This is a genomic window from Murinocardiopsis flavida (assembly GCF_003014485.1).
Classification (GTDB): domain Bacteria; phylum Actinomycetota; class Actinomycetes; order Streptosporangiales; family Streptosporangiaceae; genus Murinocardiopsis; species Murinocardiopsis flavida.
On the sequence record NZ_PYGA01000017.1, the window covers coordinates 1 to 57,221 of the forward strand.

At 71.7% G+C, this 57,221-nt stretch carries 54 protein-coding genes, 1 tRNA gene and 1 pseudogene (1 of these 56 running past the window's edge); 43 read left to right on the plus strand and 13 right to left on the minus strand.

Features of this window, described 5'->3' with window-relative positions:
- The first annotated feature begins 650 nt into the window (after positions 1–650).
- The 3 genes and pseudogenes from CLV63_RS33690 (at position 651) to CLV63_RS22030 (ending at position 3,483) form a co-directional block, all read left to right on the plus strand.
- The gene (locus CLV63_RS33690; protein ID WP_170134297.1) at positions 651–1,604 is read left to right on the plus strand and encodes an aminoglycoside phosphotransferase family protein; all 954 of its coding nucleotides are present in this window, start codon (positions 651–653) and stop codon (positions 1,602–1,604) included.
- Positions 1,605–1,727: 123 nt separating this feature from the next.
- Positions 1,728–2,249, plus strand: a complete 522-nt coding sequence (locus tag CLV63_RS22025; protein ID WP_146165631.1) for an SET domain-containing protein — start codon at positions 1,728–1,730, stop codon at positions 2,247–2,249.
- Positions 2,250–2,314: 65 nt separating this feature from the next.
- Positions 2,315–3,483, plus strand: a pseudogene (locus CLV63_RS22030) (winged helix DNA-binding domain-containing protein).
- Between the two features lie 34 nt (positions 3,484–3,517).
- Here the strand turns inward: CLV63_RS22030 and CLV63_RS22035 are convergent.
- Positions 3,518–4,492 carry an SDR family NAD(P)-dependent oxidoreductase gene (locus CLV63_RS22035; protein WP_106585248.1) on the minus strand — a complete coding sequence of 325 codons (975 nt, stop codon included), beginning with the start codon at positions 4,490–4,492 and terminating at the stop codon, positions 3,518–3,520.
- A gap of 136 nt (positions 4,493–4,628) precedes the next feature.
- On the opposite strand from CLV63_RS22035, the gene CLV63_RS22040 reads away from it, so the two are divergent.
- Together CLV63_RS22040 and CLV63_RS22045 are read left to right on the plus strand one after the other, a co-directional pair.
- On the plus strand, positions 4,629–5,240 hold the full coding sequence (locus CLV63_RS22040; protein ID WP_106585093.1) for a TetR/AcrR family transcriptional regulator: 612 nt from the start codon (positions 4,629–4,631) through the stop codon (positions 5,238–5,240).
- A gap of 126 nt (positions 5,241–5,366) precedes the next feature.
- The gene (locus CLV63_RS22045; protein WP_106585094.1) at positions 5,367–6,299 is read left to right on the plus strand and encodes a proline dehydrogenase family protein; all 933 of its coding nucleotides are present in this window, start codon (positions 5,367–5,369) and stop codon (positions 6,297–6,299) included.
- 234 nt (positions 6,300–6,533) lie between these two features.
- Here the strand turns inward: CLV63_RS22045 and CLV63_RS35055 are convergent, their stop codons facing one another.
- Positions 6,534–6,662, minus strand: a complete 129-nt coding sequence (locus CLV63_RS35055) for a hypothetical protein (RefSeq protein ID WP_281260753.1) — start codon at positions 6,660–6,662, stop codon at positions 6,534–6,536.
- A gap of 107 nt (positions 6,663–6,769) precedes the next feature.
- Between CLV63_RS35055 and proC the strand changes: the two genes are divergently transcribed.
- Positions 6,770–7,564 carry a pyrroline-5-carboxylate reductase gene (gene proC / locus CLV63_RS22050; RefSeq protein ID WP_106585095.1) on the plus strand — a complete coding sequence of 265 codons (795 nt, stop codon included), beginning with the start codon at positions 6,770–6,772 and terminating at the stop codon, positions 7,562–7,564.
- 146 nt (positions 7,565–7,710) lie between these two features.
- On the opposite strand, the gene CLV63_RS22055 is transcribed toward proC, so the two are convergent.
- Entirely contained in the window at positions 7,711–8,616 is a 906-nt protein-coding gene (locus CLV63_RS22055; protein WP_106585096.1) for an arylamine N-acetyltransferase family protein, read from the minus strand.
- 111 nt (positions 8,617–8,727) lie between these two features.
- Between CLV63_RS22055 and CLV63_RS22060 the strand changes: the two genes are divergently transcribed.
- The 8 genes from CLV63_RS22060 to ccsB all read left to right on the plus strand — a co-directional run bounded on the left by CLV63_RS22060 (position 8,728) and on the right by ccsB (position 16,501).
- Entirely contained in the window at positions 8,728–9,174 is a 447-nt protein-coding gene (locus tag CLV63_RS22060) for a MarR family winged helix-turn-helix transcriptional regulator (RefSeq protein WP_245928979.1), read from the plus strand.
- Between the two features lie 235 nt (positions 9,175–9,409).
- Entirely contained in the window at positions 9,410–10,570 is a 1,161-nt protein-coding gene (locus tag CLV63_RS22065; protein WP_106585250.1) for an acetoin utilization protein AcuC, read from the plus strand.
- Between the two features lie 137 nt (positions 10,571–10,707).
- Positions 10,708–11,505 (plus strand): phosphatase, encoded by a 798-nt coding sequence (locus CLV63_RS22070; RefSeq protein ID WP_106585097.1) that lies wholly within the window; start codon positions 10,708–10,710, stop codon positions 11,503–11,505.
- Positions 11,506–11,772: 267 nt separating this feature from the next.
- Positions 11,773–11,976: a helix-turn-helix domain-containing protein gene (locus tag CLV63_RS22075; protein WP_106585098.1), complete on the plus strand. Its 204-nt coding sequence runs from the start codon at positions 11,773–11,775 to the stop codon at positions 11,974–11,976.
- A gap of 226 nt (positions 11,977–12,202) precedes the next feature.
- Positions 12,203–12,949, plus strand: coding sequence for a TlpA family protein disulfide reductase (locus tag CLV63_RS22080; RefSeq protein ID WP_106585099.1), 747 nt, complete (start codon positions 12,203–12,205; stop codon positions 12,947–12,949).
- Positions 12,950–13,804, plus strand: a complete 855-nt coding sequence (locus CLV63_RS22085) for a cytochrome c biogenesis CcdA family protein (RefSeq protein WP_106585100.1) — start codon at positions 12,950–12,952, stop codon at positions 13,802–13,804. It begins immediately after the preceding gene.
- Between the two features lies 1 nt (position 13,805).
- Positions 13,806–15,488 carry a cytochrome c biogenesis protein ResB gene (resB, locus tag CLV63_RS22090; protein WP_106585101.1) on the plus strand — a complete coding sequence of 561 codons (1,683 nt, stop codon included), beginning with the start codon at positions 13,806–13,808 and terminating at the stop codon, positions 15,486–15,488.
- A 2-nt stretch (positions 15,489–15,490) separates the two neighbouring features.
- Positions 15,491–16,501 carry a c-type cytochrome biogenesis protein CcsB gene (ccsB, locus tag CLV63_RS22095; RefSeq protein ID WP_245928980.1) on the plus strand — a complete coding sequence of 337 codons (1,011 nt, stop codon included), beginning with the start codon at positions 15,491–15,493 and terminating at the stop codon, positions 16,499–16,501.
- A 94-nt stretch (positions 16,502–16,595) separates the two neighbouring features.
- Here ccsB and CLV63_RS22100 read toward each other — a convergent pair whose 3' ends face one another.
- Together CLV63_RS22100 and CLV63_RS22105 are read right to left on the minus strand one after the other, a co-directional pair.
- Positions 16,596–16,943 (minus strand): PLD nuclease N-terminal domain-containing protein, encoded by a 348-nt coding sequence (locus tag CLV63_RS22100; RefSeq protein ID WP_106585102.1) that lies wholly within the window; start codon positions 16,941–16,943, stop codon positions 16,596–16,598.
- Between the two features lie 110 nt (positions 16,944–17,053).
- Positions 17,054–17,248, minus strand: coding sequence for a BldC family transcriptional regulator (locus tag CLV63_RS22105; RefSeq protein WP_106585103.1), 195 nt, complete (start codon positions 17,246–17,248; stop codon positions 17,054–17,056).
- Positions 17,249–17,675: 427 nt separating this feature from the next.
- On the opposite strand from CLV63_RS22105, the gene CLV63_RS22110 reads away from it, so the two are divergent.
- The 20 genes from CLV63_RS22110 to CLV63_RS34675 all read left to right on the plus strand — a co-directional run bounded on the left by CLV63_RS22110 (position 17,676) and on the right by CLV63_RS34675 (position 39,869).
- Complete coding sequence (locus CLV63_RS22110; RefSeq protein WP_106585104.1) at positions 17,676–18,068, plus strand: DUF4229 domain-containing protein; 393 nt, start codon at positions 17,676–17,678, stop codon at positions 18,066–18,068.
- Between the two features lie 193 nt (positions 18,069–18,261).
- A complete protein-coding gene (locus tag CLV63_RS22115) occupies positions 18,262–18,969 on the plus strand; it encodes a demethylmenaquinone methyltransferase (protein WP_106585105.1) in 708 nt (235 codons plus the stop codon).
- A gap of 444 nt (positions 18,970–19,413) precedes the next feature.
- The gene (locus tag CLV63_RS22120) at positions 19,414–20,712 is read left to right on the plus strand and encodes a geranylgeranyl reductase family protein (RefSeq protein ID WP_106585106.1); all 1,299 of its coding nucleotides are present in this window, start codon (positions 19,414–19,416) and stop codon (positions 20,710–20,712) included.
- A gap of 200 nt (positions 20,713–20,912) precedes the next feature.
- Entirely contained in the window at positions 20,913–21,272 is a 360-nt protein-coding gene (locus CLV63_RS22125; protein ID WP_106585107.1) for an NADH-quinone oxidoreductase subunit A, read from the plus strand.
- Positions 21,273–21,345: 73 nt separating this feature from the next.
- Positions 21,346–21,903 (plus strand): NuoB/complex I 20 kDa subunit family protein, encoded by a 558-nt coding sequence (locus CLV63_RS22130; RefSeq protein WP_106585108.1) that lies wholly within the window; start codon positions 21,346–21,348, stop codon positions 21,901–21,903.
- Positions 21,900–22,658 carry an NADH-quinone oxidoreductase subunit C gene (locus CLV63_RS22135; protein ID WP_106585109.1) on the plus strand — a complete coding sequence of 253 codons (759 nt, stop codon included), beginning with the start codon at positions 21,900–21,902 and terminating at the stop codon, positions 22,656–22,658. Before CLV63_RS22130 ends, CLV63_RS22135 begins: the two co-directional genes overlap by 4 nt.
- Positions 22,659–22,698: 40 nt before the next feature.
- Entirely contained in the window at positions 22,699–24,000 is a 1,302-nt protein-coding gene (locus CLV63_RS22140; RefSeq protein ID WP_106585110.1) for an NADH-quinone oxidoreductase subunit D, read from the plus strand.
- Positions 24,000–24,716, plus strand: a complete 717-nt coding sequence (gene nuoE, locus CLV63_RS22145) for an NADH-quinone oxidoreductase subunit NuoE (protein ID WP_106585111.1) — start codon at positions 24,000–24,002, stop codon at positions 24,714–24,716. Before CLV63_RS22140 ends, nuoE begins: the two co-directional genes overlap by 1 nt.
- Entirely contained in the window at positions 24,713–26,011 is a 1,299-nt protein-coding gene (nuoF, locus tag CLV63_RS22150; RefSeq protein WP_106585112.1) for an NADH-quinone oxidoreductase subunit NuoF, read from the plus strand. The genes nuoE and nuoF overlap by 4 nt, the downstream gene beginning before the upstream one ends.
- Positions 26,008–28,500 (plus strand): NADH-quinone oxidoreductase subunit G, encoded by a 2,493-nt coding sequence (locus CLV63_RS22155; RefSeq protein ID WP_106585113.1) that lies wholly within the window; start codon positions 26,008–26,010, stop codon positions 28,498–28,500. The genes nuoF and CLV63_RS22155 overlap by 4 nt, the downstream gene beginning before the upstream one ends.
- Entirely contained in the window at positions 28,497–29,864 is a 1,368-nt protein-coding gene (gene nuoH / locus CLV63_RS22160; protein ID WP_106585114.1) for an NADH-quinone oxidoreductase subunit NuoH, read from the plus strand. The genes CLV63_RS22155 and nuoH overlap by 4 nt, the downstream gene beginning before the upstream one ends.
- Positions 29,857–30,402, plus strand: a complete 546-nt coding sequence (nuoI, locus tag CLV63_RS22165) for an NADH-quinone oxidoreductase subunit NuoI (protein WP_106585115.1) — start codon at positions 29,857–29,859, stop codon at positions 30,400–30,402. The genes nuoH and nuoI overlap by 8 nt, the downstream gene beginning before the upstream one ends.
- The gene (locus CLV63_RS22170; protein WP_106585116.1) at positions 30,399–31,328 is read left to right on the plus strand and encodes an NADH-quinone oxidoreductase subunit J; all 930 of its coding nucleotides are present in this window, start codon (positions 30,399–30,401) and stop codon (positions 31,326–31,328) included. Before nuoI ends, CLV63_RS22170 begins: the two co-directional genes overlap by 4 nt.
- Before the next feature lie 2 nt (positions 31,329–31,330).
- A complete protein-coding gene (gene nuoK, locus CLV63_RS22175; protein WP_106585117.1) occupies positions 31,331–31,630 on the plus strand; it encodes an NADH-quinone oxidoreductase subunit NuoK in 300 nt (99 codons plus the stop codon).
- Positions 31,631–31,642: 12 nt separating this feature from the next.
- Positions 31,643–33,589 carry an NADH-quinone oxidoreductase subunit L gene (gene nuoL / locus CLV63_RS22180; RefSeq protein ID WP_106585118.1) on the plus strand — a complete coding sequence of 649 codons (1,947 nt, stop codon included), beginning with the start codon at positions 31,643–31,645 and terminating at the stop codon, positions 33,587–33,589.
- A complete protein-coding gene (locus CLV63_RS22185; protein WP_106585119.1) occupies positions 33,590–35,146 on the plus strand; it encodes an NADH-quinone oxidoreductase subunit M in 1,557 nt (518 codons plus the stop codon). It abuts the gene before it with no gap.
- A complete protein-coding gene (nuoN, locus tag CLV63_RS22190; RefSeq protein WP_211301419.1) occupies positions 35,143–36,783 on the plus strand; it encodes an NADH-quinone oxidoreductase subunit NuoN in 1,641 nt (546 codons plus the stop codon). The genes CLV63_RS22185 and nuoN overlap by 4 nt, the downstream gene beginning before the upstream one ends.
- Positions 36,784–36,950: 167 nt before the next feature.
- Entirely contained in the window at positions 36,951–37,955 is a 1,005-nt protein-coding gene (locus tag CLV63_RS22195; RefSeq protein ID WP_106585120.1) for a polyprenyl synthetase family protein, read from the plus strand.
- A gap of 240 nt (positions 37,956–38,195) precedes the next feature.
- The gene (locus CLV63_RS22200; RefSeq protein WP_106585121.1) at positions 38,196–39,119 is read left to right on the plus strand and encodes a PRC and DUF2382 domain-containing protein; all 924 of its coding nucleotides are present in this window, start codon (positions 38,196–38,198) and stop codon (positions 39,117–39,119) included.
- A 213-nt stretch (positions 39,120–39,332) separates the two neighbouring features.
- Entirely contained in the window at positions 39,333–39,869 is a 537-nt protein-coding gene (locus CLV63_RS34675) for a PRC-barrel domain-containing protein (protein WP_245928981.1), read from the plus strand.
- Between the two features lie 21 nt (positions 39,870–39,890).
- Here CLV63_RS34675 and rarD read toward each other — a convergent pair whose 3' ends face one another.
- A complete protein-coding gene (rarD, locus tag CLV63_RS22210) occupies positions 39,891–40,811 on the minus strand; it encodes an EamA family transporter RarD (protein WP_106585123.1) in 921 nt (306 codons plus the stop codon).
- A 164-nt stretch (positions 40,812–40,975) separates the two neighbouring features.
- Here rarD and msrA point away from each other — a divergent pair, with 164 nt between their 5' ends.
- Both msrA and CLV63_RS22220 read left to right on the plus strand, forming a co-directional pair.
- Positions 40,976–41,644 (plus strand): peptide-methionine (S)-S-oxide reductase MsrA, encoded by a 669-nt coding sequence (gene msrA / locus CLV63_RS22215; protein WP_106585124.1) that lies wholly within the window; start codon positions 40,976–40,978, stop codon positions 41,642–41,644.
- Positions 41,645–41,799: 155 nt separating this feature from the next.
- A complete protein-coding gene (locus CLV63_RS22220; protein WP_106585125.1) occupies positions 41,800–42,138 on the plus strand; it encodes a hypothetical protein in 339 nt (112 codons plus the stop codon).
- Positions 42,139–42,250: 112 nt separating this feature from the next.
- Here the strand turns inward: CLV63_RS22220 and CLV63_RS22225 are convergent, their stop codons facing one another.
- From CLV63_RS22225 to CLV63_RS35160, 6 genes are all read right to left on the minus strand, one after another.
- On the minus strand, positions 42,251–42,790 hold the full coding sequence (locus CLV63_RS22225; protein WP_106585126.1) for a hypothetical protein: 540 nt from the start codon (positions 42,788–42,790) through the stop codon (positions 42,251–42,253).
- Positions 42,791–42,935: 145 nt separating this feature from the next.
- Positions 42,936–43,598: an SDR family oxidoreductase gene (locus CLV63_RS22230; RefSeq protein WP_106585127.1), complete on the minus strand. Its 663-nt coding sequence runs from the start codon at positions 43,596–43,598 to the stop codon at positions 42,936–42,938.
- Between the two features lie 66 nt (positions 43,599–43,664).
- Complete coding sequence (locus tag CLV63_RS22235; protein WP_106585128.1) at positions 43,665–45,224, minus strand: fatty acyl-CoA synthetase; 1,560 nt, start codon at positions 45,222–45,224, stop codon at positions 43,665–43,667.
- A gap of 134 nt (positions 45,225–45,358) precedes the next feature.
- Entirely contained in the window at positions 45,359–46,345 is a 987-nt protein-coding gene (locus CLV63_RS22240; protein ID WP_106585253.1) for a 2-oxoacid:ferredoxin oxidoreductase subunit beta, read from the minus strand.
- A gap of 91 nt (positions 46,346–46,436) precedes the next feature.
- On the minus strand, positions 46,437–48,290 hold the full coding sequence (locus CLV63_RS22245; protein WP_106585129.1) for a 2-oxoacid:acceptor oxidoreductase subunit alpha: 1,854 nt from the start codon (positions 48,288–48,290) through the stop codon (positions 46,437–46,439).
- Between the two features lie 270 nt (positions 48,291–48,560).
- The gene (locus tag CLV63_RS35160; RefSeq protein ID WP_342751431.1) at positions 48,561–48,656 is read right to left on the minus strand and encodes a putative leader peptide; all 96 of its coding nucleotides are present in this window, start codon (positions 48,654–48,656) and stop codon (positions 48,561–48,563) included.
- A 255-nt stretch (positions 48,657–48,911) separates the two neighbouring features.
- Here CLV63_RS35160 and CLV63_RS22250 point away from each other — a divergent pair, with 255 nt between their 5' ends.
- The 3 genes from CLV63_RS22250 (at position 48,912) to CLV63_RS22260 (ending at position 50,824) form a co-directional block, all read left to right on the plus strand.
- A complete protein-coding gene (locus tag CLV63_RS22250; protein ID WP_106585130.1) occupies positions 48,912–49,781 on the plus strand; it encodes a M48 family metalloprotease in 870 nt (289 codons plus the stop codon).
- Positions 49,782–50,016: 235 nt separating this feature from the next.
- Positions 50,017–50,337 (plus strand): hypothetical protein, encoded by a 321-nt coding sequence (locus tag CLV63_RS22255; protein ID WP_106585131.1) that lies wholly within the window; start codon positions 50,017–50,019, stop codon positions 50,335–50,337.
- Positions 50,338–50,536: 199 nt separating this feature from the next.
- Positions 50,537–50,824: a hypothetical protein gene (locus tag CLV63_RS22260; protein WP_106585132.1), complete on the plus strand. Its 288-nt coding sequence runs from the start codon at positions 50,537–50,539 to the stop codon at positions 50,822–50,824.
- 45 nt (positions 50,825–50,869) lie between these two features.
- On the opposite strand, the gene CLV63_RS22265 is transcribed toward CLV63_RS22260, so the two are convergent.
- A complete protein-coding gene (locus CLV63_RS22265; RefSeq protein WP_106585133.1) occupies positions 50,870–51,367 on the minus strand; it encodes a YajQ family cyclic di-GMP-binding protein in 498 nt (165 codons plus the stop codon).
- Positions 51,368–51,613: 246 nt separating this feature from the next.
- Here CLV63_RS22265 and CLV63_RS22270 point away from each other — a divergent pair.
- From CLV63_RS22270 to CLV63_RS22285, 4 genes are all read left to right on the plus strand, one after another.
- Positions 51,614–51,695 (plus strand) — tRNA-Tyr (locus CLV63_RS22270).
- Positions 51,696–52,019: 324 nt separating this feature from the next.
- The gene (locus tag CLV63_RS22275) at positions 52,020–52,922 is read left to right on the plus strand and encodes a DUF2397 family protein (protein ID WP_245928982.1); all 903 of its coding nucleotides are present in this window, start codon (positions 52,020–52,022) and stop codon (positions 52,920–52,922) included.
- A gap of 46 nt (positions 52,923–52,968) precedes the next feature.
- Positions 52,969–54,237, plus strand: a complete 1,269-nt coding sequence (locus tag CLV63_RS22280; protein WP_106585134.1) for a DUF2398 family protein — start codon at positions 52,969–52,971, stop codon at positions 54,235–54,237.
- 205 nt (positions 54,238–54,442) lie between these two features.
- Positions 54,443–57,221, plus strand: partial view of a TIGR02680 family protein gene (locus tag CLV63_RS22285; RefSeq protein WP_106585135.1) — the 5' portion only. 1,643 nt of this gene lie beyond the right edge of the window; 2,779 of the gene's 4,422 nt are visible here — the first part of the coding sequence; it begins with the start codon at positions 54,443–54,445; the stop codon falls past the right edge of the window.

A 57,221-nucleotide genomic window follows, 5' to 3' on the forward strand; every position in this document is an offset into this window, starting at 1 on the left:
ACCACAACCCACCCGCCGGGCCCCCACCCCGGCGGGCCACACCCATGCCCCCACCCCGGCGACCGGCACACGCCGCCCCCAGCCGCCCCAGCAGCCCGCTCCACCGGCACCCTCCAGCGACCGGGGACGGCTGGGGCGGCTCCACGGCCCACCGGTGGCGGCCGGGGCCCGCAGTCCTCTCGCCGGTCCTCGGCTCCCGTCTCTGGTCCCCACCCGGCAGCCACCGGGATCGCCATAGTGCAGCGGCCGACCACGACCGTCTCCGATACCGGGAGTCCCGTTCGTGGGACCGTGCCCCGTGCCCCGTGCCCCGTGCCCCGGCGCCATGCTCCGGCCACCGGGTGCCCGTGCCCTGGTCGGCGCGCAGAGGACCGCCCGCCACTGGTGCGGGGCGTCGGGATCCGCGCCGGTCCATCGGGATGGATGCCCTTATGGATGCCCTTGTCGTCGCCGCGGCAGGGGAGCTAGTTTCGTCGCTGTGCACCACTATTGACGCCCCCGGCACCGTCCCAGCCCGCCCGGCACCCGGCCGCCGCGCCCGGGTGGCCGTGGCCTGCGCGCGTCCACCGCTGTCCCGCCGCGTGCCCGTTCTCCGCCGTCGCTCAGCGAAACAGGAGGCAACGAAGCACGCAGACGATGGGACCACGGTGATGACGGAAGCGAACACGACCACGGGCGGCGCATCGGGGCACGGCGCGCCCGCCCCTACCCCCGATGCCCTCGACTGGGTCCGCCGCGCGGTCGGCGCGGACGCCGTGCTCGACGGCGGGCCCGTGCTGATGAGCATCAGCTCCACGACCCTGCACGCCGTCGACGTCCGCGACCGGGCGGCCGGTGCCGTGCACCCGCTGGCGCTGCGGCGGTTCCACGACCGCGCACGGCTCGCGTCGGACCCCTGGTACCGGCCCGAGAACGAGGCCGCCGTCCTCGACCTCCTCGGCCCGACCTCCGTCGCCGCCCCCGTCCTGCTCGCACGGGACCTCAGCGGCGCGCGGACCGGCATGCCCGCGCTGCTCACCGGCAGGACACCCGGCAGCGACGACTGGAAGGGCCGCGACCTGCCCGAGGTCCTCGCCGCACTCGCGGCGGAGCTGGCGCGCATCCACCGTGTCGACGCGGGCGCCGCAGCGCTGCCCGCGTACCGGAGCTACTACGACCCGGACGCCGATGGGCCGCGCACCCCGCCTGCGTGGAGCCGGGCGCGTGGCCTGTGGGATCGGGTGTTCGCGGTGATCTCCGCGCCCGCCCCCGATGCCCCGGTCGGGTTCATCCACCGCGATTACCACCCGGGCCAGTCCCTCTGGCTGGACAGCGGACTGAGCGGCATCGTCGACTGGACCACGGGGTGTACCGGCCCCTTCGCGATCGACATCGCCCGGATGCGGCTCAACCTCGCCATCGAGGCGGGCGCCGCGGCAGCCGAGGAGTTCGGCGCCCTGTACGCGCGGTCGGCAGGTACCGACCTGCACCACCCGTACTGGGAGCTGGTCGACGCCGGCGACCTTCTGCTCGCCTTCGGGGAACCCGAGGACGCCGACGAGTGGGCCGCGTGGGCCGCGTTCGAGTCCTGGGTCGCGCGGGCGCTGGCCGAGATCGGCGGCTGACCCGGTGCCGAATCCACGGTGCCGGGCGACACCCGGGAACCCGCCCCTGAGCCGCGGTCGCCGCCTGCGCGGCGCCCGCGGCCGCACGCCGACGCCGACACCGACACCGAAGGGACCGCACCGATGACGGAACACCGCTACCCGGACCGCTCCTGGCTCAGCGGGAGCGCGGCCCCGCGCACGTCGCCCATCGAGGGAACGGGCCTGTTCGCGGTCGTGCCCATCAAGGCCGGGGCGACCGTCATGGTCCTCGGCGGCACGACGATCGGCGACCGGGAGCTCGCCGCCCTCACCCCGCCCTACAGCAGCCTGACGGTTGCGGAGGGCCGCCACCTGCACATCGACCCCGGGCATCCGGTGTGCTTCGGCAACCACTCCTGCGACCCCACGCTCTGGCACGCCGACGCGACGACGGTCGTCGCCCGGCGGGACGTCGGCGCGGGCGGGGAACTGACCGTCGACTACGCGACGCACACCGGAGTCGAGGGCTGGTCGATGGACTGCCGGTGCGGCAGCCCACTGTGCCGGGGCGTGGTGCGGGGCGGCGACTGGCGGTTGGCGTCGCTGCACCGCAGGTACGGCGACCACTGGAGCCCGCCCCTGCTCGACCGGATCAGGGAGGGCCCGGTGCGCGGAACGGGCTGACGATCCGCGGCGGTCGGGGGCGCCTTTCGTCCCCGACCGCCGCCATACTGCCGCCCATGGCGACGATGAAGCGGCCGGAGCGGGCCGGGCAGACCTCCGACGGTGCGGCGGCCCCCGCGCGGGATCGGGGCGGCTCGGCACCAACGGCCCTCGACCGCGCGACGCTCAACCGCGCCCTCCTCGACCGGCAGTTCCTGCTGTACAGGACCGACGCCGCGCCGCTCGACGTCATCCGCAGGGCGACGGCCGTGCAGGCGCAGGAGCCCAATCCGCCCTACCTCGCCCTGTGGGCGCGCCTCGCGTCCTTCCGCAAGGCGGAGCTGACCGCGCTGCTGGAGGACCGCGCCGCGGTCCGCGGGTCCCTGCTGCGCGGGACCCAGTTCATCGCGGCCGCCGAGGACTACCTCTGGGTCCGCCCGCTCATGCAGGACGTCCTCGCGCGGGGGCGCCAGGCGGCATACGGCGGCCGGACCTCGGACTCGACCTCGACGCCCTCGCGTCGGCGGCGCGCGCGCTCCTCACCGGGCAGACCCTCACCCGGCCGCAGGTGGCGCGCGCGATGGCGGAGCGGTGGCCCGAGTACCCGCACGACGCCCTCGGCTGGTCGGTGCAGGCCCTGCTGCCGCTGGTGCACCGCCCGCCGAACGGCACATGGGGGCGGCGCGGCGCCACCCCGTTCACGCTCGCCGAGGAGTGGATCGGGGCGCCCATGCACGCCGAGCCGCGGGTCGACGCCCTCGTCCACCGGTACCTGGCCGGGTTCGGGCCGGCCGGGGTCAAGGACTTTCAGGCGTGGTCGGGCCTGCGGCGGACGGACGAGGTGTTCGACCGGCTCCGCCCCGGACTGCGCGTGTACCGGGACGAGGCCGGGCGGGAGCTGTTCGACCTGCCCGACGCCGTCCTGCCCGACCCGGACGTCCCCGCCCCGCTCCGGCTGCTCCCGGACTTCGACAACGTCCTCCTCGCGCACGCCGACCGGACCCGGGTGATCAGCGACGAGTACCGCAAGCGGGTGTGCGTGGGCGCCGCGGTGGCGCCGACCATCCTGGTCGACGGGCACGTCCGCGGCGTGTGGACGCTGCGCCGCGACGGGGCGGCCACCGTCCTCACCGCCCGCCCGTTCCGGGCGCTGGCGGGGGCCGAGAGCGACGCGCTCGCGGCCGAGGCCGCCGCGCTCCTCGCGTTCGCGACGCCCGACGACGCACACGAGCTGCGGGTGGAGCGCCCGGAGTAACCCCGGAGCGGTGGGCGGGCCGGGCGGGCGGCGGTCAGCCGGCCGCGGTTCCGTCGAGGAGGGACTGGAAGGCCGCGCGCGCCTTCTCGGGGTCGCCGAGCACGCCGAGCGCCGTCATCAGCCGCTCCTCGGGGTCGTCCAGCGCGAGGGGTGTCAGCGCGCGTTCGATCCCGTCGATCGTCCAGCGCTCCTCCTCGTGCACCTCCGCGCCGATGGACCAGCCGTGGGCGACGCCGATGGTGCGGTCGTAGACCCGGAACACCTGGCCGGTCAGCGGGCACGTCGCGGTCGCGAGGTAGCCGACCAGGGCGGAGCTGTTCCGCGGGTCGAAGGGGTCGGGCGCGCCGGCCGCCGGCGCCGCGGACAGGCCGGGGACGTCGCGGGTGAGCCGGGTGCGGTGCGCCGACGGCGCGAAGCAGTTGACCCGGACGCCGTACCGCCGGAGTTCGAGTGCCGCCACGGTGCTGATGGCGGCGACGCCCGACTTGGCGGCGGCGTAGTTGGCCTGCGTCGGCAGCGGGTTGAACAGCCCGGACCCGGAGGAGGTGTTGACGATGCTCCGGTCGGCCCGCGCGCCCGCTTCGGCCCGTGCCCGCCAGTGGCGCCCGGCCCGTTGCGTCATGGCGAACGTGCCGGTGAGGTGGACGCCGAGGACGGCGGTGAAGTCGTCCTCGGTCATGTCGAGGAACGGGGCGTTGCGCAGGATCGCCGCGTTGTTGACCACCACGTGCAGGTCGCCGAACGCCTCGATCGCCGTGTCGACGACGCGTTGCGCACCTTCGCCGTCCGCCACGCTGTCGGTGCTGGCGACAGCGGTGCCGCCGAGCGTGGTGATCTCGGCGACCACGCGGTCGGCGACCCCGGTGTCGCCCGCCGCCCCGTCGGGCGCGACCCCGGGGTCGTTGACGACGACCGCCGCGCCCTCTCTGGCGAACGCGTGGGCGTGCGCGCGCCCGATCCCGTTCCCGGCGCCGGTGATGACGGCGACCCGGCCGTCGAGCTGTCCCATGGTCTCCTCCTCGCTCGGCCGCACGGGTTGCGGCGCTCCATCAGGAAACCGCAACCTGTGCAAAAAAGCAACGAATGCAAAAAATCAGCTGATGCAAAAATGCAATCCGTGCGATTTTCCGTAGTAGCCTCGCGGCATGGCCGAGCAGGGGTGGCGGGAACGCAAGAAGACGCTGACGCGGCGCGCGCTGATCGAGGCGGGGCTGCGGCTGTTCCGCGACCAGGGCTACCAGGAGACGAGCATCGCCCAGGTCGCGGCGGCGGCGGGGGTCGCGCCGCGCACCTTCTTCGGCTACTTCGCCGGGAAGGAGGACCTGGTCTTCGCCGACACCCCCGCCCGCATCGAGACGGCGCTGCGGGTGGTCGACGAACGGGGCCCCGAGGACACCGTGGCCGATGTGCTCACCCGCGTCGCAGAGGAGACGATCGCCGGCAACCCGGGCGACGTCGACCTGCTGGGGCTCGCGTCGGGCCGCATGGACCTGGTGATGTCGACCCCGTCCCTCCAGGGCGCGGCCCTGCACCGCCTGTGGACAACGGAGCAGCGCCTGGCCGGGGCGCTGCTGCGCGCGTTCCCGGACGACCTGGACGAGGTGTCCGCCGCGATGGTCGTCGGGTCGTTCGCCGGGGCGTTCATGGGTGCGGCGGGGGCGTCCCTGCGCCGGGGCGACCGGCCGGACGAGGTCCGCGCCGCGGTCGGCAGGGCGGTGCGCCACGCGGCACGCGGGATCCGCGCGGGGGTGGGCTGAACCGCGGAGGGCCGCCCGCGGAGGGCCGTACCGCGGGGCCGTCCGGGATTTCGGCGGAACGATCCGCACCGGGCCGCCTCGCGCGTAGTGTCGAAGGCAGCCCGCCCGACCCGAGGAGTTGTGGACATGGTTCTGCGGCACGCCCTGATGACGGCTTCGGAGAGCGGACGACTGCGCGCGTTCGTGTCCCGCACACCGGCCGCGCGGGGCGCGGTCGACCGCTTCGTCGCGGGGGAGCACGCCGAGGACGCCGTGCGGGCCGTCGCCGACCTCGCCGCCCAGGGCATGCTGGCGACAATCGACCACCTCGGCGAACGCACCCTGCACCCCCTCCAGGCGGAGGACGCCACCCGCAGCTACCTCGTGCTGCTCGGCCGCCTCGCCGACGCCGGGCTGGCCGGATCGGCGGAGGTCTCCGTCAAGCCCACCGCGGTCGGCCTCGGGCTGGGAGCAGAAGGCGAGGCCCTCGCCGCCGACAACATCGCGCGCATCGCCACCGCGGCGGAACGCGCCGACACCACGGTCACCGTCGACATGGAGGACGCGGGCTCCGTCGCCGCCATCCTGCGGATCTACCACCAGGTGCGCGACGACCACCCCGGTCTGGGCTGCGTTCTCCAGTCGGCGCTGCGCCGCACCGAAGGGGACCTCGTCGCCGTGGCGCGCCCGGGAACCAGGGTGCGGCTGTGCAAGGGCGCCTACGCGCCCGATCCGGGCACCGCCCACACCCGCAGGCACGACGTCGACACCGCCTACGTGCGGCTGCTGCGCTGGCTGATGGAGAGCCAGGCGTACCCGATGGTCGCCACGCACGACCCCAGGCTGATCAAGATCGCGGGGATCCTCGCGGCCGTCAACGGCAAGGGGCGGACGGAATTCGAGTACCAGATGCTCTACGGCGTGCGCCCGGACGAGCAGTGGCGCCTCGCCCAGGAGGGCGCCCAGGTGCGCGTGTACGTCCCCTACGGCCCGGACTGGTACGGATACCTCACCCGCAGGCTGGCCGAGCGCCCGGCGAACGTGGGCTTCGCCCTCCGCTCCCTCGCCGGCCGCAAATGACGACCCCCTAGAGCCGCCCGGCCCGCACGGCGAGGAGGAACGAGGCGAAGGTGGTGGGGGAGACGTTCATCGAGTTCTCCGTGAATGTCCCGTATGAGCTGTAGGGAGTCGTTGGGTGAGAGCGCTTCACCCTGCAATGCGCTGTAGAGCGCATTTGCCTGATGTACCTCGTCAGGAGAGTCGATCACCGGTGGCCTTCCTCTCCCACTCCACTACCTCCTGGAACCAGACGGGCTAGGAATCCTGGTGGACGAGGCTCACCCAGAGCCGGACCAGTGTGCCGTTGCACGGGAGTACCCCGTCCAGTCCTTCGGCGTGCTCGCACTTGGGTGCGCGCGTGTCCCGCTCAATGGCACTGACCATCGGGTCGCGGTTCCGGGAACCGGCTGCTCATCCCAGTGGGCGAGATCGAGATGCCTGCGACCTGGGATGGCGCTAGCGTGGACGGTGGCTGAAAGGTGTGGACTGACATGATCGCGATCATCGGCGCAGGCAAGATGGGCGAGGCCCTGCTCGCCGGGCTGCTCGGGACCGGGTACGACCCCACCGACGTCATGGTGGTCGAGCCGCTGCCCGATCACGCCGCCCAGCTGCGCGAACGGTACTCGGTCGACACCGTCACCGCCGCAGAGGCGGCGCGGCGGGCCCGGACCATCGTCCTCGCGATCAAGCCCCAGGACATGGTGTCGGTCCTCGACGGACTGGCCGCCGACATCCCGGCCGGCACGCTGGTCATCTCCGTCGCGGCGGGCATCACCACCGGCGTCCTGGAGAAGCACTTGCCCGGCGAGGTCGCGGCCGTGCGGGCGATGCCCAACACGCCGGCGCTCGTCGGCAAGGGCATGACCGCCATCGCCGGAGGGCTGCACGCGACCGACGAGCACTTGGAGCGCGCCGAGTCCCTGCTGAGCACCGTCGGCACCGTGGTCCGGGTGCCCGAGCGGCACATGGACACGGTCACCGCCATCTCGGGCAGCGGCCCCGCGTACTTCTACTTCATCGCCGAGACCATGATCGACGCGGGCGTCGGCATGGGGATGCCGCGCGCCACCGCGCAGCGCCTTGTGCAGCAGACCATCGAGGGCGCCGCCGCGATGCTGAACGAGTCCGGTGAGCACCCCGTCGTCCTGCGCGAGGCGGTGACCTCGCCGGGCGGGACCACGGCCGCCGCGGTCCGCGAACTCGACCGCCACGGTGTGCGCACCGCCTTCGCCGACGCCATCGAGGCGGCGCGCGACCGCAGCCGGGCCCTGTCCGAGGGCTGATCCCGGCGGGAGAGCCGGGCGGACGGCGGCCGTGCCCGCCGCCTGTGCCCGGCGCCCGCCCCCGGTGGCGTCCTCCCCGATGGCCGCCCGCGTTCCGGCGGCGCGCAACGGCGCCGGGCGGACCCCACGACGGACCCCACGCCGTACTACTGGTCGGCGGCCTGCTCGGCGGAGTGGACGACCGCCGCCTCGTCGGCCGGGTCGAGTTCGATGCCGAACGTGTCGCGCAGGATCCCGGGTATGTCCGCCGGGTCCACCTCCCTGGTCCGGGGTTCCTCGTCGGGTCGGGTCTCACTCAGTGCGGTGCCGCGCAGCGCGCGGCGGAGGTCGGGCCGGGTGTGCTGGACCATGGGCCCGCGGGTGAACGGCGACCTCGGGTGGGTGGACGTGTAGTGGTTGTAGACCGCGTAGTCCACGGGGTACTGCGGTTGGGCGGTGAACGCGTACATGTCCTGCGGCCCGTCCGGGTGCAGCGAGCGCAGCACCCATTGGGCCGCTCCGGCGGCGTCGACCCGGTCGAGGCGGAAGGTCCACCGCCCCTGGCGCATCTCGGTGCCGGGCGCGAACGGGATGGGTTCGAGCAGTCCGCCGCCGCCGAAGCCGACATCGGCGATCCACTCGGCGCCGTCGTCGTCGGTGACGTGCAGCAGCGCGTGCGAGGTGGGGCGGATGCGGTCGTCGCCCACGCGGATCCGGGCGCTGAACCCCTCGACCCGGAAGCCGAGTCGGTCGAGGGCCGCCGCCAGCAGCACGTTCTGTTCGTAGCAGTAGCCGCCGCGCTGCTGGTCGACCAGTTTGCGCTGCAACGACGCGATGTCGAGCGGGACGGGGCGGCCGAGGACGATCTCCAGGTTCTCGAACGGGATCGCCGCGACATGGGCGCGGTGGACCGCGCGCAGCGTGTGATGGTCGGGCACGAGTGTGCCTGAGCGGCGGGCGAGACCGACGCGGGCGAGGTAGCGCTCCAGGTCGAGCGCTGCCGAGTCCCAGTCGGGCGCGGGATCGGGAGCGGGCGCGGGGACCGGGGCGGGGGTGCGGACGGTTGCGGCCACAGATCCTCCTGAGATGGCTTTGGGGCTATCATGAGCCGGACAACGATTAGACGTTAGCCGGACAATGAGCAAAAGTAAACGTTAGCCGGACAATGAACTCACGAAGGACATGTGATCGCCGTGCTGGACTGGCTCGAACCGTGGGATGACGACTTCCTGCCGGCGTTCTGGGCGGCCAAACGCGCGATGCTCAAGGCCGCCGAGGAGGCCATGGGCAGGCACGGGGTCCGCGAGGGGCAGCAGTTCATCCTCATGGCGCTGTGGCGTGAGGACGGCCTGTCGCCCGGCGAGATCGCCCGCCGTCTCGGCCTCGCAACCTCGACGGTGACCAGGGCGGCGACCCGGATGGTCAGGTCCGGGCTGCTGGAACGCCGCCCGCACCCCAGTGACGCGCGGCTGGTCAACATCCACCTCACCGACCGCGGCCGCGACCTGCGGGACGACCTCAACGCCGAGATGCGGCGCCTCTCCGAACGCGCCCTCGCCGGGTTCACCACGGAGCAGCGCGCCGAGTTCCGGCGGTCACTGGAACGCCTGCACGACAACCTGTCCCACTGAACAACCCGCCCCACCGACGGCCCACTCGGACCCCATCGGGACCGCACCGGGAATCCACCGGAACCCCACCGGGCATCCACCGAGGTCCCACCGGGTCCGCGACGGGACGCCCGGCGGGCGCGTCCGGGCACCGCGCCACCCCGGCGGCGCTCACCTGGATCGTCGTTGGCTAGTGTTGTGGTGCGGTGCATACGTCGTCGGCACGGTTGGAGGACGGGTGGCCTGTTCATTGCGGATCGCGTGGGACGACGGTCTGACCGCCTACAACTTCGGCCCCCAGCACCCCTTGGCGCCCGTGCGGGTCGAGCTGACCATGGCGCTGGCGAGGGAGCTCGGCGTGTTCGACGCCCCCGGCGTCTCCTTCGCCGACGTCGAACCCGCCTCGCGGGAGCTGCTGGAGCTCGTCCACCACCCCGACTACATCACCGCCGTCGAACGCGCCGGCCGCACCCTTGAGCCGGACGACCCGTACTGCCTCGGCACCGACGACAACCCCGTCTTCCCGCACATGCACGAGGCGGCGTCGCTCATCACGGGCGCCTCCGTCGCCGCTGCGCGCGCGGTCTGGACCGGCCAGGCCGAACACGGCGCGAACGTCGCAGGCGGGCTCCACCACGCCATGCCCAAGAACGCGTGGGGCTTCTGCGTCTACAACGACCCCGCGGTCGCCATCGCCTGGCTGCTGGAGCAGGGCGCCAAACGGGTGGCCTACGTCGACGTCGACGTCCACCACGGCGACGGCGTGCAGACCATGTTCTACGACGACCCCCGCGTCCTCACCATCAGCCTGCACGAGTCGCCGCTCACCCTGTTCCCCGGAACGGGCCGCCCCACGGAGATCGGCGGACCCGACGCCGAGGGCTACGCGGTGAACGTCGCCCTGCCCGCCGGCACCGGCGACGCCCAGTGGCTGCGCTCGTTCCACGCGATCGTCCCCCAGCTCCTGCGCGAGTTCCAGCCCGAGATCCTCGTGACCCAGCACGGCTGCGACACCCACGCTCTCGACCCCCTCGCCAACCTCATGCTCAGCATGGACGGCCAGCGCAGCATCCACGCCGCACTGCACGAACTCGCCAAGGAGACGGCGGGCGGGCGCTGGGTGCTGCTCGGCGGCGGCGGATACGAACTGGTGCAGGTCGTGCCGCGCTCGTGGACCCACCTGCTCGCCGACGCCGCCGGTGTGCACATCGACCCCGCGACCGCCACCCCGGAGTCCTGGCGCTCCCTGGTCCAGCGCCGCACCGGCGAGCACGCCCCGCTGTCCATGACCGACGGCCGCACGCCCGAGCACGTGCCGTTCGAGAACGGCTTCGACCCCGACGACGCGGTCGACCGCGCCATCCAGGCCACGCGCAAAGCAGTGTTTCCCTGTCATGGGATCGATCCGACGTTGTGAGCGGGCGGTGTCGCATTGAATCCGGTGCGATTGGGGTATGACGTCCCTTCAGTGGATCTTCGGTCGACTCCGGGCAGTGCCGCCCGGCGGCCGGAGCGTCCTGCACTGCTCCACGCGCCCGAGAAGGAGGAGAACTGGTGACGCCGCCCTCCCGCGCGGAACTGGTCGAGCACCTGGTTCGCACTGGCATCGCAGGCCAGGTCGACACCCCGCGGCAGAACAACCTCAAGCACTACCGGCGGCTCGTCCAGAAGGACTCCTACTACCAGTTCGGCCTGACCTTCGCCCATGACTGGTCGTTCGCCGAGGTGCTGGCGCTGATGTCGAAGCGCTGCGGTGTGGTCGCCGATGAGAACTACGTGTGGGGCATCGACACCATCGACCCCGACCGCACCGTCGACGCGCTCGAAGCGTTCGCCGACCGCCTCGCCGAGGCCGCCCGCAACCGCGAGCGGGTGATGTTCGCGACCGGGCACCCGAAGAACCTGCTCGCCACCTACCAAGGGTGGAAGGAGGCGCTGAGCTACGCCGGGTGCGAGGTCGTCACGGCGGCGGCCGGCCACACCTACGAGGTCACCACTGAGCATCCGCCGAACCGGCGCACGCTCACGTGGCGCGACGATGTCGCTCTGGTCATGGACGGCCGCGCCCCCCGGCACAGTCATCACCCGTTCGGCATGCGGGCCATCATCGACGACCTCGCCCGTCGTAACGCCGCGTGGCCGCAGTTGGTCATCGCCGACCACGGGTTCGCGGGCGCCGCGGGCGAGGCGGGCATTCCGACCCTGGGTTTCGCCGATAGCAACGATCCGGCGCTCTTCCTCGGGGAGCATGAGGGGAAACTGCTTGTGACCGTGCCTTTGGACGACGGCTACCTCACCGACGACTACCTTCCGTTGTCGTCGTACGTGCTCCGCAAGGCCGGTCTGGTCTGAGAACCGGCTGGTTATACCCACCTCCTAAACCTCACGGGCACCCCCACGTGCATGTAGCCGCACGGACAGAAAAAACGGGCTTTCAATGCTGTGAACCCGGATTTACGCTGAAATCGGACGTGTCGATAGTGACCGAATGACACCCGGGCGAGGAGTTGAGGCACTGCGACCCGAATGTGCCCCGGAGGGGCCGATCAGGGTTGCCTCGCCGGGTGCCGGGCCGGGTCGGTGAGGGTGCACGTCCCAGGAAGAAGAGGGCGTCTGATCATGAGTGGCAGTAAGGCACCCCTGGACGAGGTCAGGTTCCTGACCGTCGCCGAGGTCGCCACCATCATGCGAGTCTCGAAGATGACCGTCTACCGAATGGTCCACTCCGGTGGGCTTCCCGCGATCCGCGTGGGGCGCTCCTACCGGGTGCCCGAACGTGCCGTACACGACTACCTACGCGAGGCATTCGTCGAAGCCGGGTAGCACACGAGGCGCGTCACCCGCAGGGGGCGGTGCACTCCCCGCCCACCGCCTCCACGGGTGTCCACGCCGCGACTCCCCATAACCGCCCTGGACCTGGGAGGGCCGGGCGGTCGACCTCTCTGCGCGGGGCCCCGGGGCGGCCGCGAAGGCATCTACTACACTGTGTCGTCAACGACGCGTAACGCGCTTGACCGCCAGTTTCACCTCGCCTCTTGAGGTCTCATTGATGCCTTTGTACCGACCCGGCGCCCCCTTGCGTCCCCGTTCCGCGCGAAGCGGCCTGCTGCGGGCCGCCGCGGCTGTGGCGGCAGTCGCGCTCCTGTCCGGCTGCGCCGGCGGCGGGGCCGACGGAGGCGGCGGCGCCGAGGCGAACTCCGGCGAACGGTTCGTCGGCGGCGACGGTTCGTCCGCGTCCTTCGCACCCGACGAGCGCCAGGCCGCCCCGGAGATCAAGGGGAAGGGCCTCGAAGGCGAGGACATCTCCCTCGCCGACTACGAGGGCGACATCGTGGTGGTGAACTTCTGGGGGAGCTGGTGCGCGCCCTGCCGGGCCGAGGCACCCGTACTCGAAGAGATCTACCAGGAGCACCGCGACGACGGCGTGCAGTTCCTCGGCATCAACATCCGCGACAACAAGGTCGCGGCGCAGGCGTTCGAGCGCAAGCAGAAGATCTCCTACCCCAGCATCGAGGACAAGAAGGGCACTGTGGCGCAGGCGTTCCGCGACACCGTGCCGCCGTCGGCGATCCCCAGCACGATGATCATCGACCGCGATGGCCGCATCGCCGCGCGCATCATCGGCGCCACCAACTACAACGGGCTCGACAAACTCGTCACGCCCGTGCTGGACGAAGGCGGCGCGCCCGAGGGCAAGGGCGAAGCCGAGCAAGACAAGGAAGCCGAGCAAGACAAGGAAGAGGGCGGGGACAAGGCCGAGGACAAGGGCGGCGACGCGAAGGACACGGGGTCCTAGATGATCTCCGAAACCGTCCTGACCGGGTCGCTGCTCCTCGCGATTCCGCTGGCGTTCGCCGCCGGGCTGGTCTCATTCCTCTCGCCGTGCGTGCTGCCGCTGGTCCCCGGCTACCTGTCCTACGTCACGGGGATGTCCGGCGCCGACATCGCCGCGCGCCGCCGCGGCGCCGCGGCACCTCCCGAGGGAACCGCCGACGGGACGGCCGGCGGCGCCGACCCGGGAGCGGGCGGCACCGCGATCGCGGTGCGCACCGTCGACGAGGAGTTGGCGGGGCGGCGCGGGACGATGCTGGCGGGGAGCCTGCTGTTCGTCGCCGGGTTCTCGGCGGTGTTCGTCGCGGGCGGTGTCCTCGTGGGCGGGGTCGGCGGGCTGCTGTTCGACCACGCCGAGATCATCACCCGCGTCCTCGGCGGGCTCACGGTGCTGCTCGGCCTGGCGTTCATGGGTGTCGTCCCCGGGCTGAACCGCGAGTTCCGGTTCAACCGGCTGCCGGCGGCCGGGCTGGCGGGGGCGCCGCTGCTCGGCATCCTCTTCGGGCTCGGGTGGACCCCGTGTATCGGCCCGACGCTCGCAGCGGTGCAGACCCTCGCGTTCACGGAGGGCAGCGCGGGGCGCGGCGCCGTGCTGTCCCTGGTGTACTGCTTCGGGCTCGGACTCCCGTTCATCCTCGCCTCGCTGGCCTACCGCAGGGCGCTCGGCGCGTTCGGCTGGGTGAAGCGCCACTACCGCCTGGTCACCGCCATCGGCGGGGCGATGCTCGTCGCCATCGGCCTGCTGCTCGCCAGCGGGCTCTGGGTCGAGCTAACCGCTGTACTGCAAGGCTGGGCCGCGAACTACACGACGGTGATCTGACATGGCCGCGAAACCGTCACCAGGCGAAGCCGAGACCGCCCTGCCCGAAGGGCACGTCAAGGCGCCCAAGCGTGACACCGGCAAGGGCGGCGCGCCGCCCGCGCTGTCGGTCACGGGGTGGGCCCGCTGGACGTGGCGCACCCTGACCTCGATGCGCACGGCGCTCGTCCTGCTCTTCCTCCTCGCCATCGGCGCGATCCCGGGGTCGCTGCTGCCGCAGCGCACGGTCAGCGTCGAGCAGGTGCAGAACTACTTCGTGGAGAACCCCGACCTCGCGCCGTGGCTCGACCGCTTCGCCCTCTTCGACGTCTACTCCTCGCCGTGGTACTCGGCCATCTACCTGCTCCTGTTCGTCTCCCTGACCGGCTGTGTGCTGCCGCGCGCAGCGGTGCACATCCGGGCGATGCGGGCGCGGCCGCCGAAGACCCCGCGCCACCTCAACCGGATGCCGTACGCGGCGCGCTTCACCACCGCGGCGAGCCCCGAGGACGCACTCGCCGCGGCCCGCACGGCGCTCAAGCGCTACCGGACCGACGAGGTCGCCGAGACCGGCGGCGGCTCGATCGCCGCCGAGAAGGGGTACCTGCGGGAGACGGGCAACGTCCTGTTCCACTTCGCGCTGCTCGCGCTGCTGATCTCCCTGGGGATCGGCTCGTTCTTCGGCTACCGCGGCAACATGGTGGTCATCGAGGGCGAGGGGTTCGCGAACACGCCGACGTCCTTCGACGCCTTCCACCCGGGGACGGCCATCGGCCCGGAGGACCTCCAGCCGTTCTCCTTCTCGGTCGAGGACTTCCAGGCCGAGTTCATCCAGGACGGCAGACTCAACGGCCAGGCACTGTCCTTCTCCGCCGACCTGAGCTACCAGGAGTCGCCGGAGGCGCCCCAGGGCACCCACAAGCTCGAGGTGAACCACCCGCTGTCCGTCGACGGAGCCCAGGTGTACCTGCTGGGGCGCGGCTACGCGCCGGCCTTCAAGGTGACCGACTCCGAGGGCAACGTGGTGTACGACCAGGCGGTCCCGTTCATCTACCGCGACGAGGCGACGTTCACCTCCGACGGTGTGGTGAAGGTGCCCGACAGCGTCCCGGAGCAGCTCGGGTTCACCGCGGTCTTCCTGCCGTCGGCGGCGGAGTCGGAGAACGGCATGCTCGTCTCGGACTTCCCGGACGACCGGAACCCGGTCATCACCCTCCAGGGCTACAAGGGCGACCTGGGGATCGACTCGGGCGAGGCGCAGTCCGTCTACCAGCTCGACACCGACGACATGAAGAAGGTCGGCAAGTCGCCCGAGATGAAGCCGGGCGACGTCTGGGAGCTGCCCGACGGTTCGGGCAAGATCGAGTTCACCGGGGTCAAGGACCACCTGAGCATGCAGGTCAACAGCAATCCCGGGCGCATCCCGGCGCTGCTGTCGGCGGCGGCGGCCGTTCTCGGCCTGATCGCCACACTGTTCGTCCGGCCGCGCCGGGCCTGGGTCCGCGCGCGCACCGGGGAGGACGGGCGTACGGTGGTCGAGGTCGCGGGGCTCGCCAAGGCCGACACCAGCGGTGCCGCCACGGAGTTCCACGAGCTCAGTCTCCGCGTCCGTGCCGACCTCCGGGCGAGTGAACGGTCCGACGCAGCGGACGAACCGAGCGGGCCGGAGTCGCCCGATTCCCAGCAGGGCACGCAAAAGGGGTAGTTGTGGGTTACATGTTCGCCGCCGAGCCGGTCGTGGACGAGCAGATGGCGTCGTTGAGCGACTCCATGATCATCGGCATGATCGTCGCGTACGCCGCGGCGCTGTTCCTCTTCGCGCTGGAGGCCGCCTACGGGCGCCGCGTGACACTGCGCAGCAGGGACTCGGCCATGGCGACCGTCGGCGCGGGGGGCGCCGGGGGCGCAGACGCGGCCGACGACATGACGGTCAACGTCCGCGACGCCGAACCCGAGACCAGCGTGGCCAAGCACGCCGTGGGCACGGCGGGGCTCGCCGCGACCATCGTCGCGTTCCTGCTGAACGGCGCCCAGATCGTCACTCGCGGCATCGCGGCCGACCGGTGGCCGTGGGGCAACATGTTCGAGTTCGTGGTCGCCATCTGCCTGTGCACGGTCGCGGTGTTCCTGTTCGCCGCGTTCCGCTACAAGGCCCGCTACCTCGGCACCTTCGTGCTCGTCCCGGTGCTGCTGCTGCTCGGTATCGCGGTCAGGTGGCTCTACACCGAGGCCGGACCGGTGATCCCGGCGCTGCACTCGTACTGGATCGCCATCCACGTGTCGGCGGCGATCCTCGCCACGGGCGGCTTCATGGTGTCGGCGTCGGCGGGCGTCACCTACCTCATCGCCCACAAGGTGGAGCTGCGCCGCGCGGCGGGGGAGACCGTCACCGGCATCGCGGCGAAGCTGCCGAGCGCCGAGCTGCTCGACCGCGTGTCGCACCGGTTCATCCTCTTCGCGTTCCCGCTGTGGACGTTCGGCATCATCGCCGGGGCGATCTGGGCCGACGAGGCGTGGGGCCGCTTCTGGGGCTGGGACCCCAAGGAGGTGTGGTCGTTCATCACCTGGACGGTCTACGCCGCCTACCTGCACGCACGCGCAACGGCGGGCTGGCGCGGCCCCAAGTCCACCTGGATCGGGCTCGCCGGGTTCGCGTGCCTGATGTTCAATTTCTTCGCGGTGAATTACCTGTTCAGCGGTTTGCACTCGTACGCGTGACGCACAGCAGAGTGGGGCCGGTCCCTGGTTCGGGGCCGGCCCCACTCTGCTGTGCACGTGCTCGGCCCCCAGGGGGTGCGGGGCCGGTGGAAGGTCACTCCTCGGGGTTGATCCTCTTGTTCAACCCGCGGAGGAAGTCGGGGTCGTCGTCGGGGCCGACAGGTCCGCCGCGATTGGTGGGCTGCTGGAAGTCCGACGGGTCGAGGTCCTCGGCGGAGGCGGGGTCCATCGGGGGGTCGGCCGGGTCGGGCGCGGGCGCCCGGGGACGGCCGAAGAACAGCCAGAACAGCGACCCGAACAGGGGGAACAGCACGATCAGGACGACCCACAGGTACTTGTGCAGGTTGCGTACTTCATCGACCGGGCTCGTCAGCGCGTCGAAGAACGCGTAGACCCACAGCACGATCGAGAGCAGCGTGAAAAGGGCACCGAGCCACACCATGGTTCCAGCCTAGCTGCTGTGTCGGCGGGCGCAGCAGGATCGGCGGATCGTCCGGGTGCCGGGAGTGCCTGTGCGGTAGGCGCGTGGGGTGCCGTGGCCGGTCGGGATCGTCAGTGGGAGGTCTCGCTGGCCTCCCCGTGCAGCAGAGCGCGTACCTCCGACTCGCGGAACCGGCGGTGTCCCCCGGGCGTGCGGATGCTGCTGATGCGACCTGAGGCCGCCCAACGGGTGACCGTCTTCGGGTCGACCCGGAACAGGGAGGCCACCTCGCCAGGTGTCAGCAGCCTTTCGCTTCCTCTTTCCACCTTTACATCCCCCTTCGGGCCCGGCTCAGAAGTGCTCTGGCGGGCGTTTGCTCCCCTAGTGTGCATGAGTTAGTCCGTTTCCTCCCTAGTTTTCGTAAAAACAAGGCCGAAGAGGTCGCGACGACGCAATATGTGATCGGAACGTAATATTCATTTCGGACGGTCTCTTAATGCGTCGGTTGATGGGGGAACGCGTACTCTGCGGCCGGGTGCGGCGGCGCCGGAGGTCCCCCCAAGGCGAACCGCGACGGCGGTGAGAGGTCGCGCGAGGTGCCCCCTACCATGGGAAGAGCGGGTTCTCCGGTTCCGGTAGGGCACGGGAGTGCGGTGCCGGCCTGCGGCGATGGTCCGTCGCGGCCGCGGCGCGGGCGTAGGGCGCCGGGGTCCCCAACCTAATAGCCGACTCGTCCGTTGTGAGGCAGTTTCCATGCGCAGCGTCTTCGCCTACACCGCATCGCGGCTCCTTCTCTTCGCGATCGCCTACGGCATTGTGGTCCTGCTCGGTGGGCGCAGCCTCTTCGCGATCGTCGTGGCGTTCCTGGCGAGCGGCCTGGTGAGTTACTTCGTGCTGTCCGCGCAGCGCGACGCGATGTCCGCCGCGGTCGCCTCGGGCATCGATCGGATGCGCGGCGTGGGCTCCCGGCTGGAGGCCGGCGCCGCCCAGGAGGACGACGCCGCCGATTCGGTGCGCGCGCAGGCCGCGGCACAGGACCGAGACGGCGCGACGGAGGAGCCCGCGGACGACCCCGATCCGGTCGCGGCGGCCCCCGCACCGGGCGACGGCGACCGCGACCCCGCCGCGACCAGTGGGCAGCACTGACGACGTCCCCCTCGCTCGCCGACGACGCACCTCCCGCGGTCCGGGCGCCCGTCCGCAGACAGCGGGCACGCACCGAAAACACATGGCCGACCACACACCGTAGCGGTTCCGGCCCGTCCGGGTGGGCGAAGTCCGATGCCGGTCCCATGGGACCGGGTCCGGCCCGTCCGGGGCCCGATCTAGGCTGGGCGTCATGACGCGCGCGGAACTCGACAAGCAGCCCCAAGACGTCGCAGCGATGTTCGACGGCATCGCCGACCGCTACGACCTGGTGAACGACGTCCTCTCCCTCGGGCAGGACCGCATCTGGCGGCGCGCCGTCGTGAACGCTGTCGACGCCTACAGCGGCGAACTGGTCCTCGACCTCGCCGCGGGCACCGCGACCTCCTCGGAACCCCTGACCGCCAAGGGCGCCAGGGTCATCGCGAGCGACTTCTCGCAGGGCATGCTGAAGGTCGGCGCGCAGCGCCGCGGCGGCGCATCGGTGCGCGGGGTGACGATGGTGGCCGGCGACGCTCTGGCGCTGCCGTTCGCCGACGCGACCTTCGACGCCGTCACCATCTCCTTCGGCCTGCGCAACGTCAACGACACCCATCGGGCGCTCGCCGAACTGCTGCGGGTGACCCGGCCCGGCGGCAGGATCGTGGTCTGCGAGTTCAGCCACCTGCCCATCGGGGTCCTCGACACGGTCTACAACCAGTACCTGATGGCGGCGCTCCCCAAGATCGCCGGCCGGTTCACGGCGAACTCGGCCGCCTACGACTACCTCTCCGAGTCGATCATGGCGTGGCCGGACCAGCGCGAGCTGGCCGCGGTGATGCAGGGCGCCGGATGGTCCAAGGTGGCGTGGCGCAACCTGTCGCTGGGGGTCGTCGCGCTGCACCGCGCCGTGCGCCCGTGACCCCCCGGCGGCCCGGCCGCCGTCGGCGGCGCCGGGGTGGAACCGCTCCCGGCTGCCGGTTTATATAGGTCTTATCTCTATTCCGCCCCGGCCGAATCGGGTTCCGCCGCGGTTCGTGCGCGGAATTTCATTCGGACAATTCGGACACTATGCAGGTCGGAGCCTTATAACGGCATCGACATTGCACCGTTGTCGGGATATGGCTGAATCAGGGGTGGGGGTCGCTCGTCGCTCGGTAAAGGTCTAGACTTTCGGCCACACGCCTTGTGAAGTGCTTCACAAGCGAACTAGTTCCCGGTTCACCCGTTGCCACGGCCGGACCGGGCCGCTAGTCCACAACCGCATGACCGCAGCCACAAGCATCCGCACGCTCTTCGCAGAACCGCGCCCGCACGCGGCATTCCGCGGCGTGCGGTGTCCCGCGAGAGCAGTCAGGACCATTCCGTGAGCGAGACCGCAGCGACCTCACCGTCCGTCCGTGAAAGCGCCGACGCCGATGTGATCGTCGTCGGCGCGGGGCCGGCCGGGTCGACGGCCGCCTATTACCTCGCACAGTCCGGGCTCGACGTCCTGGTACTGGAGAAGTCCGCGTTCCCCCGCGAGAAGGTGTGCGGCGACGGCCTGACTCCGCGCGCGGTCAAGCAGCTCATCGCCATGGGGATCACCTTCGAGGACCCGGCCTGGGTCAAGAACCACGGCCTGCGGATCATCGGCGGCGGCACCCGGCTCGAACTGCCCTGGCCGGACCTTGCCGCGTACCCCTCCTACGGCCTGGTGCGCACCCGCCAGGACTTCGACCAGATCCTCGTGAACCAGGCGGTCAAGGCCGGTGCGACCCTCATGGAGCGCACCACCGTCACCGCGCCGCTGATCGACGCCCGCAGCAACCGCATCGTCGGCGTCCAGGCGAAGAACAGCGACCGCGAGCCGGTGACCTACCGCGCCCCGCTGGTCCTCGCCGCCGACGGCAACTCCTCGCGGCTGTCGGTCGCCATGGGCATCCGCAAGCGCGACGACCGCCCCATGGGCGTCGCCGTGCGCACCTACTTCACCAGCCCCCGGCACGACGACGACTACCTGGAGTCCTGGCTGGAGCTGTGGGACAAGAGCAGCGGCAAGGACGTGCTGCTGCCGGGCTACGGCTGGGTCTTCGGCGTCGGCGACGGCACCAGCAACGTCGGCCTGGGCATCCTCAACTCCACGGCGTCGTTCAAGGACGTCGACTACCGCAAGCTGCTGCGCCGCTGGGCCGACTCCATGCCCGAGGAGTGGGGCTTCACCGAGGACAACCAGGTGGGCCCCATCCGCGGCGCCGCGCTGCCGATGGGCTTCAACCGCGTCCCCCACTACTCGCGCGGGATGCTGCTCCTCGGCGACTCCGGCGGCATGGTCAACCCGTTCAACGGCGAGGGCATCGCCTACGCCATGGAGGCGGGCAAGATCGCCGCGGACGTCGTCGTGCAGGCGTCCAGCCGGCTGACCGTCGCCGAGCGCGAACGCACGCTGCTGAGCTACCGCAGCATCCTGAGCGACACCTACGGCGGCTACTACACGCTCGGCCGCTACTTCGTGAAGGCCATCGGCCAGCCGGAGTTCATGAAGTACGCGACCAAGTACGGGCTGCCGCAGCGCACCCTCATGCGGTTCACCCTCAAGATGCTGGCGAACCTCACCGAACCCAGTCACGGGGACGCCATGGACCGGCTGATCAACGGAATGTCCAAGATCACCCCGGCCGCATAACCGGACGACAACGAGCGGGACCACAAGGAAGACCCTGGGGACCACACAGCCATGCCCACTCTGATTGAATGGCCAGCCGCCCATGTGAACCCAATCACATGGCCCGGCGCCGCCGTGTCCACGGCGACAGTGTGCGCCGACGAGCCCGGGGGCAGCGTGCGCGCGCGGCCCCGTGGCGACAGGAACGGGAGCAGCTAGCGATGGAGTTGTACGCGCCCATCTTCGTGCTCGCCGGTATCGGCGCGGCGTTCGTCGCCGTCTCGATGCTGGTCGGTTCCCTCGCGGGGCCGAAGCGGTACAACCGCGCGAAGCTCCAGCCGTACGAGTGCGGGATCGAGCCGACCCCGCAGCCGGCCGGCGGCGGCCGGTTCACGATCAAGTACTACATGGCGGCGATGCTGTTCATCGTCTTCGACATCGAGATCGTCTTCCTCTACCCCTGGGCGGTCCACCTGAACCAGATGGGGCTGTTCGCGCTGATCGCGATGCTGCTCTTCCTGGTGAACGTGTCGATCGTCTACGCATACGAGTGGCGCCGCGGCGGCCTGGAGTGGGACTGAGCGCAGTGCCGAGAACGCAGTCGATGACACCGACACCAACCGGGTCGAGCGACTCGGAAAGGGGGTTCGCCTGATGGGAATCGAGGAGAAGCTGCCCAGCGGCATCCTGCTGACGACGGTCGAGCAGGTGGCGGGATTCGTCCGCAAGACCTCGATGTGGCCCGCGACCTTCGGCCTCGCCTGCTGCGCCATCGAGATGATGTCCGTGGGCGGTCCGCACTACGACCTCGCCAGGTTCGGCATGGAGAAGTTCGGCGCCACACCGCGCCAGGCCGACCTGATGATCGTCGCCGGCAGGGTGAGCCAGAAGATGGCACCCGTCCTGCGCCAGATCTACGACCAGATGCCCGGCCCGAAGTGGGTCATCGCGATGGGGGTCTGCGCGTCCAGCGGCGGCATGTTCAACAACTACGCCATCGTGCAGGGCGTCGACCACGTCGTCCCTGTCGACATCTACCTCCCGGGTTGTCCGCCGCGGCCCGAAATGCTGCTGCACGCGGTCATGAAGCTGCACGACAACGTGCAGCACGAGAAGCTCGGCGCGCACCGCGACCGCGAGATCGAGGAACTCGACCAGCGGCAGCTCCGGACCCTGCCACTGATCGAACGGCCCGAAGGGGCGCAACGGTGAGCACCAACGAACACGAAGGCAAGCCTAACCTCAATAGCGAGGAGAACGCACCCGCGCGGCGCGGTGAAGAGCGTCTCACCTCCCCGGTGCGGGGCACGGGCCTGTTCGGCGCGCAGACCACGGGCGACACCTCGGGGTACGGCGGCCTGGTCGTGCGCGGCACGGCGCCGCTCGGCTCCGAGCGCCCGTACACCGACCCCGACGACCCGCACACCGCGTTCTTCGACGACGTCGCCGACAAGATCGAGGCGTCACTGGGCGCCACCGACGTCGGCTACGGCGACGCCGTGGAACGGGTCGTGGTCGACCGCGGCGAGATCACCTTCCACGTCCGCCGCGAGGCCCTGCTCACGCTGGCGCGCCGGCTGCGCGACGACGAGGCGCTGCGCTTCGAGCTGTGCATCGGCGTCACCGGCGTCCACTACCCGAGCGACACCGGCCGGGAGCTGCACGCGGTCTACGAGTTCCGGTCGATCACCCACAACCGGAAGATCCGGCTCGAGGTGGCCTGCCCGGACGCCGATCCGCACATCCCGTCGATCGTGTCCGCCTATCCCACGAACGACTGGCACGAGCGGGAGGCGTGGGACTTCTTCGGCATCGTCTTCGACGGCCACCCCGCGCTGACCCGGATCCAGATGCCGGACGACTGGCATGGGCACCCCCAGCGCAAGGACTACCCGCTGGGCGGGATCCCGGTGGAGTACCGCGGCGCGAAGATCCCGCCGCCGGACGAGCGGAGGTCGTACGCATGAGCGCCCAGCGGCGAGCTGAGTGGACGAGGGGAGCGCGGGCATGAGTACAGCTCCCACTGAGGACTACATCGACGCTTCGGGCGGCGACTGGGACCAGGTGGTCGAGGCGGCGCAGAAGTCCAGCGCCGAGCGCCTCGTCGTGAACATGGGCCCGCAGCACCCCTCGACCCACGGCGTCCTCCGGCTGATCCTCACCCTCGACGGCGAGAGCGTCACCGAGGCGCGGGTCGGCATCGGGTACCTGCACACCGGCATCGAGAAGAACATGGAGTACCGAACGTGGACGCAGGGCTCCACGTTCGTGACCCGCATGGACTACCTGACGCCGCTGTTCAACGAGACGGCGTACTGCCTCGCGGTGGAGAAGCTGCTGGGCATCACCGATTCGATCCCCGAGCGGGCGAGCGTCATCCGGGTGCTCATGATGGAGCTCAACCGGATGTCGTCGCACTTCGTGGCCATGGCGACGTTCGGCATGGAGCTGGGCGCCACCACGATCATGACCAACGGGTTCCGCGAGCGGGAGATGGTGCTCGACATCTTCGAGCACATCACCGGCCTGCGGATGAACCACGCCTACGTGCGGCCGGGCGGCGTCTCCCAGGACCTCCCGGCCAGCGCCATCCCCAAGATCAAGGAACTGCTGGTCGAGATGCCGAAGCGCATCAAGGTCATGCGCAAGCTCCTCGATGAGAACCCGATCTACCTGGCGCGGACCCGCAACGTCGCGCACCTGAACCTGGCGGGCTGCATGGCGCTCGGGCTCACCGGGCCGCTGGTGCGCGCCTCGGGCCTGGCGTGGGACCTCCGCAAGGCGCAGCCCTACTGCGGGTACGAGGACTACGACTTCGACATCCCGGTGTCCGACGGCGGCGACGTGTACGCGCGCTACCGGGTCAGGGTGGCCGAGATCGAGCAGAGCCTGCGCATCGTCCAGCAGTGCATGGACCGGTTGCAGGCCGGCCCGGTGATGGTCGAGGACGCCAAGATCGCGTGGCCGGCGCGGCTCGCCATCGGGCCCGACGGCCTGGGCAACTCGCCCGACCACATCGCGCACATCATGGGCGGCTCGATGGAGGCGCTCATCCACCACTTCAAGATCGTGACCGAGGGCTTCCGGGTCCCGGCCGGGCAGGCGTACGCGGCCGTGGAGAGCGCCAAGGGCGAACTCGGCTGCTACGCGGTCAGCGACGGCGGCCCGCGCCCCTACCGGACGCACTTCCGCGACCCCTCCTTCGTGCACCTCCAGGCGGTCGCCGCCATGTGCGAGGGCGGCTCGGTCGCCGACGTGGTCGCGGCCGTGGCCAGTATCGACCCCGTAATGGGAGGGGTAGACCGCTAATGCCTTTCAGTGACGAGGCGCTGGCCCGCATGGCGCCCGACGCCAAGGAGATCATCGCGCGCTACCCGCGCGAACGCTCGGCGCTGCTGCCGCTGCTGCACCTGGTGCAGTCGGAGGAGGGGTTCGTCAGCACCGACGGGATCGCGTTCTGCGCCGACCAGCTCGGCATCACCACGGCCGAGGTCACCGCCGTCGCGACCTTCTACACCATGTACAAGCGGCGGCCCGGCGGCGACTACCACGTCGGGGTGTGCACCAACACGCTGTGCGCGGTCATGGGCGGCGACGAGATCTTCGCGACCCTCAAGGACCACCTCGGTGTCGGCAACGGGGGTACCACCGACGACGGCAAGGTGTCCCTTGAGCACGTCGAGTGCAACGCCGCCTGCGACTTCGCCCCCGTGGTGATGGTCAACTGGGAGTTCTTCGACGACCAGACCCCCGAGTCCGCCACGGCGCTGGTGGACGACCTGCGCCTCGGCAACGACGTCAAGCCCACCCGCGGGCCGGAGTCGCTCTGCACCTGGAAGCAGGCGTCCCGGGTCCTCGCCGGGTTCTCCGACGGCCGCGGCGGCGAGGGCGTGCAGGCGTCCGGGCCGTCCCTCGCCGGTCTGGAGCTGGCGCGCGAGCGCGGCTGGTCGGCGCCCGACCCGAACGACCTTCCGGCGAAGCCCGCGCCCGAAAAGCCCGCGCCCGAAAAGGGAGACGCGAAGTGACCACCCTGACCCCCGTTCTCTCCAAGAACTGGGACCGTTCCGACTCCTTCACCCTGGACGCCTACCGCGAGACCGGCGGCTACGGCCCGCTGCACACCGCGCTGGGCATGGCGCCCGACGCGCTGGTCGACCTGGTCAAGGGCTCCGGGCTGCGCGGCCGCGGCGGTGCGGGCTTCCCCACCGGGATGAAGTGGGGTTTCCTGCCGAAGGACAACCCCAACCCCCGCTACCTCGTCGTCAACGCCGACGAGTCGGAGCCGGGCACGTGCAAGGACATCCCGCTGATGCTGGCGAACCCGCACGCGCTCGTCGAGGGCGTCGCCATCGCCTCCTACGCGATCAAGGCGAACCAGGCGTTCATCTACGTGCGCGGCGAGGTCCTGCACGTCATCCGGCGCATGCAGCACGCCGTGGCCGAGGCGTACGCCGCCGGGCTGCTCGGCAGGGACATCCTCGGCTCGGGCTACGACCTGGACGTCGTGGTCCACGCCGGCGCCGGCGCCTACATCTGCGGCGAGGAGACGGCGCTGCTCGACTCGCTCGAGGGCTACCGCGGCCAGCCGCGGCTGAAGCCCCCGTTCCCCGCCGTCGCCGGCCTGTACGCCTCGCCGACGGTCGTGAACAACGTCGAGTCCATCGCCAGCGTCCCCAGCATCGTGGAGAACGGCGCCGACTGGTTCACCGCCATGGGCACCGAGAAGTCCGCGGGCTTCGGGTTCTTCTCGCTGTCGGGGCACGTCGCGAAGCCCGGCCAGTACGAAGCGCCCCTCGGCATCACGCTGCGGGAACTGCTCGACATGGCGGGCGGGATCCGGGCCGGGCACCGGTTGAAGTTCTGGACACCGGGCGGCTCGTCCACCCCGATCTTCACCGACGAGCACCTCGACACCCCGTTGGACTTCGAGTCGGTGGGCGCCGCCGGTTCGATGCTGGGCACCAGGGCGCTCCAGATCTTCGACGAGACCACCTGCGTGGTGAAGGCCGTCGGCCGGTGGATCTCGTTCTACGCGCACGAGTCCTGCGGCAAGTGCACGCCGTGCCGCGAGGGCAACTACTGGATGGTGCAGGTGCTCGACCGCCTGGAGAACGGCGAGGGCACCGAGGCCGACATCGAGAAGCTCCTCGACATCTGCGACAACCTGCTCGGCCGGTCCTTCTGCGCGCTGGGCGACGGCGCCGCCAGCCCGGTCATGTCCTCCATCCAGTACTTCCGGCAGGAGTACGTGGACCACATGGAGCAGCGCGGCTGCCCGTTCGACCATGCGAAATCGACCCTGTGGGGAGGGAACCGATGACCGTCGTCACCAACGCGGCCTCGGGCGGCACACCGGCGGTGCCGCCCGAGGATCTGGTCACCGTCACCATCGACGGCTTCGAGATCCAGGTCCCCAAGGGCACCCTGGTGATCCGGGCGGCCGAGCTGCTCGGCATCCAGATCCCGCGGTTCTGCGACCACCCGCTGCTCGACCCGGTGGGCGCCTGCCGCCAGTGCCTGGTGGAGATCCCCGACGCCGGCAACGGGCGGGGGATGCCCAAGCCGCAGGCGTCGTGCACCCTCACGGTCATGCCCGGCATGGTGGTCAAGACCCAGCTCACCTCTCCCGTCGCGGAGAAGGCGCAGCGCGGGATCATGGAGTTCCTGCTCATCAACCACCCGCTGGACTGCCCGGTCTGCGACAAGGGCGGCGAGTGCCCCCTCCAGAACCAGGCGATGTCGTCGGGGCAGGGCGAGACCCGCTTCCAGGACGTCAAGCGCACCTTCCCCAAGCCCATCCCGCTGTCCACCGAGGTGCTGCTGGACAGGGAGCGCTGCATCCAGTGCGCCCGCTGCACCCGCTTCTCCGCGCAGATCGCCGGCGACCCGTTCATCGAGCTGATGGAGCGGGGCGCCGACGAGCAGGTCGGCATCGCCGAAGGGCAGCCCTTCCAGTCCTACTTCTCCGGCAACACCGTGCAGATCTGCCCGGTCGGCGCGCTGACCGGTGCCGCGTACCGCTTCCGTTCGCGCCCGTTCGACCTGGTCAGCACGCCGAGCGTGTGCGAGCACTGCGCGTCCGGGTGCTCGCTGCGCACCGATCACCGGCGGGGCAAGGTCACCCGGCGCCTCGCCGGCGACGACCCGCGCGTCAACGAGGAGTGGAACTGCGACAAGGGCCGGTGGGCGTTCACCTACGCCACCCGGCCCGACCGGCTCACGCAGCCGCTGGTGCGCGACGCCGACAGCCGCGCGCTGGAGACCGCGTCCTGGCCCGAGGCGCTGACCCTCGCTGCGCAGGGGCTCGCGAAGGCCCGCGGCCGCGGCCGGATCGGCGTCCTCACCGGCGGCCGGCTCACCCTCGAGGACGCCTACGCCTACGCGAAGTTCGCGCGGGTCGCCCTGAACACCAACGACATCGACATGCGGGCCCGCGCCCACACCGCGGAGGAGGCCGACTTCCTGGCGTCCCGGGTGGCGGGGCGCGGCATCGAGGTCGGCTACGACGACCTGGAGAAGGCGCCGGCGGTGCTGCTCGCGGGGTTCGAACCCGAGGACGAGTCGCCCGTCGTCTTCCTCCGGCTGCGCAAGGCCGTCCGCAAGAACGGCCTCGCCGTCTACTCCATCGGCTCCCACACCACGCGGGGCCTGGCGAAGGTCGGCGGGACGCTGATCCCCGCGGCGCCGGGTGACGAGGCCGACGTCCTCGACACGCTGTTCGCCGAGTCGGCGGCCGCCGAGGCGGCGCTGGCCGCGCCCGGCGCGGTCATCCTCGTCGGGGAGCGGCTGGCCGAGACCGCCGGGGCGCTGTCCGCGGCGGCGCGGCTCGCCGACCGCACCGGCGCCCGGCTCGCGTGGGTGCCGCGCCGCGCGGGGGAGCGCGGCGCGCTGGAGGCCGGGGCGCTGCCCAACCTGCTGCCGGTCGGCCGCCCGGTCGCCGACGCCGACGCCCGCACCGAGGTCGCCCGCTCCTGGTCGGTCGGCGCGCTGCCGGACCGGCCCGGACGCGACGCGGCCGCCATCATCGCCGCAGCGGCGGCGGGCGAGCTGGACGCGCTGGTGGTCGCCGGGGTCGAGATCGACGACCTGCCCGACCCCGACGGCGTCCGCGCGGCCCTCGCCCGGGTGCCGTTCATCGTCAGTCTGGAGCTGCGCGCGAGTGACGTCACCGACCGCGCCGACGTGGTCCTGCCCGTCGCGGCGGTCGCGGAGAAGTCGGGGACGTTCGTCGACTGGGAGGGCCGCGGCCGCCCGTTCGACAACGCGTTGAAGGTCCCCGGGGCGCTGTCGGACCTGCGGGTCCTCTCGGCGGTCGCGGACGAGATGGACGTCCACCTCGGGCTGCCCGACGCCGAGGCGGCCCGCCGCGAAATGGCGGAGCTCGGCTCCTGGCGCGGCACGCGGGTCGCCGACCCTGCGTCGCACGGGGCCGAGCGCGAGCGTCCGCCCGCCGGCCGGGCGGTGCTCGCCACCTGGCGCCAGCTCCTCGGCACCGGCCGCATGGAGGACGGCGAGCCCTACCTTGCCGGGACCGCCCGCCCCGCGATCGCGCGAGTGTCCGCCGCGACGGCGGCGGAGGCCGGCGTCGCCGACGGCGGCCTGCTGCGGGTCACCGGCGGCAACGGCGCGGTGGACGTCCCCGTGGCCGTCGACGCGGCAATGCCCGACCGGGTGGTGTGGCTGCCCGCGAACGCCAAGGACTGCGACGTCCGCCGCGACCTCAAGGTCGGCGCCGGGGCGGTCGTGGAGCTCGCGGCCGGGACCACGGCCGCGTCGGCAGGCACGAGTGCTGGGAGCGACGAGTCATGACCGGTGTGCCGATGCTGTCGGGAACGGCGGCGCAGGTCGCGGCCGAGCCGGGGTTGGAAGCCTTCGGCAACGACCCGTGGTGGATCGTGACCATCAAGGCGCTCGCGATCTTCGTGTTCCTGATGGTCTGCGTGCTGATGATGATCATGGCGGACCGGAAGGTCATGGGCCGCATGCAGCAGCGCCACGGGCCCAACCGGTTCGGGCCGTGGGGCCTGCTGCAATCCCTCGCCGACGGCGTCAAGCTGTCGCTGAAGGAGGACCTGATCCCGCGCAACGTCGACAAGGCCGTGTACATCGCCGCTCCGGCGATCGCCGCGGTCCCGGCGTTCATCGCGTTCTCCATCATCCCCGTGGGGCCCGAGGTCACCATGTTCGGGGTGGAGACCCGGTTGCAGCTCACCGACCTGCCGATCGCGGCGCTGCTGGTGCTCGCGACCGCGTCGATCGGGGTCTACGGGATCGTGCTCGGCGGGTGGGCGTCGCAGTCGCCCTACGCCCTGCTCGGTGGCCTGCGGGCCTCGGCGCAGGTCATCAGCTACGAGATCGCGATGGGGCTGTCGTTCGTCGCGGTGTTCATCTTCTCCGGGACGATGACCACCTCGGGGATCGTCGAGGCGCAGAAACCCCTGTGGTTCGCGATCATCCTGTTCCCGTCCTTCCTGATCTACCTGATCACGATGATCGGCGAGACGAACCGGCTGCCGTTCGACCTCGCCGAGGGCGAGGGCGAGATCGTCGGCGGCTTCATGACCGAGTACGGCTCGATGAAGTTCACCATGTTCTTCCTCGCGGAGTACGTGAACATGGTGACCGTCGCGGCGGTGTCCGTCACCTTCTTCCTCGGCGGCTACCTCGCGCCGGGGCCGCTGGTGTCGGTGTGGCCGGGCGCGAACGAGGGCTGGTGGCCGGCGCTGTGGTGGCTGCTCAAGTTCATGGCCGTCATGTTCCTGTTCATCTGGACCCGCGGCTCCCTGCCCCGCACGCGCTACGACCAGCTCATGGCGCTGGGCTGGAAGATCCTCATCCCGATCCAGCTCGTCTGGATCACCGTGGTGGCGACCATGGTCGTCCTCGGCAACGAGGGCTTCGGGTACGCCGTCACGGGCGGCGTGGGGCTCGGCTTCGTCGTGGTGATCGCCGCCGTCCTCGCCGTGTGGCGCAGGCAGCACAACAAGTCCAAGGCCGCGGAGTCCGCCGAACGCGTCGAGGAGGCCCGCGCGATGCGCACCGACCCGGCCTTCGGCGGGTTCCCCGTCCCACCGACCACCGCCCCGCACTACGGCAGCAGTGTCCTCGCGGAGCGGACCGAGACGAACTCACCGGCCTCGACCAAGAAGCGTGAGGAGGTTACCGGTGCTTGACTGGCTCAACCCCGTGAAGGGGTTCGGCGTCACCTTCCACACCATGTTCAAGAAGGTGCCGACCGTCGAATACCCCGAGGTGAAGGCGCCCACCGCGCCCCGCTTCCACGGCCGCCACCAGCTCAACCGCTGGCCCGACGGCCTGGAGAAGTGCATCGGCTGCGAGCTGTGCGCCTGGGCGTGTCCCGCCGACGCGATCTACGTCGAAGGCGGCGACAACACCGAGGCGGAGCGCTACTCGCCGGGCGAGCGCTACGGCAGGGTGTACCAGATCAACTACCTGCGCTGCATCCTGTGCGGGCTGTGCATCGAGGCGTGCCCCACCAGGGCGCTCACCATGACCAACGAGTACGAGCTCGCCGACGACAACCGCGAGAGCCTCATCTTCACCAAGGAGCAGCTCCTCGCTCCGCTGGTGGAGGCGATGGAGGCCCCGCCGCACCCGATGCGCCTCGGCGAGACCGAAGAGGACTACTACCTGATGGGCCGCGCCGGCGGCACCGGGGCGCAGAGCACGGACAGCGAGGCGAAGCAGTGACCACCGCTCCCGTCCCGCTCCAGGTGACCACCTCCGCCGCCGCCATCTCCGGTGGTGAGACCGCGGCGTTCTGGGTCATCGGCACGATCGTCGTGCTCGCGGCGCTCGGCGTCGTCTTCAGCAAGAAGGCCGTGCACTCGGCGATGATGATGGCGACCGTGATGATCGGGCTGGCCGTGTTCTACGGCATCAACGAGGCCCCCTTCCTCATGGTCGTGCAGATCGTCGTCTACACCGGCGCCGTCCTGATGCTGTTCCTGTTCGTGCTGATGCTCATCGGCGTGAGCTCGGCCGACTCCCTGGTCGAGACGATCAAGGGGCAGCGGCTGCTGACCGCCGTCATCGCGCTGTGCTTCCTCGGGGCGCTGGCCCTGGGGCTGACCAGGATCTCCACCGACGGGCCCGTGGGACTCGCCGCGGGCGAGGCCGCGGCCGGCGGCAACATCTCCTGGATCGCGACCGAGGTGATCTACCGCTACGTCATCGCCTTCGAGGCGACCGCGGCGCTGCTCATCACGGCGGTCCTCGGGGCGCTGGTGCTGGCGCACAGCGTGCGCATCGGCAAGCGCCCCTCGCAGCGGGAGACGGCGCGCGACCGCATCCGCGGCGACCACCCGACCCCCCTGCCCGGCCCCGGCACCTACGCGCGCCACAACGCGATCGACATGCCGGCCCTGCTGCCCGACGGTACGGTCGCGAAGCTGTCGCTCAACCCCGTCCTGACGGCGCGCGACCCCGAACACCAGTCGGACGTGCCGCAGGACGTCCGGATGACGGTCGCGGCGCCCGAGCCGGGCGGCGGCGCCGACTCCGCCGCCTCCAAGGAGCGGGGCGGCGCGCCGGACGACAGTGAACAGAGCGCCGTGGCGACCGACCGGGCCGAGCGCCCGGCGGGCGAGCCGGGCGACGCGGAAGCGGGGCGGTAACCGTGGACCCGATGAACTACATCGCCCTCGCGGCGGTCCTGTTCACCATCGGCGCGGTCGGCGTGCTGGTGCGCCGCAACGCGATCATCGTCTTCATGTGCGTCGAGCTGATGCTCAACGCGTGCAACCTCGCGCTCGTCACGTTCGCGCGGCTGCATGGCGACATCGAAGGCCAGGTCATCGCGTTCTTCGTGATGGTCGTGGCGGCAGCGGAAGTGGTCGTCGGCCTCGCCATCATCATGCAGATCTTCCGGACACGCAGGTCGGCGTCTGTCGATGACGCCAACCTGCTCAAGCACTAGAGGGCGCTGGGCATGTCTGCACTACACCTCGCGGCCGAGGCGCACTACACCCCGGCCGTCGATGCCGGGGGCGCGGTCCTGGGCGGCGTCTGGCTGCTGATCGCCCTGCCGCTCCTCGGCGCCGCGGTCCTGCTGCTCGGCGGGCGGCGCACCAACGCCTGGGGGCACTGGCCGGCGATCGCCATGTCGCTGGCCAGCTTCGCCTGGGGGGTCGCGGCGCTGTTCGCGATGCTGGGGCGGGCCCCCGACGAACGGGTCATTGCGGCGAAGGGCTACGAGTGGGTGGCGGTCGGCGACCTCTCCCTGCGCGTCGACTTCCTGCTCGACCCGCTGTCGATCAGCTTCGTGCTGCTCATCACCGGCGTCGGCTCGCTCATCCACATCTACTCCGTGGGCTACATGGCCCACGACGACGACCGGCGGCGGTTCTTCGGCTACCTGAACCTGTTCGTCGCGGCCATGCTGCTGCTGGTCCTCGCCGACAACTACGCGGTCCTGTTCATCGGGTGGGAAGGCGTGGGCCTCGCGTCCTACCTGCTCATCGGGTTCTGGCAGGCCAAGCCGTCGGCGGCGGCAGCGGCGAAGAAGGCGTTCCTGGTGAACCGGGTCGGCGACCTCGGCCTGCTCATCGCGATCATGCTGATGTTCACCACCTTCGGCAGCGTCGCGTTCTCCGACGTGTTCACCGGGCTCGACGGCGCCTCCCAGGGCGTGCTGACGGCGATCGGGCTGCTGCTGCTCCTCGGGGCGTGCGGCAAGTCCGCGCAGCTGCCGCTCCAGTCCTGGCTGCTGGACGCGATGGAGGGCCCGACCCCGGTGTCGGCGCTGATCCACGCGGCGACCATGGTCACCGCCGGCGTCTACCTGATCGTCCGCTCGGGCCTGGTGTTCCAGGCCGCGCCCGCAGCGCAGCTCGCCGTGGCCGTCGTCGGCGCGGCGACACTGCTCGCCGGGGCGATCATCGGCTGCGCCAAGGACGACATCAAGAAGGCGCTGGCCGGGTCGACCATGAGCCAGATCGGCTACATGACGCTCGCCGCCGGGCTGGGCCCCATCGGCTACGCCGCGGCGATCGCGCACCTCATCACGCACGGCTTCTTCAAGGCGGGGCTGTTCCTCGGCGCCGGGTCGGTCATGCACGGCATGAACGACGAGGTCGACATGCGCAAGTACGGCGGCCTCGCCCGGTCCATGCCCATCACCTTCGCCACGTTCGGCGCCGGCTACCTCGCCATCATCGGGGTGCCGTTCCTGTCGGGCTGGTGGACCAAGGAGGGCATCATCCAGGCGGCGTTCGACGTGGGCGGCACCCAGGGGCAGGTCCTCGGCTGGGCCACCCTCCTCGGTGCCGGGCTGACCGCGTTCTACATGTCGCGGATCATGTTCATGACCTTCTTCGGCGCGAAGCGGTGGGACGACGGCGTGCACCCGCACGAGTCCCCGGCGTCCATGACCGGCCCGATGGTCGTGCTCGCTGTCGGCTCGCTCGGACTGGGCGCGCTGCTGGTGTTCAACTACGCCTTCGCCGGGTTCCTCGCGCCGGTCGTCGGCGAACCGCACCACGAGTTCGACCTCGCGCACATGCTGACCAGCCCCTACTCGCTGATCGCCCTGGGCGTGATGGTTGTGGGGGTCGGGTTCGCGTGGCTGCGCTACGGCCGCGCGGCCGTGCCGCGCGAGGCGCCCAAGGGCAACTTCGTCACCGTGGCGGCGCGCAACGAGCTCTACGGCAACGCCATCAACGAAGGGCTGCTGATGCGCCCCGGCCAGGTCCTCACCAAGGCCCTGGTCGCCATCGACACGCACGTGGTCGACGGTCTGGTGAACAAGGTCGGCACCGGGGTGCGCGACGGCTCGGAGGGGCTGCGCCGCACGCAGTCCGGTTTCGCCCGGACCTACGCACTGACCATGCTGTTCGGCGCGGCCATCGTGGTCGCGGCGCTGGCGGTGAGGATCTAAATGACCATCCCCTGGCTCACACTCGCCATCGCGCTGCCCGCACTGGGCGGGCTCGCCGTCGCGCTGCTCCCGCGCGACCGGGCCGAGACCGCCAAACGCGTCACCCTCGGCGTCACCCTGGCGACACTGCTGCTGGTCGTGGCGATGGCGGCGCAGTTCGCGCCGTCGGGGTCCGGGCCGCTCCAGTTCGAGGAGGTCTACCCCTGGATCCCGCAGTTCGGGATCTCCTTCGCGGTCGGCGTCGACGGCATCGCGCTGGTGCTGATCCTGCTGTCGGTGCTGCTGGTGCCGCTCGTCGTCCTCGCGGCGTGGCACGAGAACGACGACGCGCCCGACCAGGGCAAGGGCTACTTCGCCCTGATCCTGGTGCTGGAGGCGATGATGATCGGCGTCTTCGCGGCGACCGACGTCTTCCTCTTCTACGTCTTCTTCGAGGCGATGCTGATCCCGGTCTACTTCATGATCGGGCGGTACGGCCGCGGCGAGGGGCGGCGCCGCGCGGCGGTCAAGTTCCTGCTGTTCAGCCTGCTGGGCGGGCTGCTGATGCTGGTCGCCGTCATCGGCGTGTACGTCTACGGCGGCACCTTCCTGTGGAGCGACCTCGCCGACCCCGCGGGCGGGCTCGCCGGGGTCGACACGGCGACGGCGCGGTGGCTGTTCCTCGGGTTCTTCGTGGCGTTCGCCATCAAGGCCCCGATGTGGCCGGTGCACACCTGGCTGCCCGACGCCGCCGGCTCGTCCCGGCCGGGTACCGCGGTGCTGCTGGTGGGCGTCCTCGACAAGGTCGGCACCTACGGCATGCTGCGCTACTGCCTGGAGCTGTTCCCCGAGGCCGCCAAGTGGTTCGTGTGGCCGGTCGTGGTGCTCAGCCTCGTCAGCATCGTCTACGGGGCGATCGTCGCCATCGGCCAGTCCGACATGATGCGGCTCATCGCGTTCACGTCGGTGTCGCACTTCGGGTTCATCACCCTCGGCATCTTCGCGATGACCTCGCAGGGGCAGTCCGGTGCGGCGCTGTACATGGTGAACCACGGGTTCTCCACGGGCGCGCTGTTCCTGATCGTCGGGTTCCTCGTCGCGCGGCGCGGCTCCGCCGCCATCGCCGACTTCGGCGGGGTGCAGAAGGTCGCGCCGGTCCTGGCGGGGGTGTTCCTGGTCGCGGGACTGTCGAGCCTCGCGCTGCCGGGGCTGTCGCCGTTCGTCAGCGAGTTCCTGGTGTTCCTGGGCACCTACGCGTTCCACCCCGTCCCGGCGATCATCGCCACGAGCGGCGTGGTGCTCGCCGCGCTGTACATCTTGTGGATGTACCAGCGCACCATGACCGGGCCGCTGCCCGACAGCCTCGCGAAGCTGCGCGACCTGTCGGGGCGCGAGGTCTGGGCCGTCGCACCGCTCATCGCGCTCCTCGTCGTCTTCGGGGTGTACCCCAAGCCGCTGCTCGACGCCGTGAACCCGGCGGTCGAGCGGACCATGCAACAGATCGACGTCAGTGACCCCGCTCCGGCGGTCGGCCAGGCCGGCTCGTCGTCCGGTGGCGCGGAAGGAGAAAGCGAGTGATCCCCGTGACCCTCCCGGGGGCCGCCCTGATGGCGGCACCGGTGATCACCGAGGAGCCGCCCGCCATCGACTACGGGCTGCTCGCCCCGATGCTGGTGATCTTCGGCGCCGGCGTCGTCGCCGTGATCGTCGAGACGGCGGTGCCGCAGGCGCGCCGCCGGGTCGTGCAGGTCGCGCTGACACTGGCCGCTGTCGCCGCGGCGTTCGTGCTGACCGTCCTCCAGGTCGGCATGCTCCCCGCCGACGAGGCGGGGGCGACGGTGGCGTTCGCCAGCGTCGCCGTCGACCGGCCCACACTGTTCCTGCAAGGGACCATCCTGCTGCTGGGCCTGATCAGCCTGCTGCTCATCGCCGAGCACCGCAACGGTGAGAGCGCGTTCGCGGCCCAGGCCGCGGCCGTGCCCGGCAGCGACGAGGAGCGCGCCCACGTCATGGCGGGGTCGCAGCACACCGAGGTGTACCCCCTGGTGCTGTTCGCCCTTCTGGGCATGCAGCTGTTCCCCGCGGCGAACGACTTCCTCACCATGTTCATCGCGCTGGAGGTCATGAGCCTCCCGCTGTACCTGCTGTGCGGGCTGGCCCGCAGGCGGCGGCTGTTCTCCCAGGAGGCGGCCGTGAAGTACTTCCTGCTGGGCGCGTTCTCCTCGGCGTTCTTCCTGTTCGGCATCGCGATGGTCTACGGCTACGCGGGCTCGGTGAACTTCGCCCGGATCGCCGAGTCCATCGACGCCGGCGGCGCCGGGGTGGTCGAGAACGGGCAGCCGCTGCTGCTGCTCGGCATCGGCCTGGTCGCCGTCGGGCTGCTCTTCAAGGTCGGCGCGGTCCCGTTCCACAACTGGAAGCCCGACGTCTACCAGGGGGCGCCCACGCCCATCACGGCGCTCATGGCGTCGTGCACCCTGGTCGCCGCGTTCGGTGCGCTGCTGCGGGTCTTCGGGGTGGCGTTCGGCGGCGCGGCGGCCGACTGGCGGCCGATGATGTGGATCGTGGCGATTCTCACCATGGTGGTCGCCGCGGTCATCGCCGTCACCCAGCGGGACGTGAAGCGGCTGCTGGCGTACTCGTCGGTCGTGCACGCCGGGTTCATCCTCACGGCCGTCATCGCCAACACCGCCGAAGGGCTCGGCGGCGCGCTGTTCTACCTGGCGGCGTACGGGTTCACCACCATCGGGGCGTTCGCCGTGATCACCCTGGTCCGGACGCACGAGAACGGGCCGGAGGCCGGCGACATCACCCAGTGGGCCGGCCTGGGCCGCACCTCGCCGCTGCTGGCGGGTGCCCTCACCCTGTTCCTGCTCGCCTTCGCGGGTATCCCGCTGACCAGCGGTTTCATCGGCAAGTTCGCGGTGTTCGAGGCCGCGGTCGCCGCCGACGCCACCCCGCTGGTCGTCGTCGGCGTGCTGAGCAGCGCGGTCACGGCGTTCTTCTACGTCCGCATCATCGTGCAGATGTTCTTCGCCGAACCCGAGGGCGACGGGCCCACCGTGGTGAAGGCCGGGGCGTTCACCGGATCGGTGATCGGCATCGGGGTGGCGGCGACCCTCGTGCTCGGCGTCTACCCGACCCCGTTGCTCGCGGAACTGCTCCCGGACCCGGGCGGTGAGACCCCGGCGGCAGCCGTCGGATTCACCAGGTAGCGGCGGCCGCACCGGCTGTCGAAGCGGCGGTGGCGGATCCGGCGCGGGCCTTTTGGTAGATGATTCCGGGTCCGCTACCTTGGCAAGTCGGTTGGTGTTCATCCAGAGCGCGCTGTTTGTCCGAATTCGGGGCGTGCGGCGTGCTTGCTGAAATGTGGAGCTATCAGGTGAGCGGTGCTGTTCCGAGCGGTTTCCTCGCGCTCCCGAGCGTCGACGCGACGCTCGCCCAGGAGATCCAGGAGGACCTGGAACGCGTCGAGGAGACCCTGCGGTCCACCGTCGCCGCCAGCGATCCGATGCTGACCGAGGCGGCGACCCATCTGCTGTCGGCGGGCGGCAAGCGCTTCCGCGCCACACTCGTGCTGCTCGCCGCCCGGTTCGGCGACCACACGCGGCCGGAGCTGGTGCCGGCGGCCGCCGTCGTGGAGCTCACCCACGTCGCCACGCTCTACCACGACGACGTCATGGACGAGGCGAAGATGCGCCGCGGCGAGCCGAGCGCCAACCAGCGCTGGGGCAACAGCATCGCCATCCTCACCGGCGACTTCGTGTTCGCCCGCGCGTCGGAGATCCTCGCCGACCTCGGCACCGACGCCGTGCGCTTGCAGGCGCAGACGTTCGGGCGGCTCGTGCAGGGCCAGATCCTGGAGACCTCCGGCCCGCCGGCCGGCACCGACCCCCTCCAGCACTACGTTCAGGTCATCGCCGACAAGACCGCGTCGCTCATCGCGTCCTCGGCGCGGTTCGGCGCCACCTTCGCCGACGCCGACCCCAAGGTCATTGAGACCATCACCCGCGCCTGCGACGCCCTCGGCATGGCGTTCCAGCTGTCCGACGACATCCTCGACGTCGCCAGCGAGTCGGCCGAGTCCGGCAAGACGCCAGGCACCGACCTGCGCGAAGGCGTCCTGACCCTGCCGATGTTCCACGCGCTGCGCAGCGGCGCACCCGAGGACGCGCGGCTGCGGTCCCTGCTCGGCCGCCCGCTCGACGACGCCGAGACCGAGGAGGCGCTGCGGCTGCTGCGGGCGCATTCCGCCATGGCCACGGCGCGGGCCGACCTCAACGGCTGGGCCGACCTCGCCCGCGCCGAACTCGCCACCCTGCCCGACGGGTCGGCGCGCAGCGCGTTCGAGGTCCTGTGCGACTACGTGGTCGAGCGCTCGGGCTGACCCCGCCGCCGTCCGACGGCCCGTACCCGCAACGGGTGCGGGCCGTCGCCGCGTCCCGGCCCGGTCCTGGCGGGGCTTCGCAGGTCATCGCCGTGACCAATCTCGGCAAAGCCCCCGCCAACCGCCGCATTGCGGGTTGTGCCGGGGGTAGTCCGTCGTGAGGCAGGGCCTGTGCCGGCACGGGGGCGTCGACCGGCCGCGACCGCTCAGGCGGGAGAACGATCGGGGGACTGATTCACCATGGCACTGCAACACTCAGCGCAGGAGTACATCGGCCACAAGCTCCTGGACCGCGAAGGCCACAACGTCGGCAAGATCGAGCAGGTCTACTTCGACGACCAGACCGGCGCGGTCAAGTGGGTCACGGTGCAGACGGGGATGCTCGGCGCCAAGCACAGCTTCGTGCCGCTCGACGGCATGCGCGGGGCCGAGGACGACTACATGGCGCCCTACGACAAGGACACCATCAAGGACGCGCCGCAGTTCGACGCGGAGCGCCACCTCTCCGTCGAGGAGGAGAACTCGCTGTACCGCCATTACGGCGTGCAGGTGCCCGGCCAGCGCTCGGCCGGACACGGCGAGCAGGACACCGCTCCGGCGGGCCAGGGCAGGCACGCCATGGGCGCCGGGACGGCGGCGACCGCCGCCGATGACACGCGCGCCGACACCGCCGACATGCGTTCCGACACGCGCTCCGACATGGCGATGACGGACGCGGATTCCGAAATGGGGACGGCCGAGGCGGGCGCGGCGGGCCAGGACCTCCAGGAGGAGGCCGCGGCCAGCATGGTCCGCTCCGAGGAGCAGGCGCACGTGGGCGTGGAGCGCGAGGAGAGCGGCCGCGTCCGCCTGCACAAGAGCGTCGAGACCGAGCACTTCGAGCGGGACGTGCCGCTCATGCACGAGGAGGTCCGGGTCGAGCGTATTCCCGTCACCGACGCGGAGCGCGAGGGCGGCATGGCGCAGTTCGAGGAGGACGACCGGGAGGTCATCCTCTACGCCGAACGCGCCGTGATCGCCACGGAGAGCGTGCCCGTGGAGCGGGTCCGCCTCGTGAAAGAGGAGGTCACCGAGCAGCAGCACGTCGAAGGCGACGTCCGCAAGGAGCGTGTGGACGTCGAGCAGGAGGAGCGCGAGGAGCGGGGGCGCGCGGACGGCGCCTGACCGCGGAAGCGCGGCAACGGGCGGGCGGTCGGGCGCCCGCCCGTTGCCGTGGCGGGCGGTAACCGGACGGTCCAGTTCTGGCAATGTCATGGTAATGCTCCGCATATGTCGGACTACTCAGGGTAATTGGCGCGTGAGGGTGGGACGACCGCCCGATGGCGTCCGCCGTGCCGCGACCGGCCGGCGGGAGAGTGGTGCGAACAGGGGGAGACCGTGGCAGACCAGTTCGGAGCGGAGCAGCTCATCGGCCACCGGCTGGTGGACCGCGACGGTGTCGGCATCGGCAGGATCGGGCAGGTCTACTTCGACGATCAGACGGACACGCCGACCTGGGTGACCGTCCGGATCGGACTGTTCGGCACCAAGGAGGCGTTCGTGCCCCTCCAGGGCGCCAAACTGCGCGAGGACAGCCTGCACGTCCCCTTCGACAAGGAGCAGGTGCGCCGGGCGCCGAGCTTCCACAGCGACCAGCACATCTCCGTGGCGCAGGAGGACGAGGTCTACCTGCACTACGGCCTGGACATCCCCGGGCAGTGGGTACCCAGCCGCGGGCGGCACGCGGCCCCGCAGGCCGCGGCGCAGGCCCCGGCCCAGCGCCCGGGCGAGGCGCCGGAACGGCCGGTCCCGGCCACCGCGGCCCGGCACAAGCGGGTCTCGTGGGAGTTCGACGAGGCGGGGGCCGCCGGACCGCAGATCGGCGGGGTCGGCGCCGAGCAGGACCCGCCGGGGCGGTCGACGGTCAGCCCCTGAGCGGGGGCGTGCGCCACCGGGTCAGGGCTCCACTGCGACGGCGGGCCGCGCGGCGCGCGGCCGGGCGGTGCGGCGCGCCGTGCGCACCATGTCGAAGGCGAAGGCCGCCAGCGCGGCCCAGACGATGGCGAAGCCGATCCAGCGGCTGGCCGGCATCTCCTCGCCGAACACCAGCCAGCCGATGATGAAGTGCATGACGGGCGTGATGAACTGGAGGAGCCCGATCATGCTCAGCGGGATCCGCAGCGCCGCCGCGCCGAAGCACAGCAGCGGCAGCGCCGTCACGGCGCCCGCCCCGATGAGGAGCAGCGTGTGCGGCGCGGAGACGTGCCCGAACGTGCCCGATCCGGTCGCCTCCAGGTAGAGCACGAAGCCGAGCGCCGGCACGAACATCACCAGGGTCTCCAGGGTCAGGCTCTCGACCGCGTCGAGCCGGACGAACTTCTTCAGCACCCCGTAGGTGGCGAACGAGAACGCCATGGCGAGCGACAGCCACGGCGGTGCCCCGTAGTCGACGGCGAGCACGACCACCGCCGCGGTGCCCAGTGCCACGGCGGCCCATTGCACCCGGCGCAGCCGTTCTGCGAAGACGATGACCCCGAGGGCGACGCTCACCAGGGGGTTGATGAAGTAGCCGAACGCGGCCTGGAGCGTGTGCCCGGCGTTGACCGTGTAGATGAAGGCGCCCCAGTTGACCGAGATGGCGAGCGCCGCGGCGGTCAGGATCAGCAGCTCCCTGGGGCTGCGCAGGGCCGTCGCCAGCCACCGCCAGTGGCGGGTCGCCGCGAGGATCACCAGCACGGCGAGCAGCGACCACAGCATCCTGTGGGCGAGGATCTCCACGGACCCGGAGGGCGCGAGAAGCGGCCAGTAGAGAGGGAAGACGCCCCACAGCACATAGGCGGCGGCGCCGAAAGCGGCCCCGCGGTTCAGTTCAGACACGGGTTTAAGGCTATTGGGATATTCACGCCGTGAATAATTAGAATTGCTGTATCGATGTTCGAGTGCCGCTGAACCGCGCGGCGCCTGCGCCGGCCGGCCGCCGCCCGCGGTCGGGGCGGACACCGCCGCCGTCGGCCGCTTGTCGGCACGGATAGCCTGGCAGCATGTTCGGGTTCATGAAGACGACCATGGTCGACCCCTCCGATGCACTGCCGGGCCGCGAGGCCCCGATGCCCGTCCCCGAGCGCCACGAGGTCCTCGGCACCCCGCTCGCGCCGCCCTACCCCGACGGCAGCGAGATCGCCGAGTTCGGCATGGGCTGCTTCTGGGGCGTGGAGCGCGGCTTCTGGCAGATCGGAGCGGAGCGCGGCATCATCACCACGGCGGTCGGCTACGCCGGCGGCTACACGCCCAACCCCACCTACGAAGAGGTCTGCTCCGGCCGCACCGGGCACACCGAGGCGGTCCGGGTGGTCTTCGACCCCCGCCGGATCGGCTACCTCGACCTGCTCAAGGCGTTCTGGGAGGGCCACGACCCCACCCAGGGCATGCGCCAGGGCAACGACGTCGGCAGCCAGTACCGCTCGATGATCCTGGTCCACAGCGAGGCCCAGCGCGCGGCCGCCGAGTCGACCCGCCAGGCGTTCCAGCCGGAGCTGACCCGCTCGGGCTACGGCGAGATCAGCACCGAGATCGTCCCGGCCACCCCGTTCTACTTCGCCGAGGGCTACCACCAGCAGTACCTCTCCGACGCCAAGAACCCCAACGGCTACTGCGGCGTGGGCGGCACCGGCGCCTCCTGCCCCATCGGCGTGGCCCGCACCGACGGCTAGGGCCCGGGGCGGCCTACCGGACACGACCTGACGGCGCGGGGGTCCGATAGGGACTTGGATGGTCGGCGGGGCCGTTCGGTTCGACCGGGGCGGCGCCCGCAACCGGCCGTTTCGAGGGCTCGGCAGCGGCGGCACCGTGCCGTACGTTGTGGGGCATGAGCGACGACTTTCGCGAAGACGTGTCAGCGGCGGCGGCGTCGAGCCGCTCGCTGGGCCCCGACTACGACGACGCCGTGGCGGCCGGCCTGGTCGACCGGATCGGCGCGGAGATCGACGCCCGCATCGACGCGAAGCTCGCCCAGCAGCCGCGTCCCGGCCTGGTGTGGAAACCCGTCCACACCTCGCTGGCGCTCTCCGCGCTCGGCCTCATGGTCGCCTGCGGGGCGCTCCTGGTCGGGATGGTGACAGGCGCGATGGAACTGGCGTTCGTGGTCTGGCCGCCCATCGCGCTCTCCGCCATGGTCTACGCCGTCGTGCGCGACGCACGGCGCTGACCCCGCTCCCGGTCCGGCGGCAGGCACGGCGCAAGGCCCGGCAGCCGGCCGAACGCACGACGGCCCCCGCGCGCCTGCGCGGGGGCCGTCGGCTCGATGACCGCGGATCAGCTCACCACTGCTGCTGGCCGTATCCCGGGTACTGCTGCCCGTAGCCCGGCTGCTGCGGTTGCTGGCCATAGCCCGGGTACTGCTGCTGCCCGTATCCGGGGTACTGCTGTTGCTGCTGGTACCCCTGCTGATAGCCCTGCTGGTACTGCTGCCCCGTGGGGTACTGGTACCCGGCGTAGGGGTCCTGCTGCTGTTGCGCGCCGGTGTTGTGCTGGTACTCCTGCTGCGGCGGCTGGGGCTGCTGCGCGGGCTCCTCGGCCTTCGGCTGCTCCTCCGCAGGCTGCCCGTCGGTGTCGGGCCGGAAGACGAAGAGCTGCGCGGGCTCGCCGCTGCTGCCCTGGCTGTAGGAGGTCTGCTCCAGCTTCCACCCGGCCTCCTCGATGCCTTCGAGGATTCGGGTCAGACCGGGCCGGACACTGCTGGACGCGTCGTCATAGGTGTTGACGCGCAACTGCACGACGAACATCTTGCGCTTCTGCTGCGCTGCGACCTTGGCGTGCTCGACGACGGTGCTGTCCCTCACGACCTGCGTGACGCTCATGTGCCACCCGTACCCATCTGCCTACTGCGGCGTTCTCACTGGAGCGCAGCCAGCCCCCGGTGGGGGGCCACGCCGGTCCTCTGACTTCCATGATGCCCGCTATGGTTCCGTGCGGCCACCGATGCCCCGGAAACCACCGGGCCCACTACCCTGCCAGTCCCCGGACGGCGTCCTCGACCCGGGTGTCGCCGCCGACCAGATCGAGGCTCCTGCCGATGGCGGCCGGCTCGGTGAGCAGCGCGGCGATCACCGCCGCCACGTCCTCGCGCGGGACCTCCCCGCGGCCGGTGTCGGCGCCGAGCGACACCCTGCCGGTTCCGGGATCGTCGGTGAGGCGCCCCGGCCGCAGGACGGTCCAGTCGAGTTCGAGGGAGCGGTCGCGGAGGTCGTCGTCGGCGGCCTTCTTCGCGCGGACGTAGGCGGCCCACACGGGCTCGGCGTCGGGCGCCGGCCCGGCGTCGACCCCGATGGCGGACACCAGGACGTACCGGCGCACACCCGCGAGGGACGCGGCGTCGGCGCACAGCACCGCGGCGCCGTGGTCGACCGAGTCCTTGCGCCCGGCCCCGCTGCCCGGCCCGGCGCCGGCCGCGAAGACGACCGCGTCGGCGCCCATGACCTTCTCGGTGAGCTCGGTGACGGTGGCCGACTCCAGGTCGACAACGACGGGTTCGGCCCCCGCCGCCTCGACGTCCGCGGCATGGTCGGGGTTGCGGATGAGCGCGACGGGCTGGTCCCCGCGGGCGGCGAGCAGCCGCTCCAGGCGCAGGGCGATCTTGCCGTGTCCTCCGGCGATGACGATACGCATGGCAGCAAGGCTATGTCGGCCGCGGCGCCGGCGCGCGGAAGCCCCCGGGGCGCGGCGCGCGGCGCGTCACCCAGGGGGCGCGCCATCCGGCGTGTACTCGTCGCGCAGCACCCGTTTGAGGAGCTTCCCGCTGGCGTTGCGGGGCAGCGCACCGGCGACGTGGACCCGCTTGGGGGTCTTGAAACCGGCGAGGTGCTCGCGCACCGAGGCGATGAGCTCCGCCTCGGTGGCCGGCCCTTTCAGCACCACCACCGCGGTGACCGCCTCGCCCCAGTCGGCGTCGGGGACGGCGATGACCGCCGCCTCGGCGACGGCGGGGTGCAGGTACAGGGCGTCCTCGACCTCGCGCGAGGCGACGAGCACGCCACCGGTGTTGATGACGTCCTTCACCCGGTCGACGATCGTGAAGTAGCCGTCGGCGTCGCGGCGGGCGATGTCGCCGGAGTGGAACCAGCCGCCGCGGAACGCCGCCTCGGTCTCCTCTGGCTTGTCCCAGTAGCCGTCGCACAGCTGCGGCGAGCGGTAGGCGATCTCGCCGGGCTCGCCCGCGGGCGGCTCCGAACCGTCCTCGGCGACCAGCCGGGCCTCGACGAACAGGGCCGGCCGCCCGCAGGAGTCCATGCGGCCCGGCACGTGCTCCTCGGGGCGCAGCACCGTCGCCAGCGGGCCGATCTCGCTCTGCCCGAAGCAGTTGTAGAACCCGATCGCCGGATACCGGTCGCGGATGCGCCGGAGGACCGGCACCGGCATGATCGCCGCGCCGTAGTACGCCTTGCGCAGCCCCGACAGGTCGCGCTCGGCGAAGTCGGCGTGGTTGGCGAGCGCGACCCACACGGTGGGCGCCGCGAAGAACGAGGTGATGCCGCCGGTGGCGATGCGGCGCAGCAGGTCGCCCGGCTCCGGGGTCTCGACCAGGTCGTTCACCGCCCCCACGGCCAGGCTGGGCAGCAGGAAGACGTGCATCTGCGCGGAGTGGTAAAGCGGCAGCGCGTGCAGCGGGTGGTCGTCGGCGGAGATGTCGAGGCCCTGCACGGCGCTCAGGTACTCGTGGACCAGGGCGCGGTGGCTCATCATCGCGCCCTTGGGCCGCGACGTCGTGCCCGAGGTGTACAGCAACTGCACCAGGTCGGTGTCGGCGACCTCCGCGGCGACCTCGGCCGGCGAATCGCGGTGCCGCGCGACCTCCAGCAGCGACCCGGGCGCGCCCCGCAGGGCGAGGACGTCGCGCACCGGGACCTCGGAGCGCACCGCCTCGACCTCGCCGGCCAGTTGCGGGTCGGCGAGGACCACGGTGCTGCCCGACTGCGCCAGCAGGTAGCCGAGTTCGCCGCCGGTGAGGTTGTAGTTGACGGGGACGTGGACGAGGCCCGCGCGGGCGCAGCCGAGGAACGACAGCAGGTACGCGTCGGAGTTGCGGCCGTAGGCGGCGACCCGGTCGCCCTTGCCGAGCCCCAGGCCCAGCAGCCACGCCGCGGCGCGGCTCGCACCGGCGTCGAGTTCGGCGTAGGTCCACTCGCGGTCGGCGAACCGCAGCGCGGTCCGCTGCGGTGTGCGGGCGGCCGACCGGTGCAGCAGGCCGTCGACCGTGCTCGCGCCGATACCGCCCGCCGTCTCCGCAGGTGCCATGCGGGGTCCCTTCGTCGCCGTGGGATGTGACCTGCCGCACAGCACAATCTAGCGGTTCGCCGACCGGGGGCGAGGGCGCGGCCCCGGTACGCGCGCGGCCCGCCCCGCCGCGAGGCGGGAGCGGGCCGCGGAGGTCAGCGGACCGTCCAGGTGTCGCCGCTGGCGAGCAGCCCGGCGAGGTCGCCGCGGCCCTGGGTGGTCTCGGCCTCGGCGAGCTGCTCGGCCATGCGCTCGTCGTAGGACGGCGCGTCGACGTCGCGGAACACGCCGATCGGCACGTGCTCGAACGCCGGCCGGTCGAGCCGCGACAGCGCGAACGCGTACCCGGGGTCGGCCCGGTGCGCGTCGTGGCGCACCAGGCGGTCCTCGCCGACCTCGGCGACGTCGGCCACCGACAGCTCGCCGTAGTCGCCCTGCACCACGCCCCTGTCGGCGCCGATCCGCAGCGGCGCGCCGTGCTCCATGCGCAGCAGCCGGGAGTCGCGCTCCCCGGCGTCCTTCAGCGGCTCGAACGCGTCGTCGTTGAAGATCGGGCAGTTCTGGTAGATCTCGATGAACGACGCGCCCTGGTGGTCGGCCGCCGCGCGCAGCACCCCTTGCAGGTGCTTGCGGTCGGAGTCGACCGTGCGCGCCACGAACGTCGCCTCGGCGCCCAGCGCCAGCGACACCGGGTTGAACGGGGAGTCGAGCGAGCCCATCGGCGAGGACTTGGTGATCATGCCCGGTTCCGAGGTGGGCGAGTACTGGCCCTTGGTCAGCCCGTAGATGCGGTTGTTGAACAGCAGCACGTTGATGTTGACGTTGCGGCGCAGCGCGTGGATCAGGTGGTTGCCGCCGATCGACAGGCCGTCGCCGTCGCCCGTGATCACCCACACCGAGAGGTCCGGGCGGCTCGCGGCGAGGCCGGTCGCCACGGCCGGCGCCCGCCCGTGGATGGAGTGCATGCCGTAGGTGGTCAGGTAGTAGGGGAACCGCGACGAGCAGCCGATGCCCGACACGATCGCGATGTTCTCCCTGGGCACGCCCAGCTCGGGCAGGAACGACTGGAACGCCGCGAGGATGGCGTAGTCGCCGCAGCCGGGGCACCAGCGCACTTCCTGGTCGGACTTGAAGTCCTTCATCTTGTACGTGGTGTCGCTGCGCGGCACCAGCCGCAGGCCGGCGAACCCGTCGTTGTGCGCGGCCGCCCCGCCGGGGGCGGCGCCGTTGGTCTCATTCGGCACGGTCGATGACCTCCTGGAGCACCCCGGCCAGTTCCTCTGCCTTGAAGGGCAGGCCGTTGACCTTGGTGTAGCTGATGACGTCGACCAGGAACCTGCCGCGCAGCAGCAGCGCGAGCTGGCCGAGGTTGATCTCGGGGACGAGCACCCGGTCGTAGCGCCGCAGCACCTCGCCCAGGTCCGCCGGGAACGGGTTGATGTGGCGCAGGTGGGCCTGCGCGACCGTGCCGCCGGCGCGGCGCACCCGGCGCACCGCTGCGCCGATGGAGCCGTAGGTGCCGCCCCAGCCCAGCACGAGGACGTCGGCGTCGCCCGAGGGGTCGTCGACCTCCAGCGGCGGGATGTCGCGGGCGATCCCGTCGATCTTGGCCTGCCGGGTGCGCACCATGAGGTCGTGGTTCGACGGGGTGTAGGAGATGTTGCCGGTGCCGTCGCTCTTCTCGATGCCGCCGAGCCGGTGCTCCAGACCCGGGGTCCCGGGCACCGCCCACGGGCGGGCCAGGGTCTCGGGGTCGCGCTGGTAGGGCAGGAACGCGCCGTCGTCGCCGTTGGGCTCGGTGGTGAACTCGACGGTGAGGTCGGGGAGGTTCTCGACATCGGGCAGCCGCCACGGCTCCGAACCGTTGGCGAGGTAGCCGTCGGACAGCACGATGACCGGGGTCCGGTACGTCGCCGCGATGCGGGTTGCCTCGACGGCGATGTCGAAGCAGTCGGCGGGGGAGCGGGGGGCGAGGACCGGCACGGGGGACTCGCCGTTGCGGCCGAACATCGCCATGAGCAGGTCGGACTGCTCGGTCTTCGTGGGCATCCCCGTGCTGGGGCCGGCGCGCTGCACGTCGATGACGAGCAGCGGCAGCTCGGTCATCAGCGCCAGCCCGATGGTCTCGGCCTTCAGCACCATGCCGGGGCCCGACGTGGTGGTGACCCCGAGCGCCCCGCCGAACGCCGCGCCCAGCGCGGCGCCGACCCCGGCGATCTCGTCCTCGGCCTGGAACGTGCGGATGCCGAACCGCTTGTGCTTGGACAGCTCGTGCAGGATGTCGGAGGCGGGGGTGATCGGGTACGACCCGAGGAACAGCGGCAGCCCCGACAGCTGCGAGCCCGCGATCAGGCCGTAGGAGATCGCCAGGTTCCCGGTGATGTTGCGGTAGGTGCCCGGCGGCAGCGGGGCCGGCTTCACCTCGTAGGAGACGGCGAAGTCCTCGGTGGTCTCGCCGAAGTTCCACCCGGCCTGGAACGCCGCGAGGTTCGCCGCCATGATGACCGGCTTGTTGGCGAACTTCGCCTTCAGGAAGCCGAGGGTGCCCTCGGTGGGCCGGTTGTACATCCACGAGAGGAGGCCCAGCGCGAACATGTTCTTCGCGCGCTCGGCGTCCTTCTTGGAGATCTCGAAGTCCTCCAGCGCCTTGACCGTCATCGAGGTCAGCGGCACCGAGCTGAGCTTGAACTCCGCGAGGGAGCCGTCCTCGACCGGGTTGCTGCCGTAGCCGACCTTGGTGAGGTTGCGCTTGGTGAACTCGTCGGTGTTGACGATGACCATGGCGCCGTTGGGGACGTCGTCGATGTTGGCCTTCAGCGCCGCGGGGTTCATCGCCACCAGGACGTTCGGGGCATCGCCCGGGGTCATGATGTCGTGGTCGGCGAAGTGCAGCTGGAAGCTCGACACCCCGGGCAGCGTGCCGGCGGGGGCGCGGATCTCGGCGGGAAAGTTCGGCAGGGTGGAGAGGTCGTTGCCGAACGACGCGGTTTCCTGGGTGAAGCGATCGCCGGTCAACTGCATGCCGTCGCCGGAGTCACCGGCGAAGCGGATGATGACGCGGTCGATTTGCTGGACCTGTTTGGTCACTGAGATCGCCGACCTCCTGGTGAAGCCGCCGAACGCGGGCGGCGGCTTAGGGTTGCCTCAGTCTCGCCATGATGGTACGTAGCGGTCGCGTACCGGATGGATGGCGGGGTCCCCATCGATGCTGGACCGCCCGGTCAAGCCTAGGGTGCGGAGCACGGGGCCGCCGGTGGATCTCGGCGCGGCCCGTGCACAGCGGGACCGGGTGGTCGTGGACGGGGCCGCAGGGGAGCACGGTTCCCGCCCGCGGTACTGCGAGGGTCGCGGTGGGGGTCAGCGACACAGCGCGCTGGCGACCCGTCCGAGGTCGACGTGCGGGCGCCCGACGAGCAGCGCGCCGGGCGCGGCGATCCTCCGATGAGTGGCCACTCCCGCACTATAGGTCGTCCGCCTCCGGGAGGCGCGGGGCGGGTGTCCGAAATCACGCTTGCGGACGGCCGCGTCCATGCGCACGGGCCTGCCGGGACCAGTGCGCGCCGCGCAGCGGCTGATGAGATCGTGACCGCCATTGGGGAACGCGACGCCATGACCCGGACGTTCACCCGTTGGCGGGACACGGGGCAAACCCGACCACGCACCCCGCCCACCGGGAGCGGGCAGACGCGAAGGAGGCCGTGAGACGTCGTGCACCACAACACGATCCGCACAGCGGCCCTGCTCGCCGGGCTCTCCGGGGTCATCATCCTGGCCGGCCAGTTCTTCGGCGGGCCGTGGGGCCTGCAACTCGGCGTGGTCATCGCCATCGTGCTGATCGGCCTGGTGTTCTTCTTCGGCGACACCATGACCCTGCGGGCCATGCACGCCCGCCCCGTCAGCGAGATCGAGCAGCCCGACCTCTACCGGGTGGTCCGCGAACTGGCCACGGCGGCGCGCCAGCCCATGCCGCGCATCTACCTGTCGCCCACCCGCGCGCCCAACGCCTTCGCCACCGGGCACACGCCCCGCCGTGCCGTTGTCTGCTGCACCACGGGCCTGCTGGCCCTGCTGAACGAGAGTGAACTGCGCGGCGTGCTCGCCCACGAGCTGTCGCACATCCGCAGCCGCGACACGCTCGCCTGCTCCGTCGCCGCGACGGTCGCCACGCTCATCACCTCGCTCACGGCGCTGGCGCTGCTGATCCCGCTCGGCGACTCCGAGGACGAGGACGTCCCCAGCCTCATCAGCGCGCTGCTGTTCCTGGTGCTGGGGCCCGCGGCGGCCATGGTGATCCAGGCCGCGGTGAGCCGCCGCCGGGAGTTCCGCGCCGACGAGGCCGCCGCCGAACTCACCGGCGAACCGCTCGCCCTCGCGACGGCGCTGCGCAAGATCGAGGTCGGCGGCCGGGTCCACTCGCTCCCCGCCGAACGCGGCCTGCTCGCCGCCGGGCACCTGATGATCGCCCCGCCGTTCCACCGCAAGGGGATGTCGCGGCTGTTCTGCGCGCACCCGCCCACCACCGAGCGCATCCGGCGCCTGCGCGACCTCGCCCGGCGCTGGGGCGAGGGGCACCGGTAGCCGCAGCGGCGGAGCGCTGCGCGCGGGGGAGCGCGGCGTCGTCCCCGGAACGGCATTCGGCGCCGCGCCGGAAAGCGCGCCCGCACGGGATCGCAATTCCCCACCCGGGACTCGATTTCATCTCACACCCGGCAAAAGGGGTGCGTCACGGTACGAATCCTCGTACACTGACCGCGTCGAAGCCCGCCATTTCGGCGGGCCATTTCTTCGGAACAAATAGAAAGTCCCCCATTCGATGCAGATCAAACGCGCCATTTTCTCCGCCGCCGCGGCCCTCGGGGTCGCGGCGGTGTCGTTCGGAGTGGCGGGTGCCGCCGCCCCCGCTGCCGAGGCGGGGCTGATGTGCCAGGCGAAGATCTCGAAGGCCGGGGTCTCCCACGCCGCGTACTCCGTGTGCAAGGGCTACTCCGGCAACGACTACCGCCAGGTTCGCGCGGTCGCCTACTGCAAGGGCGACCAGACCGTCTACGGCCCGTGGAAGTGGAACGGCGCCAAGAGCACCGCACCGTGCCCGCGCAATATCGCGATCAACCGCGCCGGGGTGCAGCTGAAGTAGCCCGGACCGCGACCGGGATTCCGGGGGCCGCATGGCTCCCGCCGCCGCGAATGCGGTACCGCGCGGATTTCCCGCGCGGTTCGGCGCGGACCGGCATCGCCCCCGAATTCCCCATTCCCCTGACCATGGAATCCGGAATCGTCCGGACGAAGCGAGAAAGCCACCCGAAACGATGTCGATGAAACGCACTCTGGCATCCGTGACCGCCGCACTGGGCGTCGCGGTGACGTCCTTCGCCCTCATGGGCACCGCCGCCCCGGCGGCTGAAGCCGGGCTGATGTGCCAGGCCAAGGTCGCGAAGAGCAAGGCGTACGTCTACTCCGCGTGCAAGGGCTACTCAGGCAACAACTACCGCCAGGTCCGCGCGGTCGCCTCGTGCGACAGCTACAAGACCTACGGCCCCTGGGTCGACGGCGGCGCCGCGACGAGCCGCGCGTACTGCGCCGAGTCGTTCGCGGTCAAGTTCGCCTCCGTGCAACTGCGCTAGCCGACCCGCCCGGCCGAGGGCGGGAGCCCGCCCTCGGCCGCCCGACTACCGGTAGTTCACGAACTGAAGGGCCACGTCGAGGTCCTGCTCCTTGAGCAGGGTCATGACGGCCTGCAATTCGTCCTTCTTCTTCGAGCTGACCCGCAGCTCGTCGCCCTGGATCTGCGCCTTGACGCCCTTGGGGAACTCGTCGCGGATCAGCTTGGAGATCTTCTTCGCGTCCTCGGAGCCGATGCCTTCCTTGAGGCTGATCGGCAGCCGGTACTCCTTGCCGGAGATCTTCGGCTCCTCCTCGGTGTCGAGGATCTTCAGCGAGAGGTTGCGCTTGATGAGCTTGGACTTGAAGACGTCCAGCGCCGCCAGCACGCGCTCCTCGGAATTGCCCTTGATCTCCACGACCTGGTCGCCCGACCACGAGATGTCCGCGCCGGTGCCCTTGAAGTCGAAGCGCTGGGACAGTTCCTTCGCGGTCTGGTTCAGCGCGTTGTCGACCTCCTGGCGGTCGAGTTTGGACACGACGTCGAAACTGGAATCTGCGGCCACTGCGCTCGCACCCCTGCAACGTTGTTTCGGGCCCGACCCCCGGGAGGGGCGGGCGACGGCGGTTGACGGAGCGGCCGGACGCCACCCGTACGCATGAGAGCCCGACCACACCAGGCTAAGAGCCTAGCCGGGGACTGGGGTGGGGGACGGGCGTGCCGCGGCGGCGCGATGAATGCGTTCGAGTCACTGCCGCGAATCCGCTATCCTCGTTCGTGTGCCGCGGCGCGGAGTCGCCGCAGTACTCCCGGCAGGTTGCCCGAGTGGCCAAAGGGAGCGGACTGTAAATCCGCCGGCTCAGCCTTCGTAGGTTCGAACCCTACACCTGCCACACCACGAGAACCCCTGATGAGCAGCATCAACGCTGCCCATCGGGGGTTCTCGCGTTTCCGGTGGGTCCCGGTCGGTCGCGGCCGCTGTGGAACAGCCGCGGAACGTGCCCGGACGGGGGAGTGATCGGCGTGGCTCGGGGTGGGCGGGCGGTGACCGAGAGCCGCCGCCCCGCCGCCGTCCGGTGGGCGCGCCGACGGTGGCGGGAAGTTCTCGGGTAAAACTGTGAATCTCCTGCTCACAGGCGACATTTCAGCGCCGTCGATGGGGCGTGTACGCCGATTTTGGGCACGGCGGTCGTGTGGGGTCTTTAGTCTGCTGAGTTGTGGGTGATTCAGCGAAGCGAGGCAGGGGCGCGCGGGCGGCGGTACCGCGCGCCGAGTCGTCGACGCTGCCGACCGGAGCGCCCGACGCCCCCCACTCCCACCGCCCGGTGGCGCGGCACGGCCGTGCGGCGCTGCTGCGCCTCGCGTCCTGGTTCGACGCCGCCGACAGCGCGTCCGCGCACGAGATCTACACCGCCGCGTTCGGCGCCCACGGCGGGCACCACCTCGGCGGCGGGGTCGTGGACGACTCCGTCCACGCCACCACGAGCTGGTGGGACGCCCCCACCGCGGTGCTGCCCAGCGGCCCGCGCAGCGCCGTTCCGGCCGCGGCGGTCGCCGACTACGGCGACCAGCAGGCCCGGTTGCGCGACGCCGCCGAGGCCGCGGCGCACTGGCGGCGCTCGGCGGCCCGCGAGGTCCGCCGGCTGCTGTCCGAGCCCACCGGCGACGACTCCCGGGTCGACCTGTCGGCCGCGGCGATGGAAGTACTCATGGAGCTGCTCACCGCGGCCCTCGGTTCCGGCGACACCGGGGCGGGGCCGGTCTCGGCCGGCGACCTCGAACTCGACGTCCGGCTGCACGTCAGCCGCGACCCCGACGCCAGGCTCACGCTCAGCCGCAGCGCGGGCGCACTGGTGCTGGCCGAGCTGCGACTGCGGGCCACCGGGTACGCCGAGACCGACGCCGGCGGCGCGCGGGGTCCCGCAACGGACGCCGACGACCCCGGTCCCGGCCACGGCGCCGCGCGCACCCCCGACGACTCCGACGACCCCGACGAGTTCGCCAACGCCGCGACCCCGCCCGCCGGGTTCGCGGCCCCCGGTGGCACGCCCGGCACGGGCGGCCGCCACAGCCAGTCCGGCCGTTCGCACGCGGCGACCCGCCTGGTGCGCAACGGATGACCAAGAGCCCACGACCGGCGGCGAGGGCGGCGAGGAGGTGACCCCCATGACATCCGATCCCGACATCGCGCTCATCTTCGAGCGGCAGGGGGCCGCCCGCACACTGCTCGCGGCCCCGATCATCGGCGCGCGCACCCACCCTGAGGAGTTCGCGCTGGTCGCCGCGCACTCCGACTGGCTGATCCAGCGGTTCGGCCGGGTGCTCGGCTACCGGCTCGACGTCGGCACCGACCACGCCCGGCTCGCGAAGGCCGGGCTGGTGCGCGGCGTCACCCGGCCGCCGGCCCGCGCCAGCGGGGCCGTGTTCTCCCCGCGGTCGTACGCGTTCCTGGCGCTGACCCTCGCCGTCCTTGTCGAGGCGCCGCCCAGCGTCGCGCTACCGGACCTCGCCGCGGAGGTCCGCGCGGCCGCGGCGGAGGCCGGGCTCGGACTCGACCCTGAGGGCAGCACCGCCGAACGCCACGCGTTCGCCGCCGCGCTGCGCCGCCTCACCGAATGGGGCGCCGTGCGCCCGGTGGCCGACCCGGCGAGCGGGCCCGCCGCGAACGGCGGCGCCGAAGTGCCGCACACCCGCCTGGAGGTCGACAGCGCCATTGCGCGCTCGGTCGTGGCGAACCCCCCGCACTCCGAGTCCGACGCAGGCGCGTTCCTCGGCGCGGCGCACGACGTCGAGCCCGCCGACCCCGGGGCCGCCGAACTCGCCCTGCGGCGCCTCCTCGCCGAGACCCCGGTGGTGTACCGCGCCGACCTGTCCCCGGCGATGCGCGACCACCTCGCCCGGCACCAGTGGCGCGCCGCCGCGGAGCTCGGCGGCCTGCTGGGCTGCGAGGCCGAGATCCGCGCCGAAGGCGTCGCGCTGATCATGCCCGACGACCCCGACCGCTCCGGCCGCGCCGCAGTGCCGCGCACCCCCGTGTTCCCCGGGGCCGACCCCGTCAGCCAGGCCGCGCTGGCGCTCGTCGGGCGGCTTGTCGAGCGGCTCGGCCCGCGTGCACCCCGGGCCGACTCCGTCCCGGTGCCGGGCGAGCTGCTGGAACGGGAACTCACCGCGGTCACCGACCCCGCCGGTGCGGCGTCCCGCAGGTGGGCCCGCGCCGCCGTCGGCCACGACCCCGACCCCGAGCACCTGTCCGGCCGGGTCCTCACGCTGCTCGCCGAGGCCCGGCTGCTCGACCGCGTCCCCGCCGCCGACGGCGCCCCCGGGGAGTGGACGCTCGCCGCCGCGGCGGCCCGCTACGGCCCGCGCGCCGCCGACCCCGGGGAGGAGGCGGGGGCCAATGACGAACCCGCGCGCCCGAACGAGCACCCGCGATGACCGGTGTTTTCGCAGGTACCGGGCCATAGCGCCGACAAATCCGCAGGTCGGCCCCAATGCGCCGGGCCACTCGGGACATCCGGGAGAATAAGGAGGGTGCCTCCGACCGCGGCCCCCCGGATCGCGCGGAGCCCCGCGGGCCACCGGCGGCCCGGGAATCCCACCGAACACACCCCATAGGGACACACCAACGAGGCGACGAGGCGTGGCACAGAGTTCCGAAACGGGCACGGCCCAAGACGACACCGCCCGGTCCACGACCGGCCCCGTCGCCGCGTCCACCGCAGGCGCGCCGGCGTCGGAGCAGGCAGCGCCGTCACCGGTCGGCACCGCGACGGACACCCCCGCCGCCGACCCCGCACGGCAGGCCGGGCGGCGCCCCGGGCGCAGCCGCCTCAACCGGGCCGGTATCCACAACGTCTGGCAGTACGACGACCACGTCTTCCGCTTCGCCGACGGCCGCCTGCTGCTCCGCGGCCGCAACGGCGCCGGGAAGTCCAAGGCGCTGGAGATGCTGCTGCCGTTCCTGCTCGACGGCGACGCCCGCCGGCTCGACACCACCGGCACGAGCCGCACCAGCCTGCGCTGGCTGGTGCTCGACGGCCGCACCCCCGCGACCGTCGGCTCCGCCGCGACGCTGGGCTACCTGTGGGTGGAGTTCGCCGGGCGCGACTCCGACGGCGAACCGCGCTGGACCACCCTCGGGGCCGCCGTCACCGCTGTCCCCGGCGCCACCGACGCCCGAACGGTCTTCTTCGTCACCGACCGCCGCCCCGGGGAGGACCTCCGGCTGGTCGACGACGGCCGCCCGATGCCCATCGAGCGGCTCCGCGCCGAGGTCGGCCCCGACAACTGCTACGACACCCCTGCGCCCTACCGGGCCCGGGTCATGGCCGAGCTGTTCGGCCTGGACGACCCGCTGCGGTACCGCAACCTGATGCACCTGCTGTACCGGCTGCGCCGCCCCACGATCGGCGAGCGCCTCGAAGCGGGCGAACTCGTCTCGGTCCTCGCCGAGGCGCTGCCGCCCATGGACGAGACGGTTCTCGACCAGGTCGCCCGCAACATCTCCGACCTCGACTCCGCCCGCGACCGGTTGCGCAGCCTCCGCTCGGCGAAGGAGCAGGTGGGCGACTTCCTCGCCGACTACCGGCATTACCTGCACGGCACCCTGCGCGACCAGGTCGCAGCGGTGCGCGCGCAGCTCGACGCCTATTGGCGGCGCGACTCCGAGGTCGCCCGGCTGAGCGAGGAGCTCGACCACCTCGTCGCCGAGGAGGGCGAGGTCCAGGAGGAGCGCGACCGGCTGCGCCGCAGCCGCGACACCGCGGCCGCCGACGCCGCCACCCTGGCGTCCAGCAGCCCCGGCGGTGCGCCGCCCGGCGACGGCGAGCGCGAGGCGCGCTACGCCGCCGTCAACGCCTACATCCGCGCCGCGGAATCCGCGTGGGCCGGCGCCGGGTACGCCCTGACCGCCGAGCAGGACGCCAGGACCCGGCTCGACACCGACGTCGCGGCCCTGGAGTCCCGCCTCGCCGCGCTGGGGCGCGAGCACGCCGTCCTCGCCGAGACGGCGCTCGACTGCGGCATCGGCGCCGACCTGCTCGGCCAGGTCCCCCAGGCCGTGCCCACCACACTCGCGCCGCGCGAGAGCACCACCCGGGTCAACCTCGAAGGCCTTGAGGAGGCGGTGGAGCGCGACCCCGTGCACGGCATCGACTCCGCCGCGCTTAGCACCGCCCTCGGCGCACTGCACGACCGCCTCACCGGCGCCGACGACGTCGCCGCCGAACGCGGGCGCGCGGCGTCGGAGCTGCACGAGCGCGCCGTCGCGCGCGACCGCGCGGCGCGGCGCGAGACCGCGCTCGCCGACGAGGCCGAATGGTGCGACGCCGCACTCGAACGCGCCCGCGAGCGCGAGGCCGTCGCCATCGACACCGTGCGCCGGGCCGGCACCGAGTACGCGGCCGCCGTGCGCGCCTGGGCGGGCGAGCTGGGCGCCGCCGCGGAGGACGCCCCGCGCCTCGACGCGCTGGAGGCCTCCGTCGAGCTTCCCCTCGACGACGCCCTGCGCGTCCTCGACCCCGATGTGCCGCTGTCCGTCGCCGCGCACGCGCACGCCGCCGTCGACCCCCTCCTCACCGAGCTGCGCTCGCGGCGCGACACCGCCGTCAGCGAGGAGCGCGAGCTCGCCGCCGAACTCGATGAGCTGTCCGAGCGCAAGCGCAGCGGCGTCGACCCGGTTCCCGCTGTCCAGCCGTGGGCCGCCGCCGACCGCGACCACACCAAGGGCGCCCCGTTCTACCTCGCCCTGGAGTTCGCCCCCGGGCTCAGCGACGCCCGCCGCGCCGGGCTCGAGGCGGCGCTGGAGGCCAGCGGGCTGCTGTCCGGCTGGATCGGCGCCGACGGCGGGGTCCGCGACCCGATGACCCGCGACCTCGTCCTCGCCCCAGGCGAGCCGCTCACCGGCCGCACCCTCGCCGACCTGCTCGACCCCGTCGAACCGCCGGGGTCCGGGGTCACCCAGCGCACCGTTGCCGCGCTGCTGTCGTCCATCGCGCTGGACCCCGATGACGGCGCGCCGCCCGCCTCGGGTACCTGCGCCGTCGCCACCGACGGACGCTGGCGGCTCGGTGTGGCGTCGGGCGCGCACAGCAAGACCGTCGCCGAGTTCATCGGCAGGGAGGCGCGCACGCGCGGCAACGCGCGCCAGCTCGCCAACGTCGACCGGCGCATCGCCATAGCCGAGGCGCTGCTCGCCGAGGCCGAGGAGCGGCGCGCCGACATCGAACGCCGCCACGCCGCCCTCGTCCGGCTCGCGCGCACCGTGCCGTCGAGCGCCGACCTGCTCTCGGGCTGGGCCGCGCTCGACACCGCGCGCACCTGGCTGTCGCAGGCCGAACGCGACCGCGCCACCGCGGCGCGCGCCGCCGAGACCGCCCGCACAGCGGCCCTGGACCTGCGCCGCGCCGTCGCGGACCAGG

Bases quoted from the DNA above. Each gene is read 5' to 3' on its own strand.
- CLV63_RS22255 (WP_106585131.1), top strand. From the start codon at position 50,017: ATGCAGATCAAACGCGCCATTTTCTCCGCCGCCGCGGCCCTCGGGGTC.
- CLV63_RS22220 (WP_106585125.1), top strand. From the start codon at position 41,800: ATGAGCGACGACTTTCGCGAAGACGTGTCAGCGGCGGCGGCGTCGAGC.
- CLV63_RS22230 (WP_106585127.1), bottom strand. From the start codon at position 43,598: ATGCGTATCGTCATCGCCGGAGGACACGGCAAGATCGCCCTGCGCCTG.
- CLV63_RS22045 (WP_106585094.1), top strand. From the start codon at position 5,367: ATGGTTCTGCGGCACGCCCTGATGACGGCTTCGGAGAGCGGACGACTG.
- CLV63_RS22155 (WP_106585113.1), top strand. From the start codon at position 26,008: ATGACCGTCGTCACCAACGCGGCCTCGGGCGGCACACCGGCGGTGCCG.
- CLV63_RS22140 (WP_106585110.1), top strand. From the start codon at position 22,699: ATGAGTACAGCTCCCACTGAGGACTACATCGACGCTTCGGGCGGCGAC.
- CLV63_RS22200 (WP_106585121.1), top strand. From the start codon at position 38,196: ATGGCACTGCAACACTCAGCGCAGGAGTACATCGGCCACAAGCTCCTG.
- proC (WP_106585095.1), top strand. From the start codon at position 6,770: ATGATCGCGATCATCGGCGCAGGCAAGATGGGCGAGGCCCTGCTCGCC.
- CLV63_RS22130 (WP_106585108.1), top strand. From the start codon at position 21,346: ATGGGAATCGAGGAGAAGCTGCCCAGCGGCATCCTGCTGACGACGGTC.
- CLV63_RS22035 (WP_106585248.1), bottom strand. From the start codon at position 4,492: ATGGGACAGCTCGACGGCCGGGTCGCCGTCATCACCGGCGCCGGGAAC.
- CLV63_RS22075 (WP_106585098.1), top strand. From the start codon at position 11,773: ATGAGTGGCAGTAAGGCACCCCTGGACGAGGTCAGGTTCCTGACCGTC.
- CLV63_RS22100 (WP_106585102.1), bottom strand. From the start codon at position 16,943: ATGGTGTGGCTCGGTGCCCTTTTCACGCTGCTCTCGATCGTGCTGTGG.
- CLV63_RS22025 (WP_146165631.1), top strand. From the start codon at position 1,728: ATGACGGAACACCGCTACCCGGACCGCTCCTGGCTCAGCGGGAGCGCG.
- CLV63_RS22110 (WP_106585104.1), top strand. From the start codon at position 17,676: ATGCGCAGCGTCTTCGCCTACACCGCATCGCGGCTCCTTCTCTTCGCG.
- CLV63_RS22040 (WP_106585093.1), top strand. From the start codon at position 4,629: ATGGCCGAGCAGGGGTGGCGGGAACGCAAGAAGACGCTGACGCGGCGC.
- msrA (WP_106585124.1), top strand. From the start codon at position 40,976: ATGTTCGGGTTCATGAAGACGACCATGGTCGACCCCTCCGATGCACTG.
- resB (WP_106585101.1), top strand. From the start codon at position 13,806: ATGGCCGCGAAACCGTCACCAGGCGAAGCCGAGACCGCCCTGCCCGAA.
- CLV63_RS22185 (WP_106585119.1), top strand. From the start codon at position 33,590: ATGACCATCCCCTGGCTCACACTCGCCATCGCGCTGCCCGCACTGGGC.
- CLV63_RS22280 (WP_106585134.1), top strand. From the start codon at position 52,969: ATGACATCCGATCCCGACATCGCGCTCATCTTCGAGCGGCAGGGGGCC.
- CLV63_RS22080 (WP_106585099.1), top strand. From the start codon at position 12,203: ATGCCTTTGTACCGACCCGGCGCCCCCTTGCGTCCCCGTTCCGCGCGA.
- CLV63_RS22235 (WP_106585128.1), bottom strand. From the start codon at position 45,224: ATGGCACCTGCGGAGACGGCGGGCGGTATCGGCGCGAGCACGGTCGAC.
- nuoL (WP_106585118.1), top strand. From the start codon at position 31,643: ATGTCTGCACTACACCTCGCGGCCGAGGCGCACTACACCCCGGCCGTC.
- CLV63_RS33690 (WP_170134297.1), top strand. From the start codon at position 651: ATGACGGAAGCGAACACGACCACGGGCGGCGCATCGGGGCACGGCGCG.
- CLV63_RS22125 (WP_106585107.1), top strand. From the start codon at position 20,913: ATGGAGTTGTACGCGCCCATCTTCGTGCTCGCCGGTATCGGCGCGGCG.
- CLV63_RS22240 (WP_106585253.1), bottom strand. From the start codon at position 46,345: ATGAAGGACTTCAAGTCCGACCAGGAAGTGCGCTGGTGCCCCGGCTGC.
- nuoH (WP_106585114.1), top strand. From the start codon at position 28,497: ATGACCGGTGTGCCGATGCTGTCGGGAACGGCGGCGCAGGTCGCGGCC.
- CLV63_RS22085 (WP_106585100.1), top strand. From the start codon at position 12,950: ATGATCTCCGAAACCGTCCTGACCGGGTCGCTGCTCCTCGCGATTCCG.
- CLV63_RS35055 (WP_281260753.1), bottom strand. From the start codon at position 6,662: ATGGTCAGTGCCATTGAGCGGGACACGCGCGCACCCAAGTGCGAGCAC.
- CLV63_RS22225 (WP_106585126.1), bottom strand. From the start codon at position 42,790: ATGAGCGTCACGCAGGTCGTGAGGGACAGCACCGTCGTCGAGCACGCC.
- CLV63_RS22115 (WP_106585105.1), top strand. From the start codon at position 18,262: ATGACGCGCGCGGAACTCGACAAGCAGCCCCAAGACGTCGCAGCGATG.
- nuoE (WP_106585111.1), top strand. From the start codon at position 24,000: ATGCCTTTCAGTGACGAGGCGCTGGCCCGCATGGCGCCCGACGCCAAG.